At 72.0% G+C, this 56,807-nt stretch carries 46 protein-coding genes, 2 pseudogenes and 2 riboswitches (1 of these 50 cut by a window edge); of the genes and pseudogenes, 13 read left to right on the top strand and 35 right to left on the bottom strand.

The features are described 5' to 3' along the window. Positions 1–556, bottom strand: partial view of a phosphatase PAP2 family protein gene (locus ABZS71_RS09405; protein WP_356208587.1) — the 5' portion only. The gene continues 44 nt to the left of window position 1, outside the view; the window shows 556 of its 600 coding nt (coding positions 1–556); the start codon lies at positions 554–556; the stop codon falls past the left edge of the window. 134 nt (positions 557–690) lie between these two features. Between ABZS71_RS09405 and ABZS71_RS09410 the strand changes: the two genes are divergently transcribed. Together ABZS71_RS09410 and ABZS71_RS09415 are read left to right on the top strand one after the other, a co-directional pair. Continuing rightward, positions 691–2,070: an FAD-binding oxidoreductase gene (locus tag ABZS71_RS09410; protein WP_356208588.1), complete on the top strand. Its 1,380-nt coding sequence runs from the start codon at positions 691–693 to the stop codon at positions 2,068–2,070. Between the two features lie 71 nt (positions 2,071–2,141). Continuing rightward, the gene (locus tag ABZS71_RS09415) at positions 2,142–2,897 is read left to right on the top strand and encodes a decaprenylphospho-beta-D-erythro-pentofuranosid-2-ulose 2-reductase (RefSeq protein WP_355844844.1); all 756 of its coding nucleotides are present in this window, start codon (positions 2,142–2,144) and stop codon (positions 2,895–2,897) included. 140 nt (positions 2,898–3,037) lie between these two features. On the opposite strand, the gene ABZS71_RS09420 is transcribed toward ABZS71_RS09415, so the two are convergent. Together ABZS71_RS09420 and trpS are read right to left on the bottom strand one after the other, a co-directional pair. Then, entirely contained in the window at positions 3,038–3,637 is a 600-nt protein-coding gene (locus tag ABZS71_RS09420; RefSeq protein WP_356208589.1) for a 2'-5' RNA ligase family protein, read from the bottom strand. Between the two features lie 238 nt (positions 3,638–3,875). After that, on the bottom strand, positions 3,876–4,889 hold the full coding sequence (gene trpS / locus ABZS71_RS09425; protein ID WP_355844850.1) for a tryptophan--tRNA ligase: 1,014 nt from the start codon (positions 4,887–4,889) through the stop codon (positions 3,876–3,878). 46 nt (positions 4,890–4,935) lie between these two features. On the opposite strand from trpS, the pseudogene ABZS71_RS09430 reads away from it, so the two are divergent. Then, positions 4,936–5,523 (top strand): annotated as a pseudogene (locus tag ABZS71_RS09430) (sigma-70 family RNA polymerase sigma factor); the annotation flags it as partial. Positions 5,524–5,885: 362 nt separating this feature from the next. Here the strand turns inward: ABZS71_RS09430 and glyA are convergent. After that, positions 5,886–7,157 carry a serine hydroxymethyltransferase gene (glyA, locus tag ABZS71_RS09435; protein ID WP_356208591.1) on the bottom strand — a complete coding sequence of 424 codons (1,272 nt, stop codon included), beginning with the start codon at positions 7,155–7,157 and terminating at the stop codon, positions 5,886–5,888. 40 nt (positions 7,158–7,197) lie between these two features. Next, positions 7,198–7,295: riboswitch (ZMP/ZTP riboswitch) on the bottom strand. Between the two features lie 61 nt (positions 7,296–7,356). On the opposite strand from glyA, the gene rocD reads away from it, so the two are divergent. After that, positions 7,357–8,598, top strand: coding sequence for an ornithine--oxo-acid transaminase (gene rocD, locus ABZS71_RS09440; RefSeq protein ID WP_355844856.1), 1,242 nt, complete (start codon positions 7,357–7,359; stop codon positions 8,596–8,598). 165 nt (positions 8,599–8,763) lie between these two features. Here rocD and ABZS71_RS09445 read toward each other — a convergent pair whose 3' ends face one another. Further along, entirely contained in the window at positions 8,764–10,284 is a 1,521-nt protein-coding gene (locus ABZS71_RS09445) for a PLP-dependent aminotransferase family protein (RefSeq protein WP_356208592.1), read from the bottom strand. Between the two features lie 47 nt (positions 10,285–10,331). Here ABZS71_RS09445 and ABZS71_RS09450 point away from each other — a divergent pair, with 47 nt between their 5' ends. After that, the gene (locus tag ABZS71_RS09450; protein WP_355844862.1) at positions 10,332–10,817 is read left to right on the top strand and encodes a carboxymuconolactone decarboxylase family protein; all 486 of its coding nucleotides are present in this window, start codon (positions 10,332–10,334) and stop codon (positions 10,815–10,817) included. A 143-nt stretch (positions 10,818–10,960) separates the two neighbouring features. Next, positions 10,961–11,267, top strand: a pseudogene (locus ABZS71_RS09455) (isocitrate lyase/phosphoenolpyruvate mutase family protein); the annotation flags it as partial. Positions 11,268–11,410: 143 nt separating this feature from the next. On the opposite strand, the gene ABZS71_RS09460 reads toward ABZS71_RS09455, so the two are convergent. The 15 genes from ABZS71_RS09460 to purN form a co-directional block, all read right to left on the bottom strand. Further along, on the bottom strand, positions 11,411–12,388 hold the full coding sequence (locus tag ABZS71_RS09460) for an ABC transporter substrate-binding protein (RefSeq protein ID WP_355844865.1): 978 nt from the start codon (positions 12,386–12,388) through the stop codon (positions 11,411–11,413). A gap of 1 nt (position 12,389) precedes the next feature. After that, positions 12,390–14,399 carry an ABC transporter permease subunit gene (locus ABZS71_RS09465; RefSeq protein WP_356208593.1) on the bottom strand — a complete coding sequence of 670 codons (2,010 nt, stop codon included), beginning with the start codon at positions 14,397–14,399 and terminating at the stop codon, positions 12,390–12,392. Between the two features lie 91 nt (positions 14,400–14,490). Next, complete coding sequence (locus tag ABZS71_RS09470) at positions 14,491–15,591, bottom strand: glycine betaine/L-proline ABC transporter ATP-binding protein (RefSeq protein WP_355844871.1); 1,101 nt, start codon at positions 15,589–15,591, stop codon at positions 14,491–14,493. Beyond that, the gene (locus ABZS71_RS09475) at positions 15,591–17,177 is read right to left on the bottom strand and encodes a GMC oxidoreductase (RefSeq protein WP_356208595.1); all 1,587 of its coding nucleotides are present in this window, start codon (positions 17,175–17,177) and stop codon (positions 15,591–15,593) included. The genes ABZS71_RS09470 and ABZS71_RS09475 overlap by 1 nt, the downstream gene beginning before the upstream one ends. A gap of 200 nt (positions 17,178–17,377) precedes the next feature. Then, entirely contained in the window at positions 17,378–18,880 is a 1,503-nt protein-coding gene (locus ABZS71_RS09480) for an aldehyde dehydrogenase family protein (RefSeq protein WP_355844877.1), read from the bottom strand. Positions 18,881–19,013: 133 nt separating this feature from the next. After that, a complete protein-coding gene (locus tag ABZS71_RS09485) occupies positions 19,014–19,856 on the bottom strand; it encodes a serine/arginine repetitive matrix protein 2 (protein ID WP_356208597.1) in 843 nt (280 codons plus the stop codon). Positions 19,857–20,048: 192 nt separating this feature from the next. Then, positions 20,049–20,852 (bottom strand): hypothetical protein, encoded by an 804-nt coding sequence (locus ABZS71_RS09490; protein WP_356208599.1) that lies wholly within the window; start codon positions 20,850–20,852, stop codon positions 20,049–20,051. Position 20,853: 1 nt separating this feature from the next. Next, positions 20,854–21,315 carry a hypothetical protein gene (locus ABZS71_RS09495; RefSeq protein WP_356208600.1) on the bottom strand — a complete coding sequence of 154 codons (462 nt, stop codon included), beginning with the start codon at positions 21,313–21,315 and terminating at the stop codon, positions 20,854–20,856. Beyond that, complete coding sequence (locus tag ABZS71_RS09500) at positions 21,302–23,080, bottom strand: hypothetical protein (protein WP_356208601.1); 1,779 nt, start codon at positions 23,078–23,080, stop codon at positions 21,302–21,304. The genes ABZS71_RS09495 and ABZS71_RS09500 overlap by 14 nt, the downstream gene beginning before the upstream one ends. A 150-nt stretch (positions 23,081–23,230) precedes the next feature. After that, a complete protein-coding gene (locus tag ABZS71_RS09505) occupies positions 23,231–24,220 on the bottom strand; it encodes a malate dehydrogenase (RefSeq protein ID WP_356208603.1) in 990 nt (329 codons plus the stop codon). Between the two features lie 264 nt (positions 24,221–24,484). Further along, complete coding sequence (locus ABZS71_RS09510) at positions 24,485–25,570, bottom strand: DUF2690 domain-containing protein (RefSeq protein ID WP_356208604.1); 1,086 nt, start codon at positions 25,568–25,570, stop codon at positions 24,485–24,487. A 418-nt stretch (positions 25,571–25,988) separates the two neighbouring features. Then, entirely contained in the window at positions 25,989–26,525 is a 537-nt protein-coding gene (locus ABZS71_RS09515; protein ID WP_356208606.1) for a DUF3017 domain-containing protein, read from the bottom strand. Then, positions 26,515–27,402 carry a bifunctional methylenetetrahydrofolate dehydrogenase/methenyltetrahydrofolate cyclohydrolase gene (locus ABZS71_RS09520; RefSeq protein WP_356208607.1) on the bottom strand — a complete coding sequence of 296 codons (888 nt, stop codon included), beginning with the start codon at positions 27,400–27,402 and terminating at the stop codon, positions 26,515–26,517. Before ABZS71_RS09520 ends, ABZS71_RS09515 begins: the two co-directional genes overlap by 11 nt. A gap of 151 nt (positions 27,403–27,553) precedes the next feature. Next, positions 27,554–29,119 carry a bifunctional phosphoribosylaminoimidazolecarboxamide formyltransferase/IMP cyclohydrolase gene (purH, locus tag ABZS71_RS09525; protein ID WP_356208608.1) on the bottom strand — a complete coding sequence of 522 codons (1,566 nt, stop codon included), beginning with the start codon at positions 29,117–29,119 and terminating at the stop codon, positions 27,554–27,556. Beyond that, a complete protein-coding gene (purN, locus tag ABZS71_RS09530; protein WP_355844907.1) occupies positions 29,116–29,763 on the bottom strand; it encodes a phosphoribosylglycinamide formyltransferase in 648 nt (215 codons plus the stop codon). Before purN ends, purH begins: the two co-directional genes overlap by 4 nt. Before the next feature lie 366 nt (positions 29,764–30,129). Between purN and ABZS71_RS09535 the strand changes: the two genes are divergently transcribed. Continuing rightward, positions 30,130–30,981, top strand: coding sequence for a hypothetical protein (locus tag ABZS71_RS09535; protein WP_356208610.1), 852 nt, complete (start codon positions 30,130–30,132; stop codon positions 30,979–30,981). 58 nt (positions 30,982–31,039) lie between these two features. On the opposite strand, the gene ABZS71_RS09540 is transcribed toward ABZS71_RS09535, so the two are convergent. The 7 genes from ABZS71_RS09540 to ABZS71_RS09570 all read right to left on the bottom strand — a co-directional run bounded on the left by ABZS71_RS09540 (position 31,040) and on the right by ABZS71_RS09570 (position 40,774). Continuing rightward, complete coding sequence (locus ABZS71_RS09540; protein ID WP_356208612.1) at positions 31,040–32,911, bottom strand: DUF6350 family protein; 1,872 nt, start codon at positions 32,909–32,911, stop codon at positions 31,040–31,042. Between the two features lie 153 nt (positions 32,912–33,064). After that, entirely contained in the window at positions 33,065–33,949 is an 885-nt protein-coding gene (gene sucD, locus ABZS71_RS09545) for a succinate--CoA ligase subunit alpha (protein ID WP_355844916.1), read from the bottom strand. Positions 33,950–33,970: 21 nt separating this feature from the next. Further along, complete coding sequence (gene sucC / locus ABZS71_RS09550) at positions 33,971–35,143, bottom strand: ADP-forming succinate--CoA ligase subunit beta (protein ID WP_355844919.1); 1,173 nt, start codon at positions 35,141–35,143, stop codon at positions 33,971–33,973. 331 nt (positions 35,144–35,474) lie between these two features. Further along, positions 35,475–35,675 (bottom strand): hypothetical protein, encoded by a 201-nt coding sequence (locus ABZS71_RS09555; RefSeq protein ID WP_356208613.1) that lies wholly within the window; start codon positions 35,673–35,675, stop codon positions 35,475–35,477. Positions 35,676–35,751: 76 nt separating this feature from the next. Then, positions 35,752–36,966 (bottom strand): VWA domain-containing protein, encoded by a 1,215-nt coding sequence (locus tag ABZS71_RS09560; RefSeq protein ID WP_356208614.1) that lies wholly within the window; start codon positions 36,964–36,966, stop codon positions 35,752–35,754. Further along, positions 36,963–39,416, bottom strand: a complete 2,454-nt coding sequence (locus ABZS71_RS09565; RefSeq protein ID WP_356208705.1) for a DUF5682 family protein — start codon at positions 39,414–39,416, stop codon at positions 36,963–36,965. The genes ABZS71_RS09560 and ABZS71_RS09565 overlap by 4 nt, the downstream gene beginning before the upstream one ends. 218 nt (positions 39,417–39,634) lie before the next feature. After that, the gene (locus ABZS71_RS09570) at positions 39,635–40,774 is read right to left on the bottom strand and encodes an AAA family ATPase (RefSeq protein ID WP_356208615.1); all 1,140 of its coding nucleotides are present in this window, start codon (positions 40,772–40,774) and stop codon (positions 39,635–39,637) included. A gap of 136 nt (positions 40,775–40,910) precedes the next feature. Here ABZS71_RS09570 and ABZS71_RS09575 point away from each other — a divergent pair, with 136 nt between their 5' ends. Both ABZS71_RS09575 and ABZS71_RS09580 read left to right on the top strand, forming a co-directional pair. Next, on the top strand, positions 40,911–42,323 hold the full coding sequence (locus ABZS71_RS09575; protein ID WP_356208616.1) for an SWIM zinc finger family protein: 1,413 nt from the start codon (positions 40,911–40,913) through the stop codon (positions 42,321–42,323). After that, a complete protein-coding gene (locus ABZS71_RS09580; protein ID WP_356208618.1) occupies positions 42,320–43,972 on the top strand; it encodes a DUF5691 domain-containing protein in 1,653 nt (550 codons plus the stop codon). Before ABZS71_RS09575 ends, ABZS71_RS09580 begins: the two co-directional genes overlap by 4 nt. A gap of 27 nt (positions 43,973–43,999) precedes the next feature. Here the strand turns inward: ABZS71_RS09580 and ABZS71_RS09585 are convergent, their stop codons facing one another. Next, a complete protein-coding gene (locus ABZS71_RS09585; protein ID WP_355844938.1) occupies positions 44,000–44,410 on the bottom strand; it encodes a cobalamin B12-binding domain-containing protein in 411 nt (136 codons plus the stop codon). Between the two features lie 376 nt (positions 44,411–44,786). Between ABZS71_RS09585 and ABZS71_RS09590 the strand changes: the two genes are divergently transcribed. Both ABZS71_RS09590 and ABZS71_RS09595 read left to right on the top strand, forming a co-directional pair. Beyond that, on the top strand, positions 44,787–45,572 hold the full coding sequence (locus ABZS71_RS09590) for an alpha/beta fold hydrolase (protein ID WP_356208619.1): 786 nt from the start codon (positions 44,787–44,789) through the stop codon (positions 45,570–45,572). A 188-nt stretch (positions 45,573–45,760) separates the two neighbouring features. Then, positions 45,761–47,371: a M23 family metallopeptidase gene (locus tag ABZS71_RS09595; protein WP_356208621.1), complete on the top strand. Its 1,611-nt coding sequence runs from the start codon at positions 45,761–45,763 to the stop codon at positions 47,369–47,371. 59 nt (positions 47,372–47,430) lie between these two features. Here the strand turns inward: ABZS71_RS09595 and pcrA are convergent, their stop codons facing one another. Continuing rightward, a complete protein-coding gene (gene pcrA, locus ABZS71_RS09600; RefSeq protein ID WP_356208622.1) occupies positions 47,431–49,884 on the bottom strand; it encodes a DNA helicase PcrA in 2,454 nt (817 codons plus the stop codon). A gap of 465 nt (positions 49,885–50,349) precedes the next feature. Beyond that, a riboswitch (cyclic di-AMP (ydaO/yuaA leader) is annotated at positions 50,350–50,512 on the top strand. 7 nt (positions 50,513–50,519) lie between these two features. On the opposite strand from pcrA, the gene ABZS71_RS09605 reads away from it, so the two are divergent. Continuing rightward, complete coding sequence (locus tag ABZS71_RS09605; protein WP_355844948.1) at positions 50,520–51,701, top strand: NlpC/P60 family protein; 1,182 nt, start codon at positions 50,520–50,522, stop codon at positions 51,699–51,701. A gap of 104 nt (positions 51,702–51,805) precedes the next feature. On the opposite strand, the gene ABZS71_RS09610 is transcribed toward ABZS71_RS09605, so the two are convergent. Together ABZS71_RS09610 and ABZS71_RS09615 are read right to left on the bottom strand one after the other, a co-directional pair. Further along, positions 51,806–52,480 (bottom strand): L,D-transpeptidase, encoded by a 675-nt coding sequence (locus ABZS71_RS09610; RefSeq protein ID WP_356208707.1) that lies wholly within the window; start codon positions 52,478–52,480, stop codon positions 51,806–51,808. Positions 52,481–52,661: 181 nt separating this feature from the next. Then, on the bottom strand, positions 52,662–53,015 hold the full coding sequence (locus ABZS71_RS09615) for a hypothetical protein (protein WP_355844950.1): 354 nt from the start codon (positions 53,013–53,015) through the stop codon (positions 52,662–52,664). 289 nt (positions 53,016–53,304) lie between these two features. Between ABZS71_RS09615 and ABZS71_RS09620 the strand changes: the two genes are divergently transcribed. Continuing rightward, positions 53,305–54,354 carry an NlpC/P60 family protein gene (locus tag ABZS71_RS09620; protein WP_356208623.1) on the top strand — a complete coding sequence of 350 codons (1,050 nt, stop codon included), beginning with the start codon at positions 53,305–53,307 and terminating at the stop codon, positions 54,352–54,354. Between the two features lie 34 nt (positions 54,355–54,388). Here the strand turns inward: ABZS71_RS09620 and ABZS71_RS09625 are convergent, their stop codons facing one another. The 4 genes from ABZS71_RS09625 to ABZS71_RS09640 all read right to left on the bottom strand — a co-directional run bounded on the left by ABZS71_RS09625 (position 54,389) and on the right by ABZS71_RS09640 (position 56,550). Further along, positions 54,389–54,550 carry a hypothetical protein gene (locus ABZS71_RS09625; RefSeq protein ID WP_356208625.1) on the bottom strand — a complete coding sequence of 54 codons (162 nt, stop codon included), beginning with the start codon at positions 54,548–54,550 and terminating at the stop codon, positions 54,389–54,391. 107 nt (positions 54,551–54,657) lie between these two features. Continuing rightward, positions 54,658–55,236, bottom strand: coding sequence for a Uma2 family endonuclease (locus ABZS71_RS09630; protein ID WP_355844958.1), 579 nt, complete (start codon positions 55,234–55,236; stop codon positions 54,658–54,660). Positions 55,237–55,537: 301 nt separating this feature from the next. Next, positions 55,538–55,762 (bottom strand): hypothetical protein, encoded by a 225-nt coding sequence (locus tag ABZS71_RS09635; protein WP_356208626.1) that lies wholly within the window; start codon positions 55,760–55,762, stop codon positions 55,538–55,540. A gap of 194 nt (positions 55,763–55,956) precedes the next feature. Then, entirely contained in the window at positions 55,957–56,550 is a 594-nt protein-coding gene (locus ABZS71_RS09640; RefSeq protein WP_356208627.1) for a hypothetical protein, read from the bottom strand. Positions 56,551–56,807: the final 257 nt, after the last annotated feature.

Here is a 56,807-nt window from a genome sequence, read left to right on the forward strand (position 1 = left end):
CGGTGCCCAGCCGGGCGATGAGCGCGCCGAGGGCCGCGCCGGCCGCCACGTCCGTCGGATAGTGCACCCCGACGACCAGGCGCGATACACAGACGGCGACGGCCAGGGGCGGTACGCACAGCCCGGCGGGCCCCAGCGTGCAGAAGGCAAGCGCCGCCGCGGCCGACGACGCCGCGTGCGCGCTGGGGAAGGAGTGCCGCCCTACGGTGCGCACCAGCGGCACGGCCCCGGGCAGCCGGGGCCGGGGGCGGCGTACGACACGCTTGAGGACCATGCTGGTCAGGTGTGCGGTGCCGACCAGGGCGGTGCCGCGCAGCCAGGCGCCGCGCCGCACGGGGTCGCCCGCGGAGCGCGCGGCGCCCAGGAGCCCGGCGGCGAGCCACAGGGCGCCGTGTTCGCCGCCCAGGGACAGCGCGCGGGCCACGGCGGCCACGCGCGCGTCGGTGCCGCGGGCGCGCAGGGCCACGAGCAGTCGGCGGTCCAGGCCGGTGGGGGACAGCACGGCCACCTCTTCTCGGTCGGTGCCCGGTCTCGGGCGCGGGGATTCTTCCCTCATGACTTTCGCCGCCGACGGGGCGTCAGCCGGGACTCCGGCGCCCAACACTCTGTTAATCACTCTTTTTGGTGAGGAATGCGAGGCAGGCCCGCAAGAGCTTCATACGCCGCATACCGGGAGATACGTTCATCCGTATGTCCGCCGTCGCCGCCCCGGCCGCGCCGCTCACCGGCTGGGGACGTACCGCCCCCACCGCCGCGGCCCGCCTGCTGCGCCCGCGCAGCTACGAGGAGGCCGCCGAGGTGGTGCGCGGCTGCGCGGAGCACGGCGCACGCGGCGGTATCGCGCGCGGGCTCGGCCGGGCGTACGGGGACGCCGCGCAGAACGCGGGCGGCGCCGTCCTCGACATGACCGCACTGGACCGCATCCGCACGATCGACGCCGTGCGCGGCGAGGTCGTCTGCGAGGCGGGCGTCAGCCTGCACCGGCTGATGGAGGTGCTGCTGCCGCTCGGCTGGTTCGTCCCCGTCACCCCCGGCACCCGCCAGGTGACGGTCGGCGGCGCGATCGGCGCGGACATCCACGGCAAGAACCACCATGTCTCCGGCTCCTTCACCCGGCACGTACGCTCCCTTGAGCTCCTTACGGCGGACGGCGCGATCCGCGCCCTCGACCCCGGCACGGATCTCTTCCGGGCCACGGCGGGCGGCATGGGGCTGACCGGTGTGGTGCTCTCCGCGACCCTCGCCCTGCTGCCGGTGGAGACCTCACTGATGTCGGTGGACACCGAACGGGCGTCCGATCTGGACGATCTGATGGCCCGTCTGGCCGCCACCGACCACCGCTACCGCTATTCGGTCGCCTGGATCGACCTCCTGGCGCGCGGCGCGGCCACCGGCCGGTCCGTCCTCACCCGCGGCGACCACGCCCCGCTGGACGCCCTCGTGCGGGGGCGTGGCAGCCCGCACGGCTCCCCGCTGGCCTTCCGCCCGGGACGGCTGCCCCCGGCCCCGCGCCGCATCCCCCAGCGGCTGCTCTCGCGCACCACCGTGGGGCTGTTCAACGAGCTCTGGTACCGCAGGGCGCCCCGGCTGCGGATCGGCGAGCTCCAGCCGATCCCGGCCTTCTTCCATCCGCTCGACGGCCTTCCGCACTGGAACCGGATCTACGGGCGCGGCGGCTTCGTGCAGTACCAGTTCGTCGTCGGCCACGGCCAGGAGGAGGCGCTGCGCGCCATCGTGCGGCGGATCGCGCGGCGCCGCTGCCCGTCCTTCCTGGCGGTGCTCAAGCGGTTCGGGGAGGCCGACCCGGGCTGGCTGTCGTTCCCGATGGCCGGGTGGACGCTGGCCCTGGACATCCCCGCCCACCTGCCGGGCCTCGGCGGCTTCCTGGACGAGCTGGACGAGGTGGTGGCGGGCGCGGGCGGCCGGGTCTACCTCGCCAAGGACGCCCGGCTGCGGCCCGAACTGCTCGCCGCGATGTATCCGCGGCTGCCCGACTTCCGCGCCCTGCGGCGGTCGCTCGACCCGCGCGGGGTCTTCACCTCGGACCTGGCCCGCCGGCTGTCCCTCTAGAACCCGCAGCTCTTCATACCCCCTGAGAGCCCCCCGGCTCCCTACAGCGCACACGAAAGGCAGGGCCGCCCGTGAAGGACGCCTTCGGTTCCCCGCAGTCGCTGCTCGTCCTCGGCGGTACCTCCGAGATCGCGCTGGCGACCGCCCGCCGCCTGATCACCCGCCGTACCCGCACCGTCTGGCTGGCCGGCCGTCCCTCCCCCGCCCTGGAGTCCGCCGCGCGGCAGCTGCGGGACCTCGGCGCCGACACCCTTACGGTCCCCTTCGACGCCCTCGCCCCCGAGACGCACGAGGTGACGCTGGGCAAGGTCTTCGCCGAGGGCGACATCGACATGGTGCTGCTGGCCTTCGGCGTCCTGGGCACGCAGGCGCACGACGAAACCCATCCGCCGGCGGCCGTCCGCGTCATCCAGACCAACTGCACGGGGGCCGTCTCCGCCGCCCTGGTCTGCGCCCACGCCATGCGCCGCCAGGGCCATGGCTCGCTCGTCGTGCTCTCCTCGGTCGCCGCCGAGCGCCCCCGCCGCGCGAACTTCATCTACGGCTCCAGCAAGGCGGGGCTCGACGCCTTCGCCCAGGGGCTGGGAGACGCGCTGCACGGCACGGGCGTCCATGTGATGGTGGTGCGCCCCGGCTTCGTCCGTACCAAGATGACGGCCGGGATGCGGCCCGCGCCGCTGGCCACCACGCCCCAGGCGGTCGCCGAGGCCATCGAGGAGGGGCTGCGGCGGAGCTCCGGGACGGTCTGGGTACCGGGCGCGCTGCGCGTGGTGATGTCCGTCCTCCGGCATCTGCCCCGAGCGGTCTTCCGCCGGCTGCCGGGCTGAGCGGAGGCCGGAGGGCTGAGCGGAGGCCGGAGGGCTGAGCGGAGGCCGGAGGGCTGAGCGGAGGCCGGAGGGCTGAGCGGAGGCCGGAGGGCTGAGCGGAGGCCGGCGCGGCCGATCGCCGGCGGCCGGCCGTTGATCGGCTACACGGAGGGAGCGGCCGGGCGGGAGAGATCGGCCTGACGGGGCACCACGGGCGAGGCGCTCTCCGGCGGCTCGCCCGACCCGAAGGGGTACTCGCGGTCCAGCCGCCACACCCCGTCCGCCCCCTGCTCGTAGAGGGCGAATCCGGTGATCGTCCAGGCCGCCTCGTAGTCGCTCAGCTCCGCGAACGCCCGGTCCATCGCCTCTTCGTCGATGCCGTGCGCGACCGTGACATGAGGGTGGTACGAAAACTGCAGCTCGCGAGCGCACGGCCCGGACTCCACCCGGATCTGCTCCTGCAGCGCCGCGCACTCCTCCGCGCCTTCGACGATCTTGACGTAGACGACCGGCGAGAGCGGGCGGAAGGTGCCGGTCCCCTCCAGCCGCATCGGGAACGGCCGCCCCTCGGCCGCGACCTGGGCCAGATGGTCCTCGACGGCGGGCAGCGCGGAGGCGTCGACCTCGGTCGGCGGCAACAGGGTGACGTGGGTGGGGATGCCGTGAGCGGCCGGGTCCCCGAAGCCGGCGCGCCGCTTCTGGAGGAAGCTGCCGTACGGCTCCGGGACCGCGATCGAAACGCCGAGCGTTACGGTCCCCACTGCGTTCTCCCTCCTGGCCCTCCCGGGCTGCTGGGCTTCAAGCCATCCGCACCCGTGTCAGTGTGGCGGCTGCGCCGCGTTCGCGGCTAGGTTCCTCGGTCCTTCGACACACAGGGCCGAAGACCCCCTGGTCAGGGGGTCCAGCCGCGGTGTACCGCTGTCTTCGGGCGTCCGTATCCGTACGTGTGCGCGGCGCGCCGCGCTCACCGGGCGGCGTCGGGCGCGGCGCGGACGGCGCTCAGTGCGTCGCGGGCAGGAAGCCCACCTTCTCGTAGGCGAGGGCCAGCGTCTCGGCGGCGACGGCGCGGGCCTTCTCGGCTCCCTTGGCCAGGATTCCGTCCAACGTCCCCGGGTCCGCCAGGTATTCCTGGGTCCGCTCGCGGAACGGCGTCACCCACTCGACCAGCACCTCGGCGAGGTCGGTCTTGAGCGCGCCGTAACCCTTGCCCTCGTACCTGCGCTCCAACTCGGCGATGGGGGTGCCGGTCAGGGTGGAGTAGATGGTCAGCAGATTGCTGACGCCGGGCTTCTTCTCCTCGTCGAAGCGGATCTCGGTCTCGAGGTCGGTCACCGCGCTCTTGATCTTCTTCGCCGAGACCTTGGGCTCGTCGAGGAGGTTGACGATGCCCTTCGGGGTGGACGCCGACTTGCTCATCTTGATCGACGGGTCCTGCAGGTCGTAGATCTTCCCGGTCTCCTTGACGATGTACGGAGCGGGGACGGTGAAGGTCTCGCCGAAGCGGCCGTTGAACCGGTCCGCGAGATCGCGAGTGAGCTCGATGTGCTGGCGCTGATCCTCGCCGACCGGGACGTGGTTGGCCTGGTAGAGCAGGATGTCCGCGACCTGGAGGATCGGGTACGTGAAGAGGCCGACGGTCGCCCGGTCGGCGCCCTGCCTGGCCGACTTGTCCTTGAACTGGGTCATCCGGGAGGCCTCGCCGAAGCCGGTGAGACAGTTCATCACCCAGCCGAGCTGTGCGTGCTCGGGCACATGGCTCTGGATGAAGAGGGTGCAGCGGTCCGGGTCGAGGCCGGAGGCGAGCAGCTGGGCGGCGGCGAGCCGGGTGTTGGCGCGCAGCTCCGCCGGATCCTGCGGCACGGTGATCGCGTGCAGGTCGACCACGGTGTAGAACGCGTCGTGGGTCTCCTGCAGCGCGACGTACTGCCGGATCGCACCGAGGTAATTCCCGAGGTGGAACGAGCCTGCGGTGGGCTGGATACCGGAGAGCGCACGGGGACGATCGAGGGCCATGGCACCCATTCTCTCAGGTGTGGAACCAGACTCCGTCCGCCGGTGTATGAAAGATGTGAGGACTGAGGAGGGGGCGCGGGAGGGGGACCTCATCGCGCGGGACGAAGCAAGGACCATCGCGCGTGTGCGGGCCGGGGATACCGAGGCGTACGCGGAGCTGATGCGGGCCCATGCGCCGATCGCGCTGCGCACGGCGGTGCTGCTCGGGGCGGGTGCGGACGCGGAGGACGTGGTGCAGGACGCCTTTGTGAAGGCGTATCTCGCACTGGGCAGATTCCGGGGCGGGGCGGCGTTCCGGCCGTGGCTGCTGCGGATCGTCGCCCACGAGACGAGTAACGCGGTGCGCTCGGCGCGTCGGCTGCGTACGGCGGTCGACCGGGAAGGTGCGCTGGCCGGGGCCGAGCCGGTGATACCGGAGTCGGCCGATCCGGCGGCCGTGGCGATGGCGGGCGAGCGGCGGGCCCGGCTGATGGCCGCCCTGGAGGAGCTGAGCGAGCCGCAGCGCCACGTAGTGATCTGCCGCTATCTGCTGGATCTGGACGAGGCGGAGACCGCGGAGACGCTGGGCTGGCCGCGCGGCACGGTGAAATCGCGGCTGAGCCGCGCCCTGAAGCGGCTGGAGCAGCTGCTGGGGCCCGAGGACGGGGCGGCCGGCGAGGCGGTCGTCGCGGAGACCGGCAAGGCGGCCGGCAAGGCGATCAAAGAAGAGAGGCGGGGAGGAGATGGCCGGGGAAGGGCTGCCGGAGGAGCTGCGGGCGCTCGGGCGCGCGCTGGAGGGACCGCCGCCCGGCGGGCCGTCGGCGGACGGCGTGTCGCCGGGGTCGGCAGCCGGCGTGTCGCCGGGGGGCGGCGAGACGGTGGTCGAGCGGGTGCTGGCGCGGATCGTGGGCCTGCCGGCGCCGGTGCCCGTGCCGGTGGTCGGCGACCGGATCCGGGAGGAGCAGTGGTGGCGGCCCCTACCCGGCCTGGAGGCCGGGCAGGGCCCCGTGGGCGGCGTCAGCCGATCGGCAGACCGGGGGCCGGATAGGCCTCCATCAGCTCGGCGACCTCGGCCCTGATCTTGATGAGGGCCGCCTCGTCACCGGTCTTCGCGGCGGTCACACCCCGGTCGATCCAGTCGGCCACGGCGGGCATGTGGTCGGTGCCGAGGCCCCGCGAGGTCAGGGAGGGGGTGCCGATCCGGATGCCGGACGGGTCGAAGGGCTTGCGCGGGTCGAAGGGGACGGTGTTGTAGTTCACCACGATCCCGGCCTGGTCCAGGGCCTTCGCCGCGACCTTGCCCGGCACCTCCTTGGGCGTCAGATCCATCAGGATCAGATGGTTGTCGGTGCCGCCGGAGACCAGGTCGAAGCCGCGGGCGAGCAGCGCCTCGGCGAGGGCCTTGGCGTTGGCGACGACGGCGTGGGCGTAGTCACGGAAGGAGGGCTGGGCGGCCTCGTGCAGGGCCACCGCGATGGCGGCGGTGGTCTGGTTGTGCGGACCGCCCTGCAGCCCGGGGAAGACGGCCTTGTCGATGGCCTTGGCATGGGTCTCGCGCGACATCAGCATCGCGCCGCGCGGACCCCGGAGCGTCTTATGGGTGGTGGTGGAGATGACATCGGCGTGCGGAACCGGCGAGGGGTGGGCGCCGCCCGCGATCAGCCCGGCGATATGCGCGATATCGGCGACGAGCACCGCGTCCACCTCGCGGGCGATCTCCGCGAAGGCGGCGAAGTCGATGGTGCGGGGCACGGCCGTGCCACCGCAGAAGATCAGCTTCGGCCGCTCCTTGCGGGCCAGATCGCGCACCTCGTCGAAGTCGATGGCGCCGGTGTCCTGGCGCACCCCGTACTGGACACCGCGGAACCACGCGCCGGTCGCGGAGACGCCCCAGCCGTGGGTGAGGTGGCCGCCCATCGGCAGTGACATGCCCATCACGGTGTCGCCGGGCCGGGCGAAGGCCAGATAGACGGCAAGGTTGGCGGGCGAACCGGAGTAGGGCTGGACATTGGCATGCTCGGTGCCGAAGACGGCCTTGGCCCGGTTGATCGCCAGGGTCTCGACCTGGTCGATGACCTGCTGGCCCTCGTAGTAGCGGCGGCCGGCATAGCCCTCGCTGTACTTGTTCTGCAGCACCGTCCCGGAGGCTTCCAGGACGGCCCCGGAGACATAGTTCTCGCTGGGGATCAGCCGCAGGGTCTCGGACTGCAGCACTTCCTCGGCGCCGACGAGGGCGGCGAGTTCGGGGTCGGCGGCCGACAGGGCGGGATGGGAGAGGGGCAGGCTCATGGTGTCCTCCGGGGCGATCGGTGGTTGTCCGGTCGTGCTCCCGGGGTGCCCAGGCGGGCGGCACCTCGTGGCGCTGTGGCCGCGCACCGCTTCCTCGTGGTCGGTTCCACGCTCGGCTCGCCAGTCACGGTGCGCACCCCCACTCTAGGGGGTGTCCAGCCGCCTATGAGTAAGGAGCGTTGATCAGCTCCGATAGCGAATGGAGTCCGTGGTGTCCCCGACAGAGCACCCCGCGCAGCGCGCCGTGGCGGCCGCCGAGGCCCATAGCGCGCACAACTACGATCCGCTGCCGGTCGTCATCGCGTCCGCCGAGGGCGCCTGGATGACCGATGTGGAGGGCCGCCGCTATCTCGATCTGCTCGCCGGATACTCGGCGCTCAACTTCGGGCACGGCAACCGGCGGCTGATCGACGCCGCCACGGCGCAGCTGGAGCGGGTCACCCTCACCTCGCGGGCGTTCCACCACGACCGCTTCGGCGCCTTCTGCGCCGAGCTCGCCGAGCTGTGCGGGATGGAGATGGTGCTGCCGATGAACACGGGGGCGGAGGCGGTCGAGACGGCGGTCAAGACCGCCCGCAAATGGGGCTACCGGGTCAAGGGTGTGCCGGACGGCCGGGCCAGGATCATCGCCGCCGAGAACAACTTCCACGGCCGGACGACCACCCTCATCAGCTTCTCCACCGACCCGACGGCCCGCGCGGACCACGGCCCCTTCACCCCGGGGTTCGACATCGTGCCGTACGGCGATCCGGCGGCGATGGAGGCGGCGCTCGACGCCGCCCCCGAGGAGACGGTCGCCGTGCTGTTGGAGCCCATCCAGGGCGAGGCCGGTGTGCTGGTGCCGCCGCCCGGCTATCTGGCCCGGGTGCGGGAGCTGACCCGGGCGCGGAATGTGCTGTTCATCGCGGACGAGATCCAGTCGGGCCTCGGGCGCACGGGCCAGACCTTCGCCTGTGAGCACGAGGGCGTGGTCCCGGATGTCTATCTGCTGGGCAAGGCGCTCGGCGGGGGTGTGGTGCCGGTGTCGGCGGTGGTCTCCTCCGAGGAGGTCCTCGGGGTCCATCGGCCCGGTGAGCACGGCTCGACCTTCGGCGGCAATCCACTCGCCTGCGCCGTCGCGCTGGAGGTCATCGCCATGCTGCGGACGGGTGAGTTCCAGCGGCGGGCGGCGGAGCTGGGCGAGCTGCTCCACCGCGAGCTCGGGCTGCTCCTCGGAGACGGGGTTCAGGAGGTGCGGGGGCGGGGGCGGGGGCTGTGGGCGGGGGTGGACATCCATCCGTCGCTCGGCACCGGGCGGCAGATCTCCGAGCGGCTCATGGAGCGCGGGGTGCTGGTCAAGGAGACCCATGGCACCACGATCCGGATCGCCCCGCCCCTGGTGATCAGCAAGGAGGATCTGGAGTGGGGTCTGGATCAGCTCAGGGCGGTGCTCGCGGAGTGAACCCGGAGCGCTCGGTCACATGCGGCACAAAGCACGCGTACTCGTCGGTGATCAGCCCCGCCGACACCCATATGCCGGGCCCCGCCGCCCGGCTCCGGGTCCACACAGCGCTTGTCCGGCTCCGAGCCGCAGGAGGTGAGCGCCGCCGCCAGCGCGCCCAATTCTCTAGGGGAGGACGCGGCACAGCGCCTCCAGCGCGCCCGTGAAGGCGTGGTCGGGCGCGGTCCCATAGGCGAACACCAGCGCGTCCGGCTGCTCTTGCGGCTGACCCGTCCCGCGCTCGGCCCCGGCCCCGTTCGCCCCGGCCCCGTTCTCGTCCTGGTACCGGAAGCGGGTCAGGCCATCCACGGCCAGGCCCTGCCAGGCCGCGCCCTGCACCACGGACCGCTCGGTCCCCGGCGGCAGTTCGAGCACCGCGTGCAGTCCGGCCGCGATGCCCGTGACGCGGACCCCTGGGGCGCGTTCGGCGAGCGCCGCGACCAGCTGATCGCGGCGGCGCCGGTAGCGCATCCGCATACCGCGCACATGGCGGTCGTACGCGCCGGAGTCGATGAACTCCGCGAGCGTCAGCTGGTCCAGCGCACTCGACTGCCACTCCCCCGTCCCCTTGACCGCCAGGAGGTCGTCCATCAGATGGTCCGGCACCACCATCCACGCCAGCCGCAGCGCGGGCGCCAGGCTCTTGCTCGCCGTGCCCAGATAGACGACGTGCTCGGGGTCGAGCCCCTGCAGCGCCCCGACCGGCTGGCGGTCGTAGCGGAACTCCCCGTCGTAGTCGTCCTCCAGCACCAGTCCGCCGGTCCGCGAGGCCCAGTCGACCACGGCGGCGCGGCGGTCGGGGTGCAGGGAGACGCCCGTCGGGAACTGATGTGCCGGGGTGAGAGTGACGGTCCGTACCTCCGCGAGCCGGTCCAACTCGCCGATGCGGGCGCCGTGGCGCTCGACCGGCAGGGGTACGGTGCGCAGCCCGGCCCGGCGCATCACCTTCCAGTGGATGTCGAGCCCGTACGACTCGACGGCCATCCACCGGCATCCGGCCTGCCGCCGCACCCTGCTGAGCAGCGCGAGCCCCTGGGCGAACCCCCCGCAGACCACGATTTGTTCGGGCGCGGCCCGCACCCCACGGGCGCGCGCGAGATAGTCGGCCAGTACGCGGCGCAGCTCGGGCCGCCCGGCGGGCCGGCCGTAGCCGAAGGCGTCGCTGGGCGCGGCGGTCAGGGCGCGGCGGGCGGCGGAGAGCCAGGCGGAGCGGGGGAAGGCCGAGACATCGGGCGAGCCGGCCCGCAGATCGTAGGCGGGCCGGCCGGCGGCCACGGCGGCGGCCGTGGGCGTGCGCGGGGGCGCGGGCTCGGGCGGGACGACTCGCCGGGCGACCTGGGTGCCCGAGCCCTGGCGGGCGGTGAGCCAGCCCTCGGCGACGAGTTCGCCGTAGGCGTCGGCGACGGTGTTCCGGGCGATGCCGAGGTCGGCGGCGAGGGAGCGGGAGGAGGGCAGCCGGGTGTCGGGGGCGAGCCGCCCGGTGCGTACGGCATCGCGCAGGGAGCGGATCAGCGCGGCCCGCACCCCGGTCCCGCCGCCCCGCGGCAGATCAAGATGCAGATCGGCGCCCGGACCGGCCCCGGACTCCGTCCGCGCTCCGGCCCCCTTCCCGGATTCCGCCTTTGGAGTGGCCCGTGAATCCTCCATGGAAATGGACCATATCGCTGGGCTACTGAGGTTCTAGCGTGGACGCCATGACGACGAACGAGACCACCCACCGACACGGCCCCCGGATGCGCTTCGCGCAGGCGGCTCCCGAGGTCTACAAGGCCATGGTCAACCTTGACGTGGCCGCCAGGAAGGGCCTGGACCCGGCATTGACCGAGCTGGTCAAGACGCGCGCCTCGCAGATCAACCACTGCGCCTTCTGCATCGATATGCACACCAAGGACGCCCGTGCGGCGGGCGAGTCCGAGGAGCGCCTCTATCTCCTCAACGCCTGGGAGGAGGCCGGGGATCTCTACACCGAGAAGGAGCAGGCCGCGCTGGCCCTGACCGAGGCCGTCACCGTGCTGACCGACGGCTTCGTCCCGGACGAGGTGTACGACCGGGCCGCCAAGCACTTCGAGGAGAAGGAGCTGGCTCAGCTCATCGCCCTGATCCTCACCATCAACGCCTGGAACCGGGCCGGTGTGACCACCCGCCTGGCCCCCGGCGCCTACAAGCCCACGGCCCACTGAAACGGCTCGCTGAAGCGGCTCACGGAAAACGGCCCACGGAAACGGCTCACGCAAACGGCTCCATGAAGAGGTCCCTTCATGACGGCAAGCCCCACCACGCCCCACCACGCCCCACCACGCCCGCGGCCCAGGCGTTCCGCGCGATGCACCACGGCCGGGCCGCGGACGATCCGCTGGTGCTCCCCGGCCCCTGGGACGCCGCCTCGGCGCGGGTCTTCGCCGACCGGCCATCCGGCGCTGGCGACGCCGAGCGCAGGGGTCTCGGCGTCGCTCGGCTACCAGGACCGCCACACCCCGCCGTCGGAGATGTTCGCCACCGTCGCCCGGATCGTCCGGGCCGTGGACGTACCGGTGCCGGCTGATGTCGAGAGCGGCTACGGCCTCGATCCGAAGGAGCTGGTCGCGCGGCTGCTGGAGACGGGCGCGGTGGGCTGCAATCTGGAGGACGCGAGACCATGGCCGCGGCGCGGGACCTCATGGAGCGGCTGGGCCCCGCCTCGTCCACCGGTTGAGGACGATGTCCACCTGAGGACGATGTCCACCGGTTGAGGACAATGCGGGGCCCATGCGAGGCGTGGAAGCCGGCGCAGCCGCTACGGCATCCACTTCTTCCAGACGTCGGGGTGCTCCTTGACCCACTTCTCGGCCGCTTCCTGAGCGGAGAGCCCGTCCGCGGCGATCAGCTCGGAGACCTCGTTCTGGTCCTTCTCCGTCCAGTGGAACTTCTTCAGGAACGCCGCCGCCTTGCCGCCCTTCTTCGCGAAGTCCGCGTTGAGGTACTTCTGCAGGGGCGTGGTCGGGTAAGCGCAGTCGATGGACTTGGGGTCCTCGGTGCCCTTCTCGGCGCAGGCGTCCGTGTACTTGGGAAGCTTCACCTCGACCATCGGCACCTGGTTGAACAGCCACTGCGGTTTGTACCAGTAGGTCAGGAAGGGCTTCTTCGCCTTGGCGAACTGCTGCATCTGGGTGATCTGCGCCGCTTCCGAACCCGCGAAGACCACCTGGTAGTCCAGGTTGAGGTTCTTCACCAACGCCTTGTCATTGGTGACATACGACGGCGAGCCGTCGAGGAGCTGCCCCTTGCCGCCGCTCTCCGCGGAGCGGAAGGTCTTGGCGTACTTGTTGAGGTTCTTCCAGTCGAGGACGTCCGGATGGGCGTCGGCGAAGTACTTCGGCACCCACCAGCCGATATGGCCGGTGACGCCGAGGCCGCCGCCGTTCGCGATCGTCTTCTTGTCCTTGACGTAGCGCTGCTCCTGGTCCGGGTGGCCCCAGTCCTCCAGGAGGGCGTCCACCCGGCCCTGGCTCAGCGCGTCCCACGCCGGAACCTCGTCCACCTGCACGGTGTCGACGCGGTAGCCGAGCTCATGCTTGAGCAGATATTCGGCGACGGCGACGTTCGCCTGGGCGCCGACCCAGGACTGCACGGAGAGGGTGACGGACTTCGCGCTGCCGACGTTGGCATACGGCGAGGACTGCTTGGTCATGTCCGCCGCGCCGCAGCCGGTCGCGGTGAACAGGACCGTGACCCCGGCGGCGGCCATCAGCAGCTGTGTGCGCTTGCGAGCCATATCAGGCCCCCTTCTTGTCGCGGCGCTTGGTCGGCTGGGTGACCCGGTCCAGCATCAGACCGAGGCAGACGATCGCCGCGCCCGCGACCAGACCGGTGGCCAGATCGCCCTGCGCCAGGCCGAACACCACGTCGTAGCCGAGCGCGCCCGAGCCGACCAGACCGCCGATGATGACCACGGCCAGCACCAGCACCACGCCCTGGTTGACGGCGAGGAGCAGCGCCGGGCGGGCCAGCGGCAGCTGGACCTGGCGCAGCTGCTGGCCGCGCGTGGCGCCGAGCGAGCGCGAGGACTCCATCGCCGCCGGGTCGACGCTCCGCAGCCCCTGGGTGGTGATGCGGATGACGGCGGGGAGGGCGTAGACGATGGCCGCTGCCGCCGCGGGGGCGCGGCCGACGCCGAACAGCGCGACCACGGGGATCAGATACACGAACTGCGGCATGGTCTGGCAGACGTCCAGCACCGGCCGGAGCAGCCGCTCCAGGCGGGTGCTGCGCGCGGCGGCGATGCCGATCGCGAAGCCGAGGACGAGGGTGACGGCGACGGCGGCCAGCACCTGGCAGAGCGTGTCCATGGACGGCTCCCACACGCCGAGCACGCCGATCGCGGCCATGGCGGCCGTGGCGGTCAGGGCGGTGGCCCAGGTGCCGATCGCCCAGGCGAGCGCCGCGACGATGAGCAGCACCCCGTACCACGGGAGGCCCTGCAGCCCCTGGCGCAGCGGGTCGAGGATCAAGGTGACGTAGTGCGAGGCCCAGTCGGCGGTGCCGCCGACGACGGGAACACCGGAGTAGAGATGGTCGACCATCCACTCCTTCGCCTGGTTGACCGGGTCCTCGATGGCGAAGACCCAGCCGTCGGGCCAGGTCAGGGACCCGCTGAACCGTCCGGCGAGGGCCAGGACCGCGGTGATCACCGCGACGCCCGCCCAGGCGGGCCAGCCGCGCAGCAGCCGGTGGCCGCCCTCGTCGGGGTCCGCACCGAGGCGCTCACCCGCGGCGGCGGTGGTGCGGTCCAGGACGACGGCGAGCAGCACGATCGGGAGGCCGGCGGCGAGCGCCTTGCCGACGTCGACGGTGGACAGCGCCTGGTAGACGCGGTCACCGAGACCGCCGCCGCCGATCATGGACGCGATGACGGCCATGGAGAGCGCCATCATGATCGTCTGGTTGACGCCGAGCAGCAGTTCCTTGCGGGCCAGCGGCAGCCGGGCCGACAGCAGCCGCTGCCGGAAGGTCGCGCCGAGCGAGGCCACGGCCTCCAGCACCCCGGCGTCCGCGTTACGCAGACCGAGGGCGGTGAGCCGCGCCATCGGCGGGGCCGCGTAGATCACGGTGGCCAGCACCGCGCCGGGCACGCCGATGCCGAAGATCAGCACCACGGGCAGCAGATACGCGAAGGCGGGCAGCACCTGCATGGTGTCGAGCACCGGTCGCAGCGTCCGGAACATCCGCTCCGAGAGCCCGCCGGCGAGGCCGAGCAGCACGCCGATGACGACCGAGACGGTGACGGCGACGGCCATCAGCGCGAGCGTCTGCATCGTCGGCACCCACATGCCCAGCAGTCCGCAGACGGCGAGGGACACCAGGGTCGTCACCGCGACCCGCACCCCGGCCACCCGCCAGGCGACCAGGGCCGTGGCGGCCGTGACCCCGGTCCAGCCGAGGGCGAGGAGGGCCAGATAGACGGCGCGGACGCAGACGATGACCGCGTTGCTGATCTGCCCGAAGAAGTAGAGGAAGATCGGGTGGCTGTCGCGGTTGTCGATGATCCAGTCGCTCGTCTTGCCGAGCGGTTCGGATACGTCGACGGTCAGCGCGTGCGGCCAGCTGCCGCTGCCCCACTGGGCGTGGGCGAGCGGCACCAGCACGGCGGCCACCACCGCGAGCAGCGCGAGCTTGCGCACGGCGGGACGGCGGACGGCGGTCCGCAAGCGGCCGGCGCGCGGTTCCTCCGCGGGGGTCCGGTCGGCCGCGGTCTCGGCGGCGGGGGAGGTGGTCGTGGCGGTCATACGCGCCCCCCGGTCCCGGCCGGCATCGGCTGCGATGGCGGACACGCCGCGGCGAGCGCCGCGCGTGCCGCTCGGCAGGCGGTCGCGGCGATCATGCGGCACCCGCCTCCTCGCGGTCCAGCCCCGCGACCACGTTGAGCAGGCATGCGTGGTCGACGACACCGAGGCAGCGGCCGCCGTCCACGACCCGGACCGGGCCACCGGTCCTGGCCACGGCCTCGATCGCGTCGGCGACCGTCGTGCCGGGGGCCAGCGCGGGGCCGTCGTCGGCCTCGCCGGTCCCGGCGGGGCGCATGGCACGGCGTACGGTCAGCACCTGCTCACGCGGCACATCGCGGACGAAGTCCCGTACGTAGTCGTCGGCCGGGGAGCCGACGATCTCCTCCGGGGTGCCGAGCTGCACGATGCCGCCGTCGCGCATCAGCGCGATGCGGTCGCCCAGTCGCAGGGCCTCGCTCAGATCGTGGGTGATGAAGACCATGGTGCGGCCCTCGTCGTGGTGCAGCCGGATGACCTCTTCCTGCATATCGCGCCGGATGAGGGGGTCGAGCGCGCTGAACGGCTCGTCGAAGAGCAGCACCTCGGGGTCGGCGGCGAGCGCACGGGCCAGGCCCACGCGCTGCTGCTGACCACCGGAGAGCTGGCCGGGGCGGCGGCGCTCCAGGCCGTTGAGGCCGACCTTGTCGACCATCTCGGCGGCCTTGGCGCGGCGCTCGGCCTTGCCCATGCCCTGGATCTCCAGGCCGTAGGCGACGTTGTCGAGGACCGAGCGGTGCGGCAGCAGCCCGAAGTGCTGGAAGACCATGGCGGCGCGGCGCCGGCGCAGATCACGCAGCCGGGACTTGTCCATGGCGAGGACATCCTCGCCGTCGATGCTCAGATCGCCGGCGGTGGGCTCGATCAGCCGGGTCAGACAGCGGACGAGGGTGGACTTGCCGGAGCCGGACAGCCCCATGACCACGAAGACCTCGCCCGGCTGGACGTCGAAGGAGACATCGCGGACGGCGGCCGTGCAGCCGGTCCGGCTGCGCAGCTCCTCGGTGGACAGCTCGGCCTCGGCGGAGCCGGGGACGCGGTCGGCCTTGGGTCCGAAGACCTTCCACAGGCCGCGCACGGAGAACACCGGGGCGTCGCCGCCCCGTTCGGTCGTCTCAGGGGTCTCGGGCGTCTCGGGGATCACGGTCGTGGCCATCACGCGTCACCTCCCGGCGCGGGCTGCGGGGCTCGATCGCGGGATCGGTGCCTCTCCTGGTCGCGCTCCTGGTTCAGCAGCTCGGCGCACTTTTCGCCCACCATCAGGACTCCGATCATCGGGTTCACGGCCGGCATCGTCGGGAAGACGGACGCGTCGGCGATACGGATGCCGTTGAGCCCCCGGATCCGCAGATCCGGGCCGACCACGGCGAGTTCGTCCGACGTGGCGCCCATACGGCAGGTGCCAGCCGGGTGGTACACGGTGTGCGCGACCTTGCGGGCGTACTCGCTGATCTCCTCGTCCGAGGTGATCTCCGGGCCCGGGCACACCTCACGCTTGAGCCAGCCGGCCAGCGGCTGGGTCTTGGCGATCTCGCGTGCGATGCGGATGCCGTCGACCAGCGTGCGGCCGTCGTAGTCCTCCTCGTCCGTGAAGTAACGGAAGTCGAGGGCGGGCTTGACGGCCGGGTCGGCGCTGGTGAGGTAGAGCCGGCCGCGGCTGCGCGGCTTGGGGATGTTGGGGGTCATCGACACGCCGTGCTCGGGCTTCTCATAGCCCAGCCGCTCCGGGTTGTCGGTGAACGGGATCTGGTAGAAGTGGAACATCAGATCCGGCCCCCGGGACTCCGGGTCGCGCCGGACGAACAGGCCCGCGTCGGAGTCCATCGCGGAGTTGTCCGGAATCGGGCCGTCGGTCTCCCACACGATCACCGACTCGGGGTGGTCGAGCAGATTCTCGCCGACGCCCGGCAGATCGTGGACGACGGGGATGCCGAGCGCCTCCAGATCGGCCTTGGGCCCGATACCGGAGTGCATCAGCAGCCGCGGGGTGTCCACCGCACCCGCGCAGACCAGGACCTCGCGCTCCGCCTCGACCAGGATCTCCTCGCCGTCCTTGGTGCGGACGCGGACGCCGGTCGCCCGGCCCGTCTCGTCCAGCTCCAGCCGGTACGCCCAGGTCTCCAGCATCAGATGGAGGTTGGGGCGGTCCAGGAAGGGGTGCAGATAGGCGACGGATGCCGAGGAGCGCTTGTTGTTCTCCGGGTGGTACGCGAGGTCGAAGAAGCCGACGCCCTCGTGGAACGGCTTCTTGTTGAACCCCTCGACGCGCGGCACCCCGGCGGCCGACTCGGCGGCCTCGACGAAGTCACGCGCGATCGCGTTCCGGTCCTTCTCGTCCACCGGCACGATGTTGTTGCGCAGCCGGTCGAAGTACGGGTCCATGGACGCGGCGTCCCAGCCCTCGGCGCCCGCCTCGGCCCACTCGTCCCAGTCGCCCGGCAGCGGCTTGAAGGAGATCAGGGTGTTGTGCGAGGAGCATCCGCCGAGCACCCGGGCGCGGCTGTGCCGGATATGGGAATTGCCGCGTGGCTGCTCGGTCGTGGGGTAGTCGTAGTCCAGATCGCCGCCGAGCAGGCCGAGCCAGCGGCGCAGGGTGAGCACATCGGGCCGGTCGATGTCGGAGGGTCCGCCCTCGATGACGGCGACGCGGACATCCGGGTCCTCGGTGAGCCGGGAAGCGATCACCGATCCTGCGGTGCCGCCGCCGACGACGACGTAGTCGTATACGACAGGTACGGACATAGTGCGATTACTCCTCGCGGTCTTACCAGCGGCCCGCGATGGTGCGGGCCAGGGGCTGCCGCCCCTGGGTGGGGGTGGTGCGTACGTGCGGAGCCGCCGGGCGCCGTCACGAGGCGCGGCCGGACCGGGCCCGGCGGCCGGACCGGGCCCGGCGGCCGGACCGGGCCCGGCCGTCCCCGGACGGGGCCGGCGGCGGGGCGTCAGCCGCCGAACCAGCGCACCGGGCTCGGCCGCAGGTTCTCGTAGATGTGCTTGGACTCGCGGTATTCGGCCAGGCCCGAGGGACCGAGCTCGCGCCCGACCCCGGACTTGCCGAAACCGCCCCATTCGGCCTGCGGGAGGTAGGGGTGGTAGTCGTTGATCCACACGGTGCCGTGCCGCAGCCGGGCGGCGACGCGCCGCGCCCGGGCGGTATCGGCGGACCAGACGGCGCCGGCCAGTCCGTACTCCGTGTCATTGGCGAGTGTGACGGCCTCGTCCTCGGTTTGGAAGGACTCGACCGTCAGAATCGGACCAAACGTTTCCTCACGCACCACGCGCATCTCGCGGTGGCACTGGTCCAGCACGGTCGGCAGATAGAAGTAGCCGGTCGCGGGGCGGACCGCGGACGGCTCGGGCCGCTTGCCGCCGCAGCGCAGCGCCGCGCCCTCGGCCAGGGCGGACGCCACATACGCCTCGGTCTTCTCCAGCTGCTGGGCCGAGACCAGCGGACCGCACTCGACACCGTCCTCGGTGCCGCGGCCCAGCTTGATCTTCTCCGCCCGGCGGGCGAGCTCAGCGACGAACCGCTCGCGCACCGACTCCTCGATGATCAGCCGGGCGCCGGCCGAGCAGACCTGGCCGCTGTGGATGAAGGCCGCGTTCAGGGCCTGGTCGACGGCGGTGTCAAAGCCCTCGTCGGTGGCGCAGGCATCGGCGAAGACCACATTGGGGTTCTTGCCGCCGAGCTCCAGCGCGACCTTCTTCACGGTCGGCGCGGCGGCCTGCGCGACCTTCGTACCGCTGATCAGCCCGCCGGTGAAGGACACCAGGTCGACATCGGGGTGCTCGGACATCCGGGCGCCGACGGGGTCACCCGCGCCGGTCACGACGTTGGCCACCCCGGTCGGCAGCCCCGCCTCGACCAGCAGCTTCACCAGATGGACGGTGGAGAGCGGGGTCACCTCGCTCGGCTTGATCACAAAAGTGTTCCCGGCGGCAAGCGCCGGGGCGACCTTCCAGCTGGCCTGCAGCAGCGGATAGTTCCAGGGGGTGATCAGCGCGCAGACGCCGACCGGCTCATGCACCACGACGCTGTGCACATCGGGGGTACCCGCGTCGACGACGCGCCCGGCCGACTCGCCCATGACCAGCTCGGCGAAGTAGCGGAAGGCGTTGGTCACATCGTCGACGTCGACCCGGCCCTCCTCCAGCGTCTTGCCGGTGTCCCGGCTCTCGAGGAGGGCGATGGTCTCGCGGTCGCGCTGCAGCAGCTCGGCGACCCGGCGCAGCAGCGCCGCCCGCTCGGCCACCGGCGTACGGGGCCAGGGGCCGTCGTCGAAGGCGCGGCGCGCGGCGGCTATGGCCGCGTCGGTGTCCTCGGCGTCACCCTCGGCGACAAGGGCGAGGGTCTTGGCATCCGCGGGGTCGAGGACCTCCCGCTGCGCGCCGGATGTGGCTGCCCGCCACACCCCGTCCACATGAATGGTCTCGACTGCCGACACGTCTTCTCTGCCTTCCGGTTTTGCGAGCTTTCCCGCTGGCCACGCCAGCAACAGGGACCCCCTAACCAGAAGAACCAAACGTATGCGCAATTCGTCATAGAAAGTGGGCTGACTCACTTCCCCTCACGCTGAGTCACGAGGCCATGCAGTACGCGGTGGGACAGAAGGTGTCCAGCGCGGCCTGGTGGATCTCCTGCTCGCTCGCCCGGTCCGCGGCGGGGCCGATGACCAGCACCGCGTACATCGTGCCGCCCTGCGTGGCGAAGCGGCGGTCGAGTATGCGGCGGTGGCCGGAGCTCTTGCTCTGGTAGGTGTACTCCAGCGCCGCCGGGTCCATCGTGGCCGGGCCGAGCTGCGACAGGGTGACCTGTTCGTAGTCCTGGCCACGAGAGGCGATCCGCTCGGCCTCCTGCGCCGACTCGTACGGCGTCGACTCGGGCCCGTGCAGCTCGAAGATCTGGATCATGGTGCTGTCGTCGGGCGAGGTGTAGAAGACGCTGGGGCCCTCGACCCTCCGCCGCCATCCGTCCGGGACGGCGAGGTGGTACCCGGCCGGGTCGGTCTGGGTGCTGTAGCCCGCGGGCGGCGTGCCGCCCGTCAGGGACGGGGACGTGGGGGTCCCGAAGGGGGTCGCGGACGGGGACGCGGACGGCAGCCCGGTCGGGAGGTCCGTCGGGACACCGGTCGGCACCCCGGTCTCGGGGCCGGGCGAGGGAAAGAGATCGCTCGGCTGGGAGACCTCCGCGCTCGGCGTCGGCGCTGGGCTCTCGCTCTCCCAGGGCAGCGGGCCCGCCTGATGGCCGGTCTTGCCGTCGCCCCCGAAGGCCACCCATCCGGAGAACGCGATCCCGGCGGTGAGGAAGATCGTCACCGCGACCGCCTGCAACACACGCCGGGCCTCACCGGCGGGCGGGCCCGGTGGCCGCCCCTGACTCCCGTCGTCCACCCACTGCTCCCCCGTGCCCCCGTTGCTCATGCCTTCCCCCCGATAGTGGAACTCTTCTGCCGATAAGGCGAGTTAGCCGACATACGGTGAACCCAGTATGAGGGACACCGCCCCTTCTGCCACCGCCTCGATGCCGGATACTTCGCGCACTGCCATGTGGCCGCTGCCATGTGGCCGCTGCCATGTGGCCGCTGCCATGTGGCCGCTGCCAGGTCGCCGCTGTCATGTCGCCGGGCAGTACCCGGTGGGACAGAATGCGGCCAGCACGATCCGCTGCCGATCGCGCTGGAGCGGCCATTCCTCGGCCGGGCCCGCGATCAGCACCGCGTACTGCACCTGATTCGGTCCGGTGAAGGCGCGGTCGAGAATGCGGCGCTGCCCGTACTTCTCGCTGCGGTAGCCGTATTCGAGCTCCGCGTCCGCACCGTCGCCGGAGCCGACCCGCTCCAACCGGTACTGCTTGTAGCCAGGGTTCTTCCTCAGCCCCGCCTCCGCCTTCCGCAGTGCCTCATACGGCGTGACCTTCGGCTCGGTCAGAGCGAAGATCTGGATCAGGCTGCTCGCGTCGGACGACTCGTAGAAGACGCCCGTATCGCGCTTGACCCGCTGCCAGCCCGCCGGAACGTCGAGCGTGAAGCCCTCGGGGTCCGTGGTGCGCACATAGTCCGGCGGCGGTCCGCCGCTGCCTTCAGCGGCCGCCGACGGCGGCGCCGAGGACGGCCACGACGGGGTCGCGGACGGCGGCATCGGGGATGCCGAGGGGTACGCCGACGACGACCAGGACGATGCCGAGGCCGAACCGCCCTGCGCCTGCGGCTTGTCGTCGCCGTTACCCGCCAGCAGCTTCCAGGCGCCGACGCCGATACCGCCGGCCAGAGCGACGGCGAGCACCGCCAACAGCACCGTGCCCAGATGCGGGTTGGGCGGTCTACGGCCCGGACCGGGCGGCTCCGCGCCCTCCCCCACCCAGCGCTGAGCGCCCTCATCCCACCGGGGGCCGCCGCCCCCGCCGCTCGGCGCGCTCATCTCAGCCGCCCAGCAGAGCGCCGACCGCCTGCCCGACGGCGACGCCGGAGGCGAGCATGCCGATGCTCGTGCTCGCGTCCTGCAGCAGGGCGCGCATACGGGCGAGCCGGCCGACCCCCGCCCGGCCGGTGCGCTGGATCTCGTCCTGGGCGTCGGCCAGCTCCTCGGACAACGCGCTGACCTCCGGGCTCGGGACCACGCGCTCCAGATCGGTGGCGAGCTGCCGGACAGCCTCGAAAAGCTCCTCGTACGCCGGGTCGCAGGGGACCTCCTGCCGCCGCCCGTTCACGATGTAGTTGTGGTCGCCGATGCCGACGGCGCCGCCGCGCACACTGCCGATGCGGATATCGCCGAACTTCCGCCCGCCCCCGCCCCCGCCGTGCGCCGCGCCCGTGCCGCCCGCGCTGCCCGCGCTGCCCGTGCCGCCCGTGCCGTTCTCGTCGTCCGTCTCAGCCGCCGTCATGGCCGCCTCCCGCTCCATTGCTTCTGGTGTTGCTGATCGTGTTGTGGTCGCCGAAGCCGAAGGCGCTGTTCTCCGCGGACTCGATGAAGACACCGCCGCCGCTGATATTGATGACCTTCTGCTCGAACTCACCGGTCTCCCAGCCGGCTTCGTCCAGCGCCCGCCGAACACCGTTGGCCACCCGGTCCTCAACGCTCTTCAGGTAGCGGCTGACGTCCATCTCCTGGAAGAGCGAGGCGCCGGTGTCGCTGCCCAGCTCCCGCACCGACGCCCAGGGCCCGTCGGGGATGGCCGCCTCATAGCCGCCCGCGTACATCCGCCAGACGAAGGCGGCCGAGCGGAAAGCGTGGATGAGCGCCCGGCCCGCCGCCGTGGGCGTCCGGGCCAGCGCCCACGCCACCTTGCCCGGCAGCCCGCCACGGCGATGGGAGTCGGAGAGCCGGTCGACCGCGCGGAATTCCGGGCGGATCGGGCGCAGCACATGCGGGGCGAATTCCAGCATCAGCATCCCGCCCTGGGTATGCACCCGGACGAAGACGGTGGTGACGACCTCTTCCCGCCAGGCTCCGACGCGGACGCGCAGAAAGTGCCGGCGGATCTCACCGCCCTCCTCGACGGCCTCCGCCCGCTCCCGTGCGAAGTCCGCCTCCCCGTACGGCACGAAGGAGCGGCTGCGCAACCCGGTGGCCTTCAGGAACACACACTCGTCGAGCTCCAGACCGCGCAGCCGGTCGCGGGTCTCGGCCGGCGTCCGGGCGGTGTCGTGGGTGGACGGCGCGCGCAACCTCTCCACCAGCGGCCGGATCCGCTCCAGGATCACCCGGTTGTCGAGCGGCACCGGGGTCTCCCCCTCGCGCGGGCGCAGCTCGACGGCGAGGGTCCAGGGGTCATGCGCGGTGCCCGCGCCGAGGAAGGGGTGGCGATCGTGGTAGAGGATCACCGGTGAGTGCTGCTCGCGCCGGATCAGGGCCCGCACCCGCCGGAAACGGCCGCCCTCGAACCGATCGGCGGGGTCCGCGCCGATATCGGCGAAGGCCTCCGGCTCCAGATCGGTGGCCAGCACCCGGGCCACATGCTCACGGTGGAGGGCGACCGCGGCGGCCATCGCGGCCGGGATCACCAGCGCGAACCAGGCGGCGCTGGTGTCGCTCCCGGCCAGCAGGCCCGGAGCCAGAAAGCTCTCCAGCGCGCCGGGCTCCGGATTGTCCGCCAGGGCCAGCTCCAGTGCGGAGTACGCATAGGACAGCAGCGTCAGACAGCCGAACAGCCGCAGCACCGCCGCCGCCCGCCGTCGGTGGACCGTGATCCCGTCGGACCCCGGATAGTCGGCGCGGAACGGGCCGGACGCGCCGCCCCTCGCCCAGGACGCCGCCAGCAGCAGCACGACGGACAGCAAGAACGCGTAGAAGAACCCCTGGGTCAGCAGGAAGTCCATGAGCCATAACGCCACCAGCAGCCCGGTCCAGCACGCCTCCAGACGGCGGGCGCGCAGCGCGTGCGCGAGCACCCGGGCCGCGTCGATGCCCAGCGACGGCGCCACGGCGCGCTCCTCGTGGACATACAGCTCGTCCACGACCGCGTCCCGGAAGTCGTCGTCGAGATAGACGCCCGCACACAGCAGCCGGGTGGCCTCGCTGGCGGCATAGGGCGACGAGAGAGGCGAGGAGGACGGACCAGGCGGCGAAGGATCCGGTCGCTGCTGCGGCAGGCGGCGCGCGGCATGAGCCGCGCGACCCGCGCGATCGACGTGACTGTCCTTGGCCATGCTCTCCCCCCGAGGCCGGCGTCAACCCGTCCTACGGTAGGGGAAAATGAGCCTCGATCACAGGGAATGGCCGAAGGGTCACTCTCCGGAGTGAATACCGGAGAGTGACCCTTCGGACCGATGTGCGCCCGCGTGGGCGTGCTATCGGATTCAGATGAGGCCGAGGCCGCGCACGGCCTCGCGCTCCTCCTCGAGCTCCTTCACCGACGCGTCGATGCGGGCCCGCGAGAACTCGTTGATGTCCAGGCCCCGCACGATCTCGAAGGCGCCGTCCTTGGCGGTGACCGGGAAGGACGAGATCAGACCCTCCGGCACCCCGTACGAACCGTCGGAGACGACACCCGCGGAGGTCCAGTCCCCCTCGTTGGTGCCGTTCACCCAGGTGTGGACGTGGTCGATGGCGGCGTTGGCGGCGGAGGCGGCCGAGGACGCGCCACGGGCCTCGATGATCGCCGCACCGCGCTTGGCGACGGTCGGGATGAAGGTGTCGGCGAGCCACTGCTCGTCGTTCACGACCTCGGCGGCGTTCTTGCCCGCGACCTCGGCGTGGAAGACGTCCGGGTACTGGGTGGCGGAGTGGTTGCCCCAGATCGTCAGCTTCTTGATCTCGGTGACCGGGACGCCGGTCTTCTTCGAGAGCTGCGACAGGGCGCGGTTGTGGTCCAGGCGGGTCATCGCGGTGAAGCGCTCGGCCGGTACGTCCGGGGCGGCGGCCTGCGCGATGAGCGCGTTGGTGTTCGCCGGGTTGCCGACGACCAGGACCTTGATGTCGTCCGCCGCGTGGTCGTTGATGGCCTTGCCCTGCGGCTTGAAGATGCCGCCGTTGGCCTCCAGCAGATCGCCGCGCTCCATGCCCTTGGTCCGCGGGCGGGCGCCGACGAGGAGCGCGACGTTCGCGCCGTCGAAGGCCACGTTCGGGTCGTCGGAGATGTCAATACCGCGCAGCAGCGGGAAGGCGCAGTCCTCGAGCTCCATCGCGGTGCCCTCAGCGGCCTTCAGTCCCTGTGGGATCTCCAGGAGACGCAGCTTGACCGGCACGTCCGCGCCGAGGAGCTGGCCGGAGGCGATGCGGAAGAGCAGCGCGTAGCCGATCTGGCCGGCCGCGCCGGTGACGGTGACATTGACGGGAGTGCGGGTCATGGCGGTCTCCTGCGCTGTGTTTTCTGTCCGAGATCTCTTGGTGTCGAGATACCGGCGTCAGGCTATCCGACGGCGCCTGGCCCGGTTCCTCGGGCCACTGTGTCACTCCTCACCGGGCACACTCCGGCGGCCGCCTGCCGAGGAGGGGGAGTGCAGGCGGCCGCCCGGTGCCACACCCGTGGGGGGTCGGACTGCGCCTGCCCCGAATCCCCGGGGGCATTCCCCCCGATGCGCGATTCCTCCGGACGGCGGCCCTTCCCGGGCTCAGCCCCGGGCGCCGCGGGCCGTGCAGCCGCGCTGTCCTCCGGCGAGGGTGGCGCACGCGGTGGCCCGCGAGGCGGAGTCGACCGAGATCATCCCGGTGTACGCGTCACCGTCGGCGTCGACCTTGCTGTCCTGGGTTCGCGCCGCGGCGCCGCCCCTGGCCGGCGTGGTGACCCGTATCAGGTCGCCGGGGGCCGCCCGGGTGACGCGGGCCCAGGCCGCACCGCAGGTCCTGCTGTAGCGGACCTCGACATACGCGGTGCCGACGGTCACGTTGGCGGTCGTCGTCGCGGACGCGCCGCACCCCATGGTCTGGGGGTCCTTGCCGGTGCAGCCGGCCCCCGCGCACTTCACTCCGGCCGGCAGTTGGCGCGCGCTGGTGGCGGGAGCGGTGGTCGGCTTCTCCGCCCGCTTCTCCCCGCCGCCGCCCGGGTTGATCAGCGCAAGGGCGCCGGCGATGAGCAGAAGCGCGCCGACGACGCCGGCGACGAACAGCACGACGCGCCGCCGCCCCTCCCGCGAGGGCGGCGACGGCGACGGTGCCGATAAGACCGATGAGGCCGATAAGGAGGGCGGCGGTGAGGACGACCCCGGCTCGGAGTGAACCGGCTCCGGCGACGGCACCGAAGCGGACATCGGCGGCGGCGCGACCAGTGGACGCTCCGGACCGGGCAGCTCCACGCCCTGCCGGCCCTTGTCCGACGGACGGCCGTTCCTGTTCCCCCGCGCCCCGTGCGCCGCCGGGTCGAACTCCTCGATGGCGACCCGTGCCTGAGCCACCCTGGTGGCCTCCACCGTGACGTCATGCCGCATCTCGGAGCGGCACCAGGCCCGCTCCGCCAGCTCCCACAGGGTGCTGAGGTGGTGGACGTCGGCGCCCGTCGCCTCGGCCAGCGCCTCCACCGCGCCCTGGGGCGGCAAGAGCCGTCCGTTGAGGTATCGCTCCCATGAGCTCTTGCTGTAGCCGGTACGGTCGGCGACGGCGACGACGCTCATCCCGCTGCGTTCGACGAGTCTGCGCAGCTGCCCGGTGAACTCTCTTACCTGCGGGTCGAGTTCCTCCGGCAGGTCCCTCCAACGAGGCATTGCCTCCCCCTGTCCCCCCGTACATACGTGGCCAATCTCCTGAATCGCGCACGCTGTTGGCGTCCCCGAGACCCGAACTCACTACCCAATGGGATGCCTTGCCCCAGGATGTCAGTTCCTCGGGCGGGGGCGCATCGGAGCATTCCGTACCCCCTCGCGCACGCCCTCGCGCCGGGCTCGTCGTTGCGCAGCCGAGACCTCGTACCGGAATGGTCACTTCCGCGCCACAGGGCCCCGACGTCCATTGATCCCGCACAGCCGACACACAACCCTGGTTACCAGGCGGTCCGTCCTTCTTCGGGGGAGAGGGCGGACCGCCGCCGGGCCCATCGGTCCGGTCAACACGGCGGCGGCCCGTCCTCCCTCGGGGAAGAGGACGGGCCGCCGTTGTGTTCGATCGGCCGGTGCACGGTGTCGGCTAGCGCACGGTGAAATGCACCACGTCTTCCAGGAACGGGATCTTCACCCAGGGATCCGGTTGGACCATCAGGGACAGCAGCACGATCACCGCGCCCAGCAGTCCGTACGTCAGCATGTCGGTGAAGCGCGAGCGCACCGCGAGCATCCCCACCTCCGGCAGCGCCCACCGCAGTACGGCGCCCGCCAGCAGGGACAGCCCGATCAGCACCGTGCCCGCGCGGAACGCGTCCAGGGAGACGATCAGCAGCCCCAGGCCGACTCCGCCCATCACCGCGAGCAGCGGCCACTGGCGGGCCGGCGCCGAGGCGCTGCCGGGGGCGGCCCGGCCGCCGCCCTCCGGGCGCGCGGTGTCCCGGGTGATCAGCGGAAAGCGGCGCGACTTCCGGGCGGGCCGCTCAGGCGCGCCGGACGACGCGGACGAGGCTGACGAGGCTGACACCGCGGCTGCCGCGGACGACGCGGACACCGCGGCTGCCGCGGACGACGGGGCGGGCCGCTGCTCCCCGGCCGCCGGTTCGCTCGCCTCAGCCGTCATGACCGGCACCGCTGTCGGCGGCCGCCTTGGCGTTCCGCTCCGCGGCCTCCACCACATTGACCAGCAGCTGGGCGCGGGTCATCGGGCCGACGCCGCCGGGGTTCGGCGAGATCCAGCCCGCGACCTCGGTCACATCGGGGTGCACATCGCCGGCGATCTTGCCGTGCTCGTCCCGGCTGACGCCCACGTCGAGCACCGCGGCGCCCGGCTTGACGTCCTCCGCCTTGATCAGATGCCGCACGCCGGCCGCCGCCACGATGATGTCGGCCTGGCGCAGGATCCCGGGCAGGTCCCGGGTGCCGGTGTGGCAGAGCGTGACCGTCGCGTTCTCCGAGCGGCGGGTCAGCAGCAGCCCGATCGACCGGCCGACCGTGATGCCGCGGCCGACGACCGCCACATGCGCGCCGTTGATCTCCACGCCGTGGTGGCGCAGCAGCTGGATGATGCCGTAAGGGGTGCACGGCAGGGGGCCGGTCTCGTTCAGCACCAGCCGGCCGAGGTTCGTCGGGTGCAGCCCGTCGGCGTCCTTGGCGGGGTCGATCAGCTCCAGGACGCGGTTGGCGTCGATGCCCTTCGGGAGCGGCAGCTGGACGATGTAGCCCGTGCAGGCGGGGTCCTCGTTGAGCTCCCGTACCACCGCCTCGATCTCCTCCTGGGTGGCGGTCTCGGGCAGGTCGCGCCGGATGGAGGCGATGCCGACCTCGGCGCAGTCGCGGTGCTTGCCCGCGACGTACCACTTGCTGCCGGGGTCCTCGCCGACCAGCACCGTGCCGAGGCCGGGATGGATGCCCTTGGCCTTGAGCGCCTCCACACGGCTGACGAGATCGGACTTGATCGCGGCTGCGGTTGCCTTGCCATCGAGAATCTGGGCGGTCATGACTTCATCCTCCCGGATGTGGGGACGTCGGATCCAATCAGGGGCCGGACGAAGGCCGCACCTCGGGCGCGGGGGTGCGGCCTTCGGCGCCTGCGGCGGGCTCGGTACGGGCGGCTCGGCGCGGACGGCCCAGCGGCTCAGCGCGGACGGCTCAGTGGAAGAAGTGACGCGTACCGGTGAAGTACATGGTCACGCCCGCCTTCCGCGCGGCCTCGATCGCCAGCTCGTCACGTACCGAGCCGCCCGGCTGCACGACGGCCGTGACGCCCGCCTCCAGCAGCACCTCCAGACCGTCCGGGAAGGGGAAGAAGGCGTCGGAGGCCGCGTACGAGCCGCGGGCCCGCTCCTCCCCGGCCCGCTGGACGGCCAGCTTCGAGGAGTCGACGCGGTTGACCTGGCCCATGCCCACGCCGACCGTCGCGCCGTCCTTGGTGAGCAGGATCGCGTTGGACTTCACCGCGCGGCAGGCGCGCCAGGCGAAGGCCAGCTCGGCGAGGCCGTCGGCGTCCAGTGCCTCGCCGGTGGCGAGGGTCCAGTTGGCCGGGTCGTCGCCCTCGGCCTGGAGCCGGTCCTTGGCCTGCACCAGGTCGCCGCCCTCGATCGTGCGGGACTCGCCGCCCGCGGCGGGGGCGTCGGCGCAGCGCAGCACGCGGATGTTCTTCTTACGGGCGAGCGCCTCGACCGCGCCGTCCTCGTACGCCGGGGCCACGATGACCTCGGTGAAGATCTCGGCGACCTGCTCGGCCATGGCGACCGACACCGGCCGGTTGACGGCGATGACGCCGCCGAAGGCCGACAGCGGGTCGCACGCGTGCGCCTTACGGTGCGCCTCGGCGACATCCGCGCCCACCGCGATCCCGCACGGGTTGGCGTGCTTGATGATCGCGACACAGGGCTCGGCGTGGTCGTAGGCGGCCCGCCGGGCGGCCTCGGTGTCGGTGTAGTTGTTGAACGACATCTCCTTGCCGTGCAGCTGCTCCGCCTCCGCGAGCCCCTTACCGCTGCCGTCGGTGTAGAGCGCGGCGGGCTGGTGCGGGTTCTCGCCGTAGCGCAGGACCTGCTTACGGGCGTAGGTGACGCCGATGAAGTCCGGCCAGGGGCCCTCGTCCGCCGCGTAGTCCTCGGCGAACCAGTTGGCCACCGCCACGTCGTAGGCGGCGGTGTGCTGGAACGCCTCGGCCGCCAGCCGCTTGCGCCGCTCGAGGTCGAAGCCACCGTCCGCGACGGCTTTGAGGACGTCGTCGTACCGCTCGGGGTTGACGACCACGGCCACGGACGGGTGGTTCTTGGCGGCGGCGCGGACCATGGACGGGCCGCCGATGTCGATCTGCTCGACGCACTCGTCCGGCGCGGCGCCCGAAGCGACCGTCTCGCGGAACGGGTAGAGGTTGACGATCACCAGCTCGAACGGCTCGACGCCCAGCTCGGCGAGCTGCTCGCGGTGCGAGTCGAGCCGCTGGTCGGCGAGGATGCCCGCGTGGACGCGCGGGTGCAGCGTCTTGACGCGGCCGTCGAGACACTCCGGGAAGCCGGTCAGCTCCTCGACCTTGGTGACCGGGACGCCCGCGGCAGCGATCTTCGCGGCCGTCGAGCCGGTCGAGACGAGCTGGACACCCGCCGCGTGCAGCCCTTGGGCCAGCTCCTCCAGCCCCGTCTTGTCGTAGACGCTGACCAGCGCGCGGCGAATGGGCCGCTTGGTACCTTCGGCGGTCGTCACGGGATCCTTACCTTTCGTCCCTCAATGCGGTAGCCGTTACGGGCCAGACGCCCCACGACCTCGACGAGCAGCGAACGCTCGACTTCCTTGATCCGCTCATGCAGAGCGGACTCGTCGTCCTCGTCCCGGACCTCGACCACGCCCTGGGCGATGATCGGGCCGGTGTCGACCCCGTCGTCGACGAAGTGGACGGTGCAGCCGGTCACCTTCACACCGTGCGCGAGCGCGTCGCGTACGCCATGGGCACCGGGAAAGCTGGGCAGCAGCGCGGGGTGGGTGTTGACGCAGCGGCCGCCGAAGCGGGCGAGGAACTCCTTGCCCAGGATCTTCATGAACCCCGCCGAGACCACCAGGTCCGGCTCGTACGCGGCGGTCGCCTCGGCCAGCGCGCCGTCCCACTCGGCCCGGCTTGCGTGATCCTTCACACGGCAGACGAACGTGGGGATCCCGGCCCGCTCGGCGCGCTCGAGCCCCTCGATGCCCTCGCGGTCGGCGCCGACCGCCACCACCTCGGCGCCGTAGTCGGCCACGCCCTCGGCGGCGATGGCGTCGAGCAGCGCCTGCAGGTTCGTACCGGAGCCGGAGACGAGAACGACAAGGCGGGCGGGGCGCCCGGGACGGGCGGAGGGGGGCGGGGAGGCCACGACGGGGATCTTTCTCGCGGGCGATGCTGCCGTTTGTGTGGTCGTACAAGGTCGCGGACTCATGAATTCCGGGGAACTCTACGAAGCCGCCGACCGTCAGCAACGATACCGGCACACGAAGCGGCCCCCAGGGGACGGGGGCGGGCACGGGAGGTAGCGTCTGGACTGCGAATCCATTTGATGCCGTGGGAACGACCGTCGCGCCCGCGCCGCCAGGCCGTACGGCACCGTCTACTACGGCCGGGTGTGCAGGACGACGACACAAGGGGAAGACACATTCCACATGCCGGACCGACGCCGCCGCGCGGCTCATCGCCTCACTCCGTCCCCCGCCTCCACCGGGGGGCGGCGATGAGGCGCGCCCGCATGTCGCGTACGACGCCGCTGCTGCGGGAGCAGCAGTCGCCGTCCTCCTCCCCCGCCTCCTCCCCCGCCTCCTCCGGAGGCTCTTCCCCTGACCGGCACGAAGGCCGGCACGAGGACAATCCGTTCGCTCCTCCGCCGGAGGGCAGGCCGGACCAGCCCTGGCAGCCCCGGCAGCGGCCGGAGGACGGAAGCGAGAACGAGAACCAGAACCAGAACGGGAACGGCGAGAGCGGCCAGGACGGCGAGAACGGCGGGCAGCCACAGCCCCCGGCCTGGGGCAGCCAGTGGAGCAGCCGCCAGCCCGGCCGCCAGGGCGGCGGCTTCGGCACCGGCCCCGGCGCCAACCGCCCGTCCGGCCCCGGTGGCCAGGGCGGCCCCGGCGGCCCGCGCTGGGACCCCAACGACCCGGCCCAGCGGCGCGCCCGGTACGCACTGCTCTCGGGCATGTGGGCGTTCTTCTTCGCGCTCTTCAGCCTGCCGCAGATCGCACTGCTGCTCGGTGTACTGGCCCTGTACTGGGGAGTCAGCTCGCTGCGGGCCAAGGCCAGGCCACGGCGGGCGGCCTCGCCCGCGGCCGCCGCGCTGAACGCTCCTCCCCCGCCCCCCGGCGCCACCGCGGCCCAGCTGCCCGCGCCCGGCACCGGCGCCTCGAAGCCGCAGGCGACGGCGGCGGTCAGCGGTCTGGTGACGGGCGGGCTCGCGCTGGCCATCGTGGCGGCGACGTTCAGCTTCCAGGTCGCCTACAGCGACTACTACACCTGTGTGGACGACGCCCTCACCCAGACCTCCCGCCACGACTGCGAGACCCTGCTCCCGAAGCAGCTCCGCCCGCTGCTCAGCACGCAGGACTGACGGCGGCCCGGGGCTCCGAGGCGTCTGAGAGGCGCCCACGGGCACGTACGGCGCCTCTTTACGCGGTCGGCGCGCCCGAAGGCGGCGTGCCGTCGGTTCCGACCGCGTCCGGCACCTCAGGCCGCTCGGCCCGCCCGGCCGCCCCTGGCCCGCCGGCCGCTCCGGACTTCCTCCGCACCAGCCGGCGCCTGGGCCGCGCCGCCGCCTCCCCGGCGCTCGGGGTGCCCGCGGCGGTGGCGAGCTCGGCCATCGCGCCCACACCGCTCTCCCGGCCCGTCCCGGTACCCGCTTCCCGGCCCGGCTTCCGCTTCCGCTTCCGCTTACGGCCCGCCGTGGACCCAGGGCGCAGCCACTGCCACCACGGCTCGGCCATGGCCTCCCGCAGCTCGGCGGCCTCCATGGGCGACACCACCGGCTGGGCCGCCCGAGCCTCCGCTGTGGCCGCCTCACGGGCCGCCCGAGCCTCCGCTGTGGCCGCCTCACGGGCCGCCCGTACCGCCCGGGCCGCCGTACGGGCCTGTGCGCGCCGCTCCCGGCTCGTGGCGCGTGCCGCCTTCCATTCACCCCAGCTCGACCTCGTGGGGACGTACAGCCGGTACCAGCGCAGCACCATCGCGCCGGGCACCCCGATCATCCCCGTCCAGACCAGTGTGACCATGCCCGTGCGCCACCAGCTCGGGCCGAGGTCCGCGAGGATGCCCACGCCCAGCGCCCCGCCCGACACCCCGGCCAGCACCGCCATCGCCGCCGCGCAGCCGAGCGCCGCCAGCGCGGCGAGCAGCAGGGTCTCGCCCCAGCCCCACGGGCGCCGGGTGTCGCCCTTGCCCGGCCGCCGCGCCGCCGCGATCCCGATGAACCAGGCCACCGACGCCCCTGCCGCGATCCCGGTCAGCCAGCTCAGCGGTTCGCCCTCCCCTTCCGAGGGCAGCGCCGCGACCAGCGGGAAGTGCGGCAGCTGGGGGTACGAGGTGATCCCGAGCGGTGCGACCACACTGCCGCCGCCGACCGTGAATCCGGCGCCGACCCCGTACGCGGCGCCCCAGACGATGGCGTTCGGCAGCAGTGCCAGGCTCACCATCAGCACCGCGAACCGCCCCGACCACACGTTGCTGAGCTGGAAGAAAGCCACCTGTACGCTGCCAGCGTGGCTCAGCATCGAGCTCGCCGTGAGCAGCGCGCCGCTGCCCAGCAGCACCACGAGCCCGCTCGCTCCGGCCCGGAGCGCGGCGGTCAGCCTGCGGCGCCGGCACCAGCTCCGTCCGCCCAGCGACGACACCACGCGTACGGTCCATCCGGCGCCGGGAATCCGGCGCAGCCCCCGCGTCACCGGCCCGGGCAGCCGCACCGGGAACCGTCCGTCGGCCACCCACACCCCGACGGCGGCGACGGCACCGGCGACGAGCGGCAGACGCAGCAGGGCGCTGAGCGGGGCGACGTGCAGCGGCCCGGACGAGGCGTACAGCACCGCCGCCATGCCGACCAGCAGATAGCCGCCGGTCACCCAGCCGAAGGCGACGCGCGGATCGACGACGGACTCCTCGGGCACCCACTGCCCCTCGCCCTCGGCGGGCTCCTCCTGGTAGACGGCGTGCTGCGCGGCCCGGTAGAGGAGCCAGCACGGCAGCGCGCTGATCAGCAGCGGGGTGAGGCCCACGGGCGCCGTGTGCCCGGAGAGCGTCTCGGTCCGTACGAGATCGGCGCCATGGCCGAGAAGCCACAGGTCGGCGGCGACGTGCAGGGCGCCGTCGGGGCTGCTCTCGGGCGACGAGGAGGTGATCCACAACAGCAGCACGACGACGGCGAGCGTGCTGAGACCGAGCCCCGCGGCCACCACGCCGCCGAGGAACGCCTCCCTGGCGACGGAGGGGCGCTGGAGCGCGGAGCGGCCACGCGAGGACACCAACGGGCTGCGATCGGTCGTTTGCGTCACGTAACCAATGCTGCCAATAACAGCCGTTTCATCCCTACATCAAGCAATTGGTCGCGTGTCGCCGGTAATGCGCTTATGCGTCTTTTATGCACAAAGCGTTGGCCCGCACCACCTCGCGGTGGTACGGGCCCGCACTTCTACGGTGTGGCGATGTCAGCCGGCCAGCGCGGCGCGCGCGAGGCGGGCGGTCTCGGACGGGGTCTTGCCGACCTTCACGCCCGCGGCCTCCAGGGCCTCCTTCTTCGCCTGCGCGGTACCGGAGGAACCGGACACGATGGCACCCGCGTGGCCCATCGTCTTGCCCTCGGGCGCGGTGAAGCCCGCCACATAGCCGACGACCGGCTTGGTGACATTGGCCTTGATGAAGTCCGCGGCCCGCTCCTCGGCGTCGCCGCCGATCTCGCCGATCATCACGATCAGGTCGGTGTCGGGGTCGGCCTCGAAGGCGGCCAGGGCGTCGATGTGGGTGGTGCCGATGATCGGGTCACCGCCGATGCCGACGCAGGACGAGAAGCCGATGTCCCGCAGCTCGTACATCATCTGGTAGGTCAGCGTGCCGGACTTCGACACCAGACCGATGCGGCCGGGCTTGGTGATGTCGGACGGGATGATGCCCGCGTTCGACTGACTCGGCGTGATCAGACCCGGGCAGTTCGGGCCGATGATGCGAGTCTTGTTGCCCTTCTTGCCCGCGTAGGCCCAGAAGTTGGCCGAGTCGTGGACCGCGATGCCCTCGGTGATCACGACGGCGAGCGGGATCTCGGCGTCGATCGCCTCGATGACCGCGTCCTTGGTGAACTTCTCCGGGACGAAGATGACCGTGACGTCGGCGCCGGTGGCCTCGATGGCTTCCTTCACGGTGCCGAAGACCGGGATCTCGGAGCCGTCGAAGTCAACGCTGGTGCCGGCCTTGCGCGGGTTCACGCCGCCGACGATGTTGGTGCCCGAGGCGAGCATCCGACGGGTGTGCTTCTGACCCTCGGACCCGGTCATCCCCTGGACGATGACCTTGCTTTCCTTGGTGAGGAAGATAGCCATGGTTTCTGGTGTCCTCGTCCCTTACTTCGCAGCCAGCTCGGCGGCACGCTCGGCCGCGCCGTCCATGGTGTCCACCTGCTGAACGAGCGGGTGGTTGGCGTCGGTCAGGATCTTGCGACCCAGCTCCGCGTTGTTGCCGTCGAGGCGCACGACCAGCGGCTTGGTGACGTCCTCGCCCTTGGACTTCAGCAGCTCAAGGGCCTGAACGATGCCGTTGGCCACGGCGTCGCAAGCGGTGATGCCACCGAAGACGTTGACGAAGACGGACTTGACGTCCGGGTCGCCGAGGATGATCTCGAGACCGTTGGCCATCACCTCGGCGGAGGCGCCACCACCGATGTCGAGGAAGTTGGCGGGCTTCACGCCGCCGTGGTTCTCACCGGCGTACGCGACGACGTCGAGGGTCGACATGACCAGACCCGCGCCGTTGCCGATGATGCCGACCTCGCCGTCGAGCTTGACGTAGTTGAGGCCCTTGGCCTTGGCGGCCGCCTCGAGGGGGTTGGCCGCGGCCTTGTCCTCGAGCGCCTCGTGCTCCGGCTGGCGGAAGGCCGCGTTCTCGTCCAGGGAGACCTTGCCGTCCAGCGCGATGATCTTGCCGTCGCCGGTCTTGACCAGCGGGTTCACCTCGACGAGGAGGGCGTCTTCCTTGATGAAGACGGTCCACAGCTGCTGCAGCACGTCGGCAATCTGGCCGGCGATGTCGGCCGGGAACTTCGCGGCGGCGACGATCTCGGCGGCCTTCTCTGCGGTCACGCCCTCGATGGCGTCCACCGGGATCTTGGCGAGCGCCTCGGGGTTCTCCTCCGCGACGACCTCGATCTCCACGCCGCCCTCGACGGACGCCATGGCGAGGAAGGTGCGGTTGGTGCGGTCCAGCAGGAAGGAGACGTAGTACTCCTCCTTGATGTCCGCGGTCTCGGCGAGCATCACCTTGTGGACCGTGTGGCCCTTGATGTCCATGCCCAGGATCTGGGTCGCCTTCTCCACGGCGTCGGCCGGGTCGGAGGCCAGCTTGACGCCGCCCGCCTTACCGCGGCCACCGACCTTGACCTGCGCCTTGACGACCGCGCGGCCGCCCAGTCGCTCGGCCACCTCGCGCGCCGCCTCAGGCGTGTCGATGACTTCACCGGCCAGCACCGGTACACCGTGCTTGGCGAAGAGGTCCCTCGCCTGGTACTCGAACAGGTCCACGCGCGTCCGTCCCTTTTCCATGGATATCGCGGTCGTTATCTGCGCGGGCGTGCCGCGGTGGCAGCGTGAGGACGCGATCTGTAACGAGGGCGGCACACGTGCGCCGGGTACGCGGCATGTCCGTCTCGCAGGTTATCCCCGCTGGCCGTGCGTCCCTAAATCGCAGATCACACTGGAGCGGTGATTACGGTCACAGATCGCGACCGTACACACCTATCTCCATTCTCCATACGGCGACCGGGCAGCCCGCTCCTCACCGAGGACTGCCCGGTCAGCGAAACCACTGGCTACCGCCGTATTGCCGCGGTGACGATCAGACGGCCGGAGACGATCAGACGGCCGGAAGGGCGCCCGGAGCGGTCGGCAGGCCGACCGGAACGGTCGGGAGGCCAGCCGGAACGGTCGGGAGGCCAGCCGGAACGGTCGGCAGGTCCGCCGGAACGGTCGGCGCCTCGGTCAGGCCATGGCTCGGCGCGAAGCCGTCATGGCCGGCGCCGCCTGCCTCGCCGAGGCCGACGTCGGGCAGTCGCACCGGCAGGCGGTCGCCCGCGGTGTGCCTGACCAGGTCGCCGACCGGCTCGGTGATCTTGGGCGGCGCAACCTCCTGGTCACTGACGCATCGCCAGGTCCGGTATCGGCAGTTGGCGCCGCTCGATCGCCGCCGCCATCACCTCCGGGAAGAGATCGGGGGTGCAGGCGAAGGCGGGCGCGCCCAGCGCGGCGAGCGCCGCCGCGTGTTCGCGGTCGTAACTCGGCGCCCCCTCGTCGGACAGCGCGAGCAGCGCCACGAACTGCACACCCGACGCCTTCATCGCCGCGACCCGCCCCAGCATCTCGTCGCGTATACCGCCCTCGTAGAGGTCGCTGATGAGGACGACGACGGTGTCGGCGGGCCGGGCGATCTGCGACTGGCAGTACGCCAGCGCGCGGCTGATGTCGGTGCCGCCGCCGAGCTGGGTGCCGAAGAGGACGTCCACCGGATCGTCCAGCTGGTCGGTGAGGTCCACGACGGAGGTGTCGAAGACGACGAGCCGGGTGGCGATGGAGTGCATGGAGGCGAGCACGGCGCCGAAGACGGAAGCGTAGACGACGGACGCGGCCATCGACCCCGACTGGTCGATGCACAGGATGACGTCCTTCTTCACACCGCGCGCCGCGCGCCCGTATCCGATCAGCCGCTCGGGGACGACCGTCTTGTGCTCGGGGAGATAGTTCTTGAGGTTGGCCCGGATGGTGCGGTCCCAGTCGATGTCCCGGTGGCGCGGGCGGCTGATCCGGGCCGAGCGGTCGAGCGCGCCCGTAAGGGTCGCGCGGGTGCGAGTCGCCAGCCGCTTCTCCAGATCCTCGACGACCTTGCGGACGACGGCCCGCGCCGTGGTCTTGGTCGTCTCCGGCATCGCCTTGTTGAGGGACAGCAGGGTGCCGACGAGATGAACATCCGCCTCCACGGCCTCCAGCATCTCCGGCTCCAGCAGCAGGGCGGACAGCCCGAGGCGGTCGATGGCGTCACGTTGCATGACCTGGACGACGGAGGTGGGGAAGTACGTACGGATGTCGCCGAGCCAGCGGGCCACTTGGGGCGCTGAGCCGCCGAGCCCGCCGGAGCGCCGGCCGTCGGCCGCGGCGCCGGTGCCGCTGCCAGGGCGGCCGGCGGCCACGCCCGTGCCGCCGGGGCCGTGCCCGCCCCGGGCCCCGTAGAGCGCCTCGAGCGTACGGTCCATGGCGGCGTCGGCCCCGTTCAGCCCGTGTCCGGTGCCGTCGGCCCCCTGTCCGCCGAGGACCAGCCGCCAGCGGCGCAGCCGCTCGTTCTCACCGTCTGTCATGGGGCTGCCTCCGTCGTCTCGTTCTCCGTCGTGTCGCTGTGCGTCGTGTCGCTGTCGAGGCCGAGCAGAGGGCGCACCGTCGGGACGACGGCCGCCGCGCGGTCGGGGTCGAGCCCGGGGCCGAAGCCGGGCGCGGCGGGCGCCGCCGGGCCGCCCCGCGCATGCGGGTCGCCCGCCGCAAGGCCCCGGCGGACCAGCTCGCCCAGGGTGCGGCGCACGCCCGTGTCGTACGCGGAGAACGTGCGCCGCAGCAGGGGCAGGACGTCCGTGAACGCCTCCGGGGGTACGACGGTGAGCCAGCCGTCGACCAGGCCGAGCAGCCGTTCGTCATGGACGAGCAGCATTCCGCCGCCCGCCCCGCCGCCGACGAACCCCTCGATCCAGGAAGCCGCTTCGGCCGGCTGGGTGCCGGGCGAGAGCGCGAGCCCCATCAGCAGGGCGGCCTCGTCCTCCGCGAGCCGGCCGTCGTCCAGCAGCAGCCGCGCGGCCCGGCCCCGGATCAGCCCCGGGGTGGCGGGGGTGCCGTCCCGCCCGGCGAGGCCGCGCAGCACGGCGGCCCAGCGTGCCCGCAGCCCGCTGTCGTCACCCCTCGCCCCCGCGCCCGCCCCTGCGCTCGTCGTCCCTGCTGCGCCCGCCCCTGCTGTCTCCGACAGGAGCCCGATCGCCTGGTGCACGGCCTCCATATGGCCGCGCATTTCGGCGGCGCCGTCGGCGTCGAGGCCGACACAGGCGGGCGGCAGCCCCACCAGAATCCGCTCCGCCAGCCCTACCGCGACCTCGCCGAGCGCGACGATGTCGGTGCCGCGTACGTCCCCGTACCGCACCGAACGCACCAGCGCGGGCAGGGCCTGGGCGAGATGTCCGACGTCCGTGTCGAGCGCGGCCCGGTCGGCGAGCGCCCGCATCACCACGGGCAGGGCCGCCGGGAGCGCGGCGAGCAGACAGCGCTCGGCGAGCTCCGTCACCTCGGCGAGGCCCGTGGCGCTCCGCGCCTCGGTCTCCGCCTTGGCCGTGGCCGCCGACAGCACGGTCGTCCCCCACACCCCCGCCTCGGCGACCCGCACCGACAACTCCGGCTCCCAGCACAGCCGCCAGGTCTCCCGGAAGGTGCCGGTGCTGCCGCGCGAGACGGCCGGGGTGCCCCAGTCGACGCCGAGCAGCCGCAGCCGGTGCAGCAGCCGGCTGCGCCCGGCGTCCATCTCCTTCCGCAGATCCAGCTCCAGCTCGCGGTCCAGCGCCTCGGGCTTGAGCCGCAGCGAGCGCTGCGTTCGGATCAGATCCCGCTGGAGCGGCACCGCCGGGGCCGACTCCGGCACCTCGCCGAGCACATCCCCGACCACCAGCCGGTCCTGCACCAGCGCGATCGGCACCTCGGAGCCCTCGCACATCGCCGCCCGCACGGCGTCCGTGGTCTCGGCCAGCCCGGCGAGCGGACGCCCGCGCACGGCCGCCAGCGTTTCTGCGAGCCGTACCGCCTCGATCACATGCGCCGACGACACCGCGAAGTCCTCGTCCCGCAGCAATCCGGCGACCTTGGTCATCCACCGCTCCAGCGGCCGGTCCGGCGCGTGGAAGAGATGGCTGTACCACCCGGGGGAGGCGATCCCCGCCCCGTAACCGCTGTGCCGCGCCAGCCGACGATGCGTCCACGGCACCCAGCTGATCTCCGCCTTGACCTTCGGCAGCCCCTTCAGCAGCTTCCGATCGGCGGTCACGGTCGTCCGCTCGGCCAGCGCCGGCACATGCCAGGCCCCACAGACGACGGCGACCTCCTCCCCGAACTCCCGCCGCGCCTCCCGCAACCGAAGCCGCATATGGGCCTCGCGCACGGCATCCTCCTCATGCCCGCCGTCCCCGTACTCCCTTCGGATGGCGGCCATGGCTTCGCCGACGGCGACGAAGGGCCCCGTGGCACGAGCGCCGGTCTCGGGCCCGGGGCCGGGCCCGAGCCCCCGATGCTCGACGACGTCCTCCCACCACCGCTCCGGATCGTCATACCCGGCCGTCTCGGCGAGCACGGCAAGAGGATCGACCCGCAGCCGCTCGCCGGTCGGCGGCGGGGACGGGGACGACGGGGACTGGGACGGGGGCGGGGACGGGTCGGCCGGGGCCTCCTTGGCCGACATCGCCAGCGAGTTCGCCGCCGGGAGGTCGATGAACCGTACGGGGACGTCGTGCGCCAGCGCCCACTGGATGGCCGCCCACTCCGGCGAGAACCCGGCCAACGGCCAGAACCCGGCCCGCCCCGGGTCGTCCGCCGCGTGCGCGAGCAGCGCGACGGGCGGCCGCATGCCGTCCTCGGCGGCGAGATGCACGATCGCGTCCGCCTCGGGCGGCCCCTCGATGAGCACGACCCGGGGCACACACTCGTCCAACGCGGCCCGCACGGCCCGCGCGGACCCAGGCCCGTGATGCCGCACCCCCAACAACAACGGCCACACCGCCGCCACGTCCCCGACCTGGGGGGACGCCGCGTCCCGCCCCTCACCGCTGCCCGACGCGGCCAGTCCGGCCACGGCCGCCCCCCGCGCGGTCGTGGCCGGACTCGCCGCGTCGGCCCCCCGTACGGGGACGGGCGCGGTCGCGGCTGAACTCCGTGGGCCGGCCCCCGGCCCCAGGGCCGGCACCGCGCCGGGCAGGGTGGCGGCCCGCCCGCGCGGGCCGCCCTTCACGCGGTCACCTCTCGGCACGCACGGTAGAAGTCCTTCCAGCCGTCGCGCTCGCGGACGACCGCCTCCAGGTATTCCTGCCAGATGACGCGGTCGGTCGCCGGGTCGCGGACGACCGCGCCCAGGATGCCCGCCGCCACGTCGCCGGCCCGTAGGACGCCGTCGCCGAAGTGGGCGGCGAGGGCGAGGCCGCTGGTGACGACGGAGATGGCCTCGGCCGTCGAGAGTGTGCCCGAGGGCGACTTGAGCTTGGTGCGGCCGTCGCCCGTCACCCCGTCCCGCAGTTCGCGGAAGACGGTGACCACGCGGCGGATCTCGTCGACGCCCTCCGGGACCTCGGGGAGGTCCAGCGAGCGGCCGATCTGGGCGACGCGCCGGGAGACGATGTCGACCTCGGCCTCGGGGGTCGCGGGCAGCGGCAGGACGACCGTGTTGAAGCGGCGGCGCAGGGCGCTGGAGAGTTCGTTGACCCCGCGGTCGCGGTCGTTGGCGGTCGCGATCAGGTTGAAGCCGCGGACCGCCTGGACCTCCTCCCCCAGCTCCGGGATGGGCAGCGTCTTCTCGGACAGGACGGTGATCAGCGTGTCCTGCACATCGGCGGGGATACGGGTCAGCTCCTCGACGCGCGCGGTCATGCCGTTGGCCATCGCCCGCATCACCGGGCTCGGCACGAGCGCGTCGCGGCTCGGGCCGTGGGCGAGGAGCTGGGCGTAGTTCCAGCCGTATCGGATGGCCTCCTCGGGCGTGCCGGCGGTGCCTTGGACCAGCAGCGTCGAGTCGCCGCTGACCGCCGCCGCCAGATGCTCGGAGACCCAGGTCTTGGCCGTGCCGGGCACGCCGAGCAGCAGCAGGGCGCGGTCGGTCGCCAGCGTGGTGATGGCGACTTCGACGATGCGGCGCGGGCCCACGTACTTGGGCGTGATCACGGTGCCGTCGGGCAGCGCGCCGCCGAGCAGATACGTGGCGACCGCCCACGGGGACAGCCGCCACCGCGCGGGGCGCGGGCGGTCGTCGGCGGCGGCCAGCGCGCGCAGTTCGTCGGCGAAGGCATCCTCCGCGTGTGGCCGCAGAGGTTCGTTGGCCTCGTTCGCGGCCTCGTTGATTCCGGTGGATTCGGTTCCGGGCACAGTGACGGTCACAGCTCCCCCACGACTCGTTTCTCGCTCCGTTTCCGGACGCTCAATCCACCCTGCACCACCCCACTGACAATCGGCCCCGGCCCAACAAACCCCCAGGTCAAGGCGATTGTCAGTGGGGCCCCGTACCGTCGCAGACATGAATCCGCAGGGGGAACGCTGGACGGCGGAGCAGGTGCTGGCCCTGGCTCCTGACGCCGCTTCGCGCAAGGCGGGCGGCAAGCTCGCCTCGGCCGGGCCGTGGTCGGGCACGGGGGCATACGGCCAAGGGATGTGGGGGCTGTGTTCGGGCAGCGGCAGCAAGCCGTACCAGACGGTCGTGGATCTGAACGGGCCCGGTTATCGGTGCAGTTGTCCGAGCCGGAAGTTCCCGTGCAAGCACGCGCTGGGCCTGCTGCTTCTGTGGGCGTCGGGGGACGGGGCCGTGCCACGGAGCGGGGAGCCGCCGGAGTGGGCCGAGCAGTGGCTGAGCGGGCGGCGCGAGCGCGCGGAGCAGGCGGCGGCCGGGCGCGCGGGGACGGGCGCGGGCGCGCGGAAAGGTGAGGGCGGGGGCGCCGCCGACCCGGAGGCGGCCCGCCGCCGCGCCGAGCGGCGCGCCCAGCGCATCGCCGCGGGCGCCTCGGAGTTGGAGCGGCGTCTGGCGGATCTGCTGCGCGACGGTCTGGCCACGGCGGACCGCGCCGGATACGGGGCGTGGGACGAGACGGCGGCCCGTATGGTCGACGCCCAGGCACCGGGGCTTGAGGCGCGGGTGCGGGAGTTGGGCGCGATGCCGTCGTCGGGGGCGGGCTGGCCGGCCCGGCTGCTGGAGGAGTGCGCGCTGGCGCACCTCCTCAACCAGGGCTTCCTCCATATGGACCGGCTGCCGGAGAAGCTGGCCGCCACCACGCGCTCGCGGGTGGGCGTCACGGTGCCGGTGGCCGAGCTGCTGGCGTCCGGCGAGGCGATCCGGGACCGCTGGTTGGTCCTGGGCCGGCAGGACGGGACGGACGGCAAGCTGACCACCCGCCGCGTCTGGCTGCGCGGTGAGCGCACGGGCGGTATGGCGCTGCTGTTGTCCTTCGGCGCGGCGGGCCAGTCCCCGGAGCCGGCCCTGCCCACGGGGCTGGTGCTGGAGGCGGACCTCACGTACTACCCGGGGGCGCGCCCGCTGCGCGCCGCCCTCGCCTCCCGGTACGGGGATGACCCGGCCCCCTCGGCGGCGGCGTCGGGGGCACCGGCCGGAGGTGGCGTGGAGGAGGCCCTTGCCAGGTACGGGGCGGCCCTCAGCGAGGATCCGTGGCTGGACGGCTGGCCGGTGGTGCTCTCCGATGTGGTCCCGATCCCCGGAGACGAGGGCTGGCAGCTGGCGAATGTACGGAGTGGGGTGGCGCTGCCCGTCGATCCGCGCTGCGTGGGGCGTACGAATCTCTGGCAGCTGATGGCGATATCGGGCGGTGGCCCGGTCACCGTCTTCGGGGAGTGCGGCCACCGTGGCTTCTCGCCCCTCACCACCTGGGACCCGGGCCCGGTCCCGCTCACCGCAACGACATCGCAGGGAGGCCCGCATTGAACGGCACCGCATCCCCCTCCGCGTCGGTACCCGCCTCCGCGTCCTGGGACGATCTCGTCGCCGCCGCGCTGCTCGGCACCGAGCGCCGTACGCCGCCCGTCACCCCGCGCCCCGGGCAGGACGCGCCGTCCGCACTGCTGGACGCCGCCGCGCTCAGCACCGTGCGGCGGCGGGCCGGGCTGCGGCCCGCCCCGGCCCGGCCGGTGCCCGACCGGGCGCCGGTGGATCCGCGTCCGGGCCTGCCCCTGGCTGCCCGGAGCAGGCTGGCGATGCTGCTGGCGGACCGTTCGGCCCCGGGGCGCGGCGGTCCGCGCTCGGCGCCCGACCTCGCCGAGCTGTTGCCGCAGTGGCTCACGCTGGCCAACGAGCACGGCTATGGCGTGCCCGACGCACTGCTCCCGGCGCTTCTCGACGCGGCCCGCGCCCGTACGGATCTTAGGCCCGAGGCGCTGACGCTGGGCGGGCCGCGGGCGCTGTGGCTGGCCCGGCTCAATCCGGACTGGAAGTTCGCGCTGCGCGGTGGGGCGGGGCGCGGCGCGGGACCGGCTCCGCTCACCGCACCGGCCGACTCCGCCGACCCCGCCCCCGCCAACGTGCAGCGGCTGTGGGAGGAGGGGCTGTTCGCCGAGCGGGTGTCACTGCTGACGGCGGCGCGCCACCACGACCCGGCGGCCGGTCTCGCCCTGCTCAGCGGCACCTGGTCGACCGAGCGGGCCGAGGACCGGCTGATGTTCCTGGACTCGCTGCGCGACGATCTCTCCCCCTCCGACGAGGAGTTTCTTGAGCAGGCGCTGTCCGACCGCAGCCGGAATGTGCGGGCGACGGCCGCCGAGTTGCTCTCCGCGCTGCCGGGCTCCGCGCTCGCCGCGCGCATGGCCGAGCGGTCGCGGGGCTGTGTGTCCCTGACCGGCGACGGACAGATCGCCGTCCAGGCACCGGCCGCATGCGACAGCGGGATGGAGCGCGACGGCATCGTGGCCAAGCCGCCCTCGGGCCGGGGGGAACGGTCGTGGTGGATGGGTCAGTTGGTGGAGGCGACGCCGCTGGACCGCTGGTCCGAGTGGTTCGGCGGGCGCGGCCCCGCCGAGATCGTGACGCTGCCCGTCGCGGACGGCTGGCGGGCGGATCTGCACGCGGCCTGGTGCCGGGCGGCCGTACGGCAGAGAAGCGCGCCGTGGTCCCGTGCGCTTCTCGGCACCCCGGCGGTGGCCCCTGCCTCTGTCTCGGGCGACGCGCCCCCGGCCGCATGGCGGGACCCGGCAAAGCTGCTGTCGGCGCTGCCGGCCGGGGAACGGGCGGAGTGGGTGGCCGAGTTCATCGCGTCCCATGGGCTCTCGGATGCGTTTCGGCTGCTGGGGGTGTGTGCGGTGCCGTGGGCCGAGCCGCTCGGCCGGGCCGTAGTCGACGCGCTCGACATCGCGCGGGACGCGGGCAGCTATCCATGGAGCTTCAGCGGGGTGATGGGGCTGGCCGAGCGCTGTCTGGATCCGGGGCAGGCGGATCGGCTGGAGGTGCTGACGGCGATCCCGGATGAGGCGGAGGGAGCGGCGCCGGGGGCCGGAGGGTATTGGGCGGAGGCGTTCCAGCGGCTGGTGGAGACGCTGCGGTTGAGGGCGACGATGCGAGCCGAACTCGCGCCGCCGGACTGACCCTCCGCCGGGGCAGTACCCCCAGGGTCAGGCCGCCACGGGGCGGACGTTCTGCCGGACCCAGTCGACGATGGAGGTCGTCGTGGCGCCGGGGGTGAAGATCTCCGCTACGCCCTGCTCCTTGAGCGGGGGAATGTCCGCCTCGGGGATGATGCCGCCGCCGAAGACCTTGATGTCCTGCGCCTCGCGCTCCCGCAACAGCTCCAGCACCTTCGCGAAGAGCGTCATATGGGCGCCGGACAGGATCGACAGCCCGATCGCGTCGGCGTCCTCCTGGATCGCGGTGTCGACGATCTGCTCGGGCGTCTGGTGCAGCCCGGTGTAGATGACCTCCATGCCCGCGTCGCGCAGCGCCCGCGCGATCACCTTCGCCCCGCGGTCATGGCCGTCGAGCCCCGGCTTCGCCACCACCACCCGGATCGGACCGGTCACACCCATCACTGCCTCCAAGCCCCATGCCCTGGCGTGCCCTCGCGCGCACCGGCGTGAACGAACGTTATCTCCAGCATCCCTTACCCGGCAGTTTCGCGGCGCGCAGCGAGGGGGAAATCACACGTGGGACACGTTCGCCATCGGCCGCACCCGCATCCGCATCGAGCCGCACACGCACATCCGCATGGGTCGGGCCGGCCACCAGGGGAGCCGCAGCGGGGACCGTCGCACCGCGTCGCGCCGCCATGAGTCGCTTGGCGCCGCGGTGCGACGGTGCGGTCATGAGGCCAGATCACCATGACCGGGGCCGGGCCACGGTTGCCCGTGAGGGCATGCGGGGGACAGAGCCGCCTCCCGTGCGCCGTTCAGGAGGTCGGCCGTCATGGGCCTCGTACGGATCCGGGCCATCGCCCTCGATCTGGCGATTCTCGCCGGGCATCTGCTGCTCTATCCGACCGGGCTGTGGCAGGAGCGCCCGCCCGCCCCGCCGCCGCCCGGTGCGGCGGCGCGGCTGCCCACCGAGGGCCGGGCCCGCCGACCGGTGCTGCTCCTCCACGGTTTCATCGACAACCGCTCCGTCTTCGTCCTGCTGCGCCGCTCCCTCGGCCGCCATGGCCGTCAGCATGTGGAGGCGCTCAACCACTCGCCCCTCACCTGCGACATCCGCACCGCCGCCGCCCTCCTCGGCCGCCATGTCGAGGAGGTCTGCGCGCGCACCGGCCACAGCACGGTGGATATCGTCGGGCACAGCCTGGGCGGTCTGATCGCCCGCTATTACGTCCAGCGGCTCGGCGGCGACGCCCGCGTCCACACCCTGGTGACGCTCGGGACACCGCACGCGGGCACCCGGGTCGCGCCGCTGTTGTCCGCACATCCGCTCGTGCGTCAGATGTGCCCGAACTCGGATGTGATAGCGGAATTGCGGCAGCCTGCCCCCGATTGCCGTACGCGCTTCATCTCTTTCTGGAGCGATGTGGATCAGTTGATGATCCCGGCGGAGGTGGCCCGGATAGACCATCCGGATGTGATCGCGCGCAACATCCGCGTCAACGGAATCGGGCATCTCGCCCTGCCGGTGCATTCCGCCGTCGCCACCGGGGTCCGCGAGGCGCTGGACGCCGCCGACGAGGCACCGAATGGCGCCTTCGACGCCTTCTCGGTCGCCTGACGAGGCCGAAAATTGCCGAACATCAATCGAACGCCCGGCCAAGGACGTGCGTACAGTCAACCGAAAGACGGCCAAATGCCCTTGTCGGCGATGCTCAAAACTTGCTGAAGATTGTCGCTGGCGCTTACCGCCGGGTACAGTCACCGCTAATTCTCCTGCAGCCGAGGCGAAAGAGAAGTTGGTTGGTGGTGAACGACCGTCACCCGTCGGGGATCTCCCCCTCGACTGTCCCCGCTCAAGACGCCTCGTATTCGTATGACGCGGCATATGGTCTGCAGCAGGACGCAGCGCATGGCTACGGCGGGTACGACGGCTACTCCACCGGCAGCTTCGACCAGCTCGGCCCCGCCTACGGCGACGGCGATCCGCTCTTCGGCGCGCTCCCCGGCAGCTACGACGGCGGGCACAGCGGTCAGTACGACGCCTCGCAGTGGACCGCGCCCGGTCAGTACGACACCGGCCAGCACCACACCGGTCAGTACGACACCGGCGCCTACGACACCACCGCGATGTGGGCCGCCTCCGGCTATCAGCTGCCCACGGACATCCCGGCCCAGCGGGACGCCGAGACCGGAGCCCAGTGGGACATCGGCGCCTGGGACGCAAACGCCACCGGCCAGTGGAACACCGGCACCGGCTACGAGACGTACGAGCAACACGAGGCATACGAGCAGCCCGAGACGTACGACGCCTCGGGCGCCGACACCGGCCAGACCCAGTTCTGGGACACCTCGGCCTATGCGACCGTCGATGGGTCGCGGTACGAGCAGCCAGGGTTCGAGCACACCCGGATCGACCAGCCCGCCTTCGACCAACCCGCCTTCGACGAGGCCGCGCTCGATCAGGCCGCCCTGGCACAGGCCGCCCTGGCACAGGCCCAGACGGCCACCTTCGACTTCTCCGACCTCGAGGACAAGCCGGCCGCGCCCGAAGCCGAACCTGAACCCGGGGCGGCGGCCGAGCACGAGCAGCCCGCGCCCGCCCCCCGCCGGGACGGCAGCCGCGGCCGCCGCCGCACCACGTCATCGCGCGCCACCTCTTCCCGCACCACCACACCGCGCCCCCGCCGCTCCGCGCTCCTCACCGTCGCCGTCCCGTCCGTCTGCGCGCTGGGCGTCACCGCCGTGGCCGCCGCCTCCGTGAGCGGCATCGGCAGCGACACGAAGGACAACACGACCACGCAGGCGGCCGCCGACACCGCCGCGGCACCGGTCAAGCCCTCCACCGCCACCGCCACCGCCGCCAACAGCAAGCTGGACTCCCAGCTCGCCGGGGTCAGCGAGGGCGCCGACGACTTCCGGGACCGGGCCAGCCGTACCCAGGAGCGGATCGACCTTCAGGCGCGCCAGGCCGCCGAGAAGAAGCGGAGGATCCAGGAGGCGGTGCGCAAGGAGGCGCTGCGCCCGAAGTTCGCGATCCCCGTCGCGCAGCACGGTCTCAGCGCCACCTTCGGCCAGGCCGGTATCAACTGGATGTCGGTGCACACCGGGATCGACTTCCCGGTCAGCTACGGCACGCCCGTGATGGCCGCGACCGACGGCACCGTACGGACTCAGTGGAACGACGCCTACGGCAACATGGTCATAATGACCAGCCCGGACGGCACGGAGACCTGGTACTGCCATCTCAGCAGCACCAAGATCCGTTCCGGGACGGTCCAGGCCGGGGACACCATCGCGTACTCCGGGAACTCCGGTAACTCCACCGGCCCGCATCTGCACTTCGAGGTCCATCCGGGCGGCGGCGCGGCCATCGACCCGCTGCCGTGGCTGCGCAGCCACGGCCTCGACCCGACGTAACCACGACCCGACGTAACCACGAGCCGACGTCATACGAGCCGACGTCACACGAACGAGCGCTACAGCTTCTCGACCGGCGCGTACCGCAGCAGCAGCCGCTTCGGCTTCTCCTCACCGAAGTCGACCGTCGCCTCCGCGTTGTCCCCGGTGCCCTTCACACCGACCACGGTGCCGAGGCCGAACGAGTCGTGCGTGACCCGGTCGCCGATGGCCAGGGAGACCACCGGGCGCTCCTTCGCCCGCCGGGTCGCGAAACCGCTGGCCCCCGCCCGCGAGCGCGACGACGACAGCCCCGACGCGGTCGAGGCGACGGCGCCCATCGACGCCGACGGCGTGGCCGGCCCGGTGCGCCGCCACTGCACATACTGGTCCGGGATCTCCTCCAGGAAGCGGGACGGCGGGTTGTACGCGGGCTGTCCCCATGCGCTGCGCAAGGTCGAGCGCGTCAGATAGAGCCGCTCGCGCGCCCGGGTGATCCCGACATACGCCAGCCGCCGCTCCTCCTCCAGCTCCTTGGTCTGGCCGAGCGCCCGCATATGGGGGAAGACCCCGTCCTCCATACCGCTGACGAAGACGACCGGGAACTCCAGCCCCTTGGCCGTGTGCAGCGTCATCAGCGTGATGACGCCCGACCCCTCGGTGTCCTCGTCCGGGATCTGGTCGGAGTCGGCGACGAGCGCGACCTGCTCCAGGAAGTCCGCGAGCGTGCCGGGGTTCTCCTCGCCCCGGTCCTGCTCGAACTCCATGGCCACGGCCGCCAGCTCCTGGAGGTTCTCGATGCGGGTCTCGTCCTGCGGGTCCGTGGACGCCTGGAGCTCGGCCAGATAGCCCGTGCGCTCCAGCACCGCTTCCAGGACGGTCGCGGCGCCCGCCCCCGACTCGACGATGGTCCGCAACTCCTCCATCAGGGTGTTGAACCGCTTGACCGCGTTCGCCGAGCGGGCCGCCATGCCGTACGCCTCGTCGACCCGGCGCAGCGCCTGCGGGAAGGTGATCTTCTCGCGCAGCGACAACGCGTCGATCATCGCCTCCGCGCGCTCCCCGATGCCGCGCTTGGGCACATTCAGGATCCGGCGCAGCGGGACGGTGTCCTCGGGGTTGGCCAGCACCCGCAGATACGCGAGGACGTCGCGGACCTCCTTGCGCTCGTAGAAGCGCACCCCGCCGACGACCTTGTACGGCAGCCCGACCCGGATGAAGACTTCCTCGAAGACACGGGACTGGGCGTTGGTCCGGTAGAAGACGGCGACGTCTCCCGCCTTGGCGTCGCCCGCGTCCGTCAGCCGGTCGATCTCATCGGCGACGAACTGCGCCTCGTCGTGCTCGGTGTCAGCCACATAGCCGGTGATGGTGGCTCCGGCGCCCGCCTCGGTCCACAGGTTCTTCGGGCGGCGGTTCTCATTGCGCTCGATGACGGCGTTGGCCGCGCTCAGGATCGTCTGGGTCGAGCGGTAGTTCTGCTCCAGCAGGATCGTCCGCGCGGCCGGGTAGTCCTCCTCGAACTGGAGGATGTTACGGATCGTGGCGCCCCGGAAGGCGTAGATCGACTGGTCGGCGTCGCCCACGACGCACAGCTCGCCGGCCTCCTCACCGGTGCCCACCAGCTCGCGCACCAGGGTGTACTGCGCGTGGTTGGTGTCCTGGTACTCGTCGACGAGGACATGGCGGAAGCGGCGGCGGTAGTGCTCGGCGACGTCCGGGAACGCCTGGAGCAGATTGACCGTCGTCATGATGATGTCGTCGAAGTCGAGGGCGTTTGCCTCGCGCAGCCTCGACTGGTACATGGCGTACGCCTCGGCGAGGGTCTTCTCAAAACCGTCCGCCGCCTGCCCGGCGAAGGTCTCCTCGTCGATCAGCTCGTTCTTCAGGTTGGAGACCTTGGCACTGAAGGACTTCGGCGGGAACCGCTTGGGGTCGAGATCCAGATCCCGGCAGACGAGCGCCATCAGCCGCTTCGAGTCGGCGGCATCGTAGATCGAGAACGAGGACGTGAAGCCGAGCTTCTTCGACTCGCGGCGCAGGATGCGGACGCACGCGCTGTGGAAGGTCGACACCCACATGGCGTTGGCCCGGGGGCCGACCAGCTGCTCGACCCGCTCCTTCATCTCCCCCGCCGCCTTGTTCGTGAAGGTGATGGCGAGGATCTGCCCGGGGTGCACACCGCGCGCGCCCAGCAGATAGGCGATGCGGTGGGTGAGCACGCGGGTCTTGCCGGAACCGGCGCCCGCGACGATCAGCAGCGGCGCACCGGTGTGCTCCACGGCGGCCCGCTGCTGCTCGTTCATCCCCTCGAGCAGGGCGGACGGGTCCACGGCGGGGCGCGCCGCGCCGTCCCGGTAGTACGCCTCTCTGGGCACGGGCGCGTCGAAGCCGGTGCCGAAGAGGTGGTGCGGCACGCCCTCACCACCTGCGGGGCCGTGGTCCGCGGGACCCTCACGGTCCTCGGGCGGCGGGGGCTCCTCGTCCGAGTGCCCGAGGTCCGCCAGGAAGCTGTCATCAAAGAGGCTGCTCATCGCTCACCGAGTCTAAGCCGCCCCACCGACACCGTACGCGCGGATATCACGAACCGAGCGGCCCCGGCGGCGGATGCCCCGCCGCCGCCCCCGCCCCCGGCGCGGCCGGGGCCGGCCGACCGAGGCCGACGGAGAGGGCCCCGAGCCCCCAAGGCCCCCGGCGGCCCCCGCCTCCAGCGGCGCGGGGCCCGGCGCCGACCGCAGCCGACGCAGCGGGCTCAGCCGGTGCAAGTCGAGGGCCGGTGGAGAGGGCCGCGGCCTCGCCGCCGGGGCGCAGGGCCCGGCGCCGGCCGGGGGCGGGGCGGGCCCCGGGGCGGCCCTGGCGCCCAGTCGCCGGGTCGTTTCGGGCAATACGACCACCAGCCTTCACAAGAGCACCACGAGTTGGTTACCGTCCTCCGTCAGGCAGCCCGTACACCCGTCGGCGACCGCGTCGACACGGGCAGCCTCCGCCGAGTCCGGCCCCGTCGTGAGACGCGGCAGCCGGAGCCGGGGACCCACAACGCAACACCGGGGTGAATCGGCCCGCGCGACGGCACCATGCGTGTCAGTCGTACGAGCCGTAGGGCAACCTTCCGAACCGCCCGAACCCGACAGCTAACCCGGTAGGCGGTCCACGGAAGGAGTCGCCACCCTTGGCGTCGCACCGCAAGCCGCGGACCCGGATATCGGCCTCGCTCACCGGTCAGGGCCGCCGTACCGCTGTCGGGGTCACCACCGCCGCCCTGGCCTCCGTCACGCTCCTCTCCCAGACGGCGAACGCCGTGCCCGGCGATCACAAGCCGGCCGCCACCCAGTCGATCGAGAAGGTCAAAGAGAAGGTCGACACCCTCTACCACCAGGCGGAAACCGCCACTCAGCGCTACAACGCCGCCAAGGAGCGCGCCGACCAGCAGCGCGTCAAGGTCGACCGGCTGCTGGACAAGGTCGCCCAGCGCACCGAGAAGCTGAACGAGGCGCGGCGCACGCTCGGCAACTACGCCGCCGCCCAGTACCGCGACGGCGGCATGGCCACCAGCGCCGCGGCCCTGCTGTTCTCCAACGATCCGCAGGACATGTTCGACCAGTCCCATCTGATGGACCGGATGAGCGGCAAGCAGAAGAAGGCCGTCGACGACTTCGAGGCGCAGCGGACGAAGGCCGCCAAGGAGCGCGGTAAGGCCACCGAGAGCCTCGCCTCGCTGACCTCGTCGCAGAAGGAACTGAGGACCCAGAAGAAGTCCGTCCAGGACAAGCTGACCGAGGCCCGCCGGCTGCTGGCGAATCTGACCGCCAAGGAGAAGGCGCGGCTGGCGGCGATCGAGAAGAAGAAGGAAGCGGAGGCCCGCCGTAAGGCCGCCGTGCTGGCGGAGAAGCAGCGGAAGGCGGCGGCCGAGCGCAAGCAGCAGGAGCAGAACGACAGCTCCGGCTCCGGCTCCGGCTCGACGACCCCCTCCACGCCGTCGGCCCCCTCCGCCCCCTCGAACAGCACCAAGGCGGCCCAGGCGATCGCCTTCGCGAAGTCGCAGCTCGGCAAGCCGTACGTCTGGGGCGCGACCGGCCCCAACTCCTACGACTGCTCAGGGCTGACCCAGGCCGCCTGGAAGGCCGCCGGGGTGTCGCTGCCGCGCACGACCTGGGACCAGGTGAAGGCCGGTACGCGCGTCTCGACGTCCGACCTCCAGCCGGGCGACCTGGTCTTCTTCTATGACGACATCAGCCATGTCGGGCTCTATACAGGCGACGGGATGATGATCCACGCGCCCAAGCCGGGTGATGTGGTGAAGGAGGCTCCGATCACCGAGATGCCGATCTACGGAAGCGTACGGCCGGCGTAGTGCGCGGTGCGGCTGCCCGGGCGCCGGGCAGCCGCACCATCGGATCAGGTCGGATCAGGTCGGATCAGGTCGGATCGGATCGGCTCAGCTCGGATCGGATCGGCTCAGGTGCCGGGCTTGCGCCCGTAGACGTACACATCGTCGCCGTTCTTCAGCAGGCTCCAGTACTTCTTCGCGTCGGCCGAGCGCATGTTGACGCAGCCGTGGGAGCCGGGCGGGGACCATACGCTCCCCGCGATCGAGTGGAACGCCTCGCCGCCGTCGAAGAACTGGCTGTACGGCATGGCGACGTCATAGAGCGTCGACCAGTGGTCGATGTCCCGCCAGTAGATCTTCTTCAGCCCGGTGCGGGTCTCGTACCGGTCGCGCCCGGTGCGCACCGGCACCGGCCCGTACACCAGCCGGGAGCCGTCCTGGACCCAGCTCAGCTGCCGGGTGAGATCGACGCAGGCGATACGGCCCTTGTTCGTCGGGCACTTTCTCGCCGCGTTCGGATCGTGTAGCGCCGCCTTCTGGGTGTTGATGAGGCTCATGACGCCCCAGGTGACGGGGCCCGCGTAGCCGATGGTCGGGCTGATGCCGTGGTTGATCTGGAACTTCTGGATCGCCAGGCAGTCCGCTCGTGACTGCCGCCCGTCGACCGGGCGGCCGAGGAACTTCTCGGCCTGCTTCTGGTACGGGCCGGTGCTGGTCGTGCACGACGACGCGGCCGATGTCGGCTGTGCGGCCGTCGCGGCCTGTGCCGGACTGGCGGCGGCCATCGCGAGCGGCACCACCATGCCCATCAGCCCCAGCGCGGCCCCCGCCCGGCGCCCCCGACGGCTCTTGATTGCCCCCACTACCCCCATTGCCACTCCCTCCGAACTGTCTTGGTCTTCTTGAAGACAGCTCGCGAGTGCAAAGGGTTGCACGTGGTATCAGTCCGTTATCTGCCGCTATCTGTCGCTCAGAGGCGGACGATCAGGTCCACAGCACCGCGATGAAGATGTTCGCCGTCGTGAGGGCGCCCACCGCGCCGAAGACCTCCGGCTCCACCTTCTCCTCGTCCCGCTTCACATAGACCAGGCCCAGAATCACAATCAGCAGCGCCAGCTTCACTCCGATCTTGAGCGTGTTGAGGCTGTTGTCCTCGGCCTGGTTGAGGCCGACCAGCGCCACCCCGGTCACCAGCATGGTCAGCGCCCCGTGCAGCATCGCCGGGACCATCCGGGCCTCGCCCGACCGCATCGCCTTCATCTGCGTGAGGAAGCCCCCGAGCAGCGCGGCGATGCCGACGATGTGCAGACCGACGAACACATGAATCAGTACGTCCATGGCTCGGAGATTAGCCCCGCGCATATCACCGCCCCGCACTCGGGTTGGCCCCGATCACCGCTTCGGTCAGAGCCACCCCCCGCTCCTCACCGCCCCGCACACCGCACGATCAGCCACGGCCACCACAGCGACGAAATCTGTCCACTCCCGTTCATCGCACCGCACCGCCCCCACCGCGCGCCCTAACTTCCTCCTCCAGGTGGCAGTCCGCTTCCCGTCAACCGAGGGTCCCCGCCTCATGGGCGGACTGCCGCCTGTCCGCTCCCCCGAGGAAAGGTGAATCGCCGCAGTGGCGTCGCACAGCCCGCATCCGAAGCCCAAGCAGCGTTCGCTCGCCGGCACCACCGCCCGCACGGCCGCACTCCTCGCCCTCACGGGCGCCGCCTCCGCCACCCTCCTGGGCGGCACCGGGTACGCCGAGAACCGTCCCACCCCCGCTCAGGTGAAGGCCAAGGTCGACCGCTACCAGCGGGAGGCCGAGGAGGCCACCGAGAAGTACAACGGCGCGAAGACCACGGCCGACAAGGCCCGTGAGGCGTACGACGACTTACGCGACGAGGCCGCCCGCCGCACCGCCCGCCTCAACGCCGCCCGCAACGCGCTTGGCGCCTTCGCCACCGCCCAGTACCGCTCCGGGACCGTCGCCCCCACCCTCCAGCTCGCCCTGTCCTCCTCCCCCGACCAGTACCTCCGACGCGCCTCGCTCGCCGACCGCGCGGGCGACCGTCAGGCCGCCACGATCGCGAGCATCGGCCGCCAGAAGGGGAAGTTGCGCACCCTGCGCGGCGAGGCGGCCGACCGCCTCCACCAGATGCGCGCCTCCCAGGCGGCGGCCGCCCGCCACAAGAAGGCCATCCAGAAGAAGCTCGCCGCCGCCGACCGCCTCCTCGACCGCCTGACCCGCGAGCAGCGGCAGCGCCTGGAAGCCAGGGAAACCCGCCCCGAACGCCCGGCGGCCCGCACCACCACCCATCACCCCGCCCCCGCCACCACCCGCGCGGCCCGCGCCGTCTCCTTCGCCTACACGGCCCTCGGCAAGCCCTACGTCTGGGGCGCCACCGGTCCGCACGGCTACGACTGCTCCGGCCTCACCCAGGCCGCCTGGCGCGCCGCCGGCGTCTCCCTCCCCCGCACCACCTACACCCAGATCAACGCGGGCCACCGCATCTCCCGCGCCGAGCTGGCCCCCGGCGACCTGGTCTTCTTCTACTCCGGCATCAGCCACGTCGGCCTCTACATCGGCAACGGCCGCATGATCCACGCCCCCCACCCCGGCGCCCCTGTCCGCATGGCCTCCATCACCGACATGCCCTTCGCGGGCGCGGCCCGCCCCGCGTAGGGCCTGTCCGGCTCAACTCCTACCGGCTCAACTCCTACTGGACCCGCTCGCGCAGTCGCGCGGCCGATCGGGCGAGCAGGACGGCAGCGATCACGGGAAGGCACCACGAGACCAGGAGCGCGGCCATCACGGCGGGTGCGCTCAGGCCGTCGAACGCCAGGGAGAAGCCGAGAGCGAGGACGGGAATCGTGACCACCGGGGAGAGCAGACCCAGCGTCGCCTGCCGCTTCGAAGGTGCGTGTCGGCGAGCCCGGCCCGCCGCAGGCGGGACACGCCAATCGTGGTGTCGGCTGGCCCGGTGATTCACGAGGCGTAGTCCTTGAGCTCCTCGGTCTCGAGGGTGATCCCGACCGGATCGGGAATCTCGATCACCGCGCCGTAGGGCCGCGACGTCAAACTCCGGTACTTGCCGTCCTCCGGCTCAGCGTGGACGTTGACCGTGCAGTCGTCCCGGTCGATGAGGAGGTAGACCGGGATACCAGCCGCCGCGTAACCGTCGCGCTTGTCCACGCGGTCACGCTGGTTCGTGTCCCCATCGCGCGAGGTGACCTCGATGACCATCACGACCCCCTTCGGGTCGGACCACTCTCCGTGCCCCGCGAAGTGCTTACGAGGCGCGAGCGCCCCATCCGGGCGAGCACGTCCCCGCCGATAACCCTCCGTCTGCAGGCCCCGCTCCCGGTACAGCCGCAAATCCGGGCGGTGCTGCATGCACTGTTCCTGGACCCACATGATGATCTCGTCGTGATCCCCGTCCGGCACGGGCTTGACCTCTAGCTTTCCGCTGATGAATTCGAGCGTCACGGTTTCCGGCGCCGTGCGGGCGAGCTGCTCGAATTCCTCGATGCGCATCTGCGGCCGGTCAGCGGTGCTGGGGGTCATGGATTCGCCTCCTCGCCCCCATGGTGCCCCGACATCGGGGGGTGCGTCTGGCAAGGTCATGCGCGTCTCCTTTTATGAGGTTCGGGCGGCAGCCCGTAGGCGGGCGGCCCAGGAGTGGACGTCGGGGCCGGCCGTCGGCTCGGGCGGGGCCGTGTCGCCTCGGCAGGCGCGGCACAGACCGCCCGGCAGGGCGGCCGGCGGGCCGGGGCGGCCGCAGTCCGTGCATTCCAGGAGGCGGCGGATCACGATCTCGGGCCGCGGTTCCACGGCGGGCTCGGGCGGCATCTTGGCCTCAAGGCGGTTACGGGCGATCGCCCAGGAACTTGGCGAGCGTCTTGGCGTCGATGGCCGCGCCGTCCGGGAGGCGGTCGATGTACGCGGCGATGGCCGCTTCACGCCTGGGCAGATGTGCGAAGTCGTCGGCGCGACGAGGGGATTGGCCGGACGCGCCGCGCTTGCCGAAGCCGGGGTTGGCCATGGGGTGTGCGTGCGGACGCGGGGCGACGCTAAGGTCATGAGAAGCCACGGATCGAGTCTCTTTCGATCTTGTAGGTCAGACCCCGGCATGGTGTTGGCGCACCGGCCGGGGTCGATTTGTTGTTGCGAACGCTAGAGCGCCGCAACCGCCCGTGGCAGGTCGGTCACGAAAAGTCATGGGTGGGTGGGTTGTACCAACCCACCCGTTCCTTGGAAAGAGCGCTCGGCCCCCGACGCCGAAGCTCAGCCCTCCGGGGTCACGATCTTCCCGAAGCCCTCGCCCTGTTCCCAACGGAGGGAGTAGGGCCCGGCGTCGCTGTCGTAGAGGAACTCGACCTCGCTGCCGTCGTCGTTGATGGAGGCGTTCTCCCAGCCGTCGAAGTCCTTGGTGATGTCGATGCCCCAGTCCGTCAGTTCGCCCGTGCCCACACCGGCCACGGACTCGGTCGGGGGTTCGCCGTCGGAACAGTAGAGGCCGAAGTCGGCGATCAGCGAGACGGTGCCGTTGACCTCGGCGAGGTCAACGCCCTGGCAGAGGTCGGTGTCGGTCTTGTAGAGGGTGCGCCATGCGCTCCAGGTCGTGGAGTCGGCGTCCTGGTGGCGCTCCTGCACGCCCGTGCCCCGCACCAGGCGGACGGTGACCTTACGGCCGTCACTGAGCGTGAGAGTCGACCGGTAGTCCCCCTCCGGCCTGGCGATGCCCCTCTTCGCCGTCTTGTGCCGGTCACCGGACGAGTCCGCCTTCCAGTCCTCAAGGCTCCCGCACCCGACGGCCAGCAGCCCTACAGCCGCCACCACGCCGGTCAGTACGGCCGTGTGCGGCTTGCGAATCCTCATCTCGAGTTCCCCTCTGCACGATTCGATCTCCGGGCCTGGACGCACACCACCCCGAGGTTGGTTCCCGCGCCTTTTCACCGATCTACTGGGTGAAACGGGTCTCGCTCAGTGGGTGTTGGAGTTGGCGGGCGCCGCGCCCGCGAGCGACCTGAGGGGCTGGTCTTGCCCGCCTGGTAACCGCTTACGACAAGGAACCGCCACAGCACGTCAGCCAGTTGCTCAACTCGACGATCGGGCGTATGCGAAGTGTCAGGTAC

Source organism: Streptomyces sp. NPDC005393 (assembly GCF_040606675.1).
GTDB lineage: Bacteria > Actinomycetota > Actinomycetes > Streptomycetales > Streptomycetaceae > Streptomyces.

What these genes read in the sequence shown, in the direction of transcription:
- ABZS71_RS09410 (WP_356208588.1), top strand. Translation starts at nt 691, where the DNA reads ATGTCCGCCGTCGCCGCCCCGGCCGCGCCGCTCACCGGCTGGGGACGT.
- trpS (WP_355844850.1), bottom strand. Translation starts at nt 4,889, where the DNA reads ATGGCCCTCGATCGTCCCCGTGCGCTCTCCGGTATCCAGCCCACCGCA.
- glyA (WP_356208591.1), bottom strand. Translation starts at nt 7,157, where the DNA reads ATGAGCCTGCCCCTCTCCCATCCCGCCCTGTCGGCCGCCGACCCCGAA.
- rocD (WP_355844856.1), top strand. Translation starts at nt 7,357, where the DNA reads ATGGAGTCCGTGGTGTCCCCGACAGAGCACCCCGCGCAGCGCGCCGTG.
- ABZS71_RS09445 (WP_356208592.1), bottom strand. Translation starts at nt 10,284, where the DNA reads ATGGAGGATTCACGGGCCACTCCAAAGGCGGAATCCGGGAAGGGGGCC.
- ABZS71_RS09450 (WP_355844862.1), top strand. Translation starts at nt 10,332, where the DNA reads ATGACGACGAACGAGACCACCCACCGACACGGCCCCCGGATGCGCTTC.
- ABZS71_RS09460 (WP_355844865.1), bottom strand. Translation starts at nt 12,388, where the DNA reads ATGGCTCGCAAGCGCACACAGCTGCTGATGGCCGCCGCCGGGGTCACG.
- ABZS71_RS09465 (WP_356208593.1), bottom strand. Translation starts at nt 14,399, where the DNA reads ATGACCGCCACGACCACCTCCCCCGCCGCCGAGACCGCGGCCGACCGG.
- ABZS71_RS09470 (WP_355844871.1), bottom strand. Translation starts at nt 15,591, where the DNA reads ATGGCCACGACCGTGATCCCCGAGACGCCCGAGACCCCTGAGACGACC.
- ABZS71_RS09475 (WP_356208595.1), bottom strand. Translation starts at nt 17,177, where the DNA reads ATGTCCGTACCTGTCGTATACGACTACGTCGTCGTCGGCGGCGGCACC.
- ABZS71_RS09485 (WP_356208597.1), bottom strand. Translation starts at nt 19,856, where the DNA reads ATGAGCAACGGGGGCACGGGGGAGCAGTGGGTGGACGACGGGAGTCAG.
- ABZS71_RS09490 (WP_356208599.1), bottom strand. Translation starts at nt 20,852, where the DNA reads ATGAGCGCGCCGAGCGGCGGGGGCGGCGGCCCCCGGTGGGATGAGGGC.
- ABZS71_RS09495 (WP_356208600.1), bottom strand. Translation starts at nt 21,315, where the DNA reads ATGACGGCGGCTGAGACGGACGACGAGAACGGCACGGGCGGCACGGGC.
- ABZS71_RS09500 (WP_356208601.1), bottom strand. Translation starts at nt 23,080, where the DNA reads ATGGCCAAGGACAGTCACGTCGATCGCGCGGGTCGCGCGGCTCATGCC.
- ABZS71_RS09505 (WP_356208603.1), bottom strand. Translation starts at nt 24,220, where the DNA reads ATGACCCGCACTCCCGTCAATGTCACCGTCACCGGCGCGGCCGGCCAG.
- ABZS71_RS09510 (WP_356208604.1), bottom strand. Translation starts at nt 25,570, where the DNA reads ATGCCTCGTTGGAGGGACCTGCCGGAGGAACTCGACCCGCAGGTAAGA.
- ABZS71_RS09515 (WP_356208606.1), bottom strand. Translation starts at nt 26,525, where the DNA reads ATGACGGCTGAGGCGAGCGAACCGGCGGCCGGGGAGCAGCGGCCCGCC.
- ABZS71_RS09520 (WP_356208607.1), bottom strand. Translation starts at nt 27,402, where the DNA reads ATGACCGCCCAGATTCTCGATGGCAAGGCAACCGCAGCCGCGATCAAG.
- ABZS71_RS09535 (WP_356208610.1), top strand. Translation starts at nt 30,130, where the DNA reads ATGTCGCGTACGACGCCGCTGCTGCGGGAGCAGCAGTCGCCGTCCTCC.
- sucD (WP_355844916.1), bottom strand. Translation starts at nt 33,949, where the DNA reads ATGGCTATCTTCCTCACCAAGGAAAGCAAGGTCATCGTCCAGGGGATG.
- ABZS71_RS09560 (WP_356208614.1), bottom strand. Translation starts at nt 36,966, where the DNA reads ATGACAGACGGTGAGAACGAGCGGCTGCGCCGCTGGCGGCTGGTCCTC.
- ABZS71_RS09575 (WP_356208616.1), top strand. Translation starts at nt 40,911, where the DNA reads ATGAATCCGCAGGGGGAACGCTGGACGGCGGAGCAGGTGCTGGCCCTG.
- ABZS71_RS09585 (WP_355844938.1), bottom strand. Translation starts at nt 44,410, where the DNA reads ATGGGTGTGACCGGTCCGATCCGGGTGGTGGTGGCGAAGCCGGGGCTC.
- ABZS71_RS09590 (WP_356208619.1), top strand. Translation starts at nt 44,787, where the DNA reads ATGGGCCTCGTACGGATCCGGGCCATCGCCCTCGATCTGGCGATTCTC.
- pcrA (WP_356208622.1), bottom strand. Translation starts at nt 49,884, where the DNA reads ATGAGCAGCCTCTTTGATGACAGCTTCCTGGCGGACCTCGGGCACTCG.
- ABZS71_RS09610 (WP_356208707.1), bottom strand. Translation starts at nt 52,480, where the DNA reads ATGGTGGTGCCGCTCGCGATGGCCGCCGCCAGTCCGGCACAGGCCGCG.
- ABZS71_RS09615 (WP_355844950.1), bottom strand. Translation starts at nt 53,015, where the DNA reads ATGGACGTACTGATTCATGTGTTCGTCGGTCTGCACATCGTCGGCATC.
- ABZS71_RS09630 (WP_355844958.1), bottom strand. Translation starts at nt 55,236, where the DNA reads ATGACCCCCAGCACCGCTGACCGGCCGCAGATGCGCATCGAGGAATTC.
- ABZS71_RS09640 (WP_356208627.1), bottom strand. Translation starts at nt 56,550, where the DNA reads ATGAGGATTCGCAAGCCGCACACGGCCGTACTGACCGGCGTGGTGGCG.